Genomic DNA, 54,095 nt, shown 5'->3' with positions numbered 1-54,095 from the left:
CGAAGTGCTTGATATCCCGCTGTCTGGCCAAGGCGAGCACCTGTGGCTATGGGTGGAAAAGCGTGAGCTCAATACCGAGGAAGCGGCCCGCCGCCTGGCCAGGGCCGCCGGCGTGCCTGCGCGCGCCATCAGCTACGCCGGGCTCAAGGACCGTCAGGCCTTGACCCGCCAGTGGTTCAGCCTGCATTTGCCGGGTAAGGCCGACCCAGACCTGTCGCGGGCCGAGGATGCCAATCTGCGCGTGCTCAAGCAGATGCGCCACCAGCGTAAATTGCAGCGCGGCGCGCATTCGTCCAACGGCTTCACGCTGCGCCTGACCCAACTGGCAGCCGATCATCAGGCTGTCGATGCGCGCCTGGCCCAGCTCAAGGCGAACGGTGTGCCCAATTACTTCGGTACCCAGCGCTTCGGGCATGCCGGCGGCAACGTGCATGACGCCCTGGGTTGGGCCGAGCGCCAGGCCTTGCCTGAGCAACGTAACGTTCGCTCGCGCCTGCTTTCAGCCGGTCGCAGCTACCTGTTCAACCAGGTGCTGGCCGCACGGGTAAACGATGGCAGCTGGACCCGTGCGCAAGTGGGCGATCTGCTGGCGTTCACCAACAGCCGCAGTTTTTTCCCTGCTGCTGAGGCCGAATGCGCCGATCCTCGCCTGGCTGTTCTCGACCTGCACCCTACAGGCCCTCTGTGGGGCGAGGGTGATTCGCCAGCCGGCGGTCGAACCGGGGCGTTGGAGAATTCGATCGGGGCCGCCCAGCCCGCGCTGTGCCAGTGGTTGGCAAAGGCGGGCATGGATCACGAACGGCGTATTCTGCGGCTCCCTATTACTGGCCTTACGTGGCATTATCCCGAGCCTGATATCCTGCAACTGGAATTCGTCCTTCCGGCCGGATGCTTCGCCACCGTCGTGGTGCGCGAGGTGGTGGATCTGGTGTCGGCAGGGCAGACGGACAGCCCATGCGTATTCTGATTTCGAACGACGACGGTGTGACCGCACCAGGCATCGCCGCGCTGCACGCTGCGCTTGCCGATTACGCGCAGTGCACGGTCATTGCACCTGACCAAGACAAGAGCGGCGCCGGCAGCTCACTGACGTTGGATCGGCCGCTGCACCCGCAGACGCTGGCCAACGGCTTCATAAGCCTCAATGGTACGCCGACCGACTGCGTGCACCTGGGGCTGAACGGTCTGTTGCCGTACACCCCGGACATGGTCGTGTCGGGCATCAACCTGGGGGCCAACCTGGGCGATGACGTGCTGTACTCGGGTACGGTGGCCGCAGCGCTGGAGGGGCGCTTCCTGGGCGGTACGTCGCTCGCGTTCTCGCTGCTTTCGCGCCAACCGGACAACCTGCCGGCCGCGGCTCATATCGCCCGTCGTCTGGTCGAGGCCCAGTCGCGCCTGGCGCTGCCGCCGCGTACCGTCCTCAATGTCAACATACCCAACCTGCCGCTCGAGCGCATTCGTGGCATCCAGCTGACGCGACTCGGTCATCGCGCGCGGGCTGCGGCACCCACCAAGGTGGTCAACCCGCGTGGCAAGGAAGGCTACTGGATCGCAGTTGCCGGTGATGCCGAGGACGGCGGGCCGGGTACTGACTTCCATGCGGTGATGCAAGGCTATGTTTCCATCACCCCGTTGCAGCTTGACCGAACCTTCAACGACGCCTTCGAGCAGCTCGATGGCTGGCTGGAGGGCTTGCTTTGATGCGTGAGGACGATATGTTGCGTCGGGGCATCGGCATGACGTCCCAACGTACCCGCGAGCGCCTGATCCAGCGGCTGTGCGAGGAGGGCGTGTCCAGCCCCCAGGTGCTCGATGTGATTCGCCGCACGCCACGCCACCTGTTCGTGGACGAGGCACTGGCCCATCGGGCCTATGAAGATACCGCGCTGCCCATCGGCCACAACCAGACCATTTCGCAACCATTCATGGTGGCGCACATGAGCGAATTGCTGCTGGAGGCGGGCCCGCTGGATAAGGTGCTGGAGATCGGCACGGGCTCGGGCTACCAGACCGCCGTGCTGGCGCAATTGGTCGAGCGGGTATTCTCGGTCGAGCGCATCAAGGTTCTGCAGGACCGGGCCAAGGAACGCCTGGTGGAGCTGAACCTGCGCAACGTGGTGTTTCGTTGGGGCGATGGTTGTGAAGGGTGGCCGGCACTGGCCCCCTACAATGGCATCATCGTCACCGCCGTTGCGCCGGAAGTGCCCCAGGCGCTGCTCGATCAACTGGCGCCGGGTGGGCGGATGGTGATTCCAGTAGGATCACCTGGTGAGGTGCAGCAGTTGATGCTCATCGTACGAGAAGAACACGGGTTCTCACGCCGCGTACTCGGAGCGGTACGCTTCGTGCCCCTGCTCAATGGGCCGGTGGCCTGATTCATCGGGGCATCGACGGGCTATTTTTGCACCTGCGTCGAATTCTTGCAGGATCGACCTGTCTATCTGGCGGTGCACACACGTTGCGCGAGTGTGTTGCAGCCGCCTGCCAAGACCGGCGAGCTTCGTTATAATTGCAACAATATTGCATTCTTGTCTTGAAACGTTTTCGGCACCATGAGGGGAGCGCGGGTGGGTCACACAGTCTTTCGGCAGCGCAAGGACAGCTCAGGTCTCAGGCTCTTGGTGCTGGTACTGGCCATGGGCACACTGCTGGTGGGGTGTTCGAGCTCTGGCAGCAACAGTGCGCGTGTCGTCGACCGCAACAGCAGCGCGCCCAAACGGCCGACCGTGACCTCCGGTCAGTATGTGGTCAAGCCAGGCGACACGCTGTTCTCCATCGCGTTTCGCTACGGTTGGGACTACAAGGAGCTCGCGGCACGCAACGGTATCGCCCCGCCGTATACTATTCGCCCTGGCCAGCCGATTCGCTTCAGCAGCGGGGCCTCGGGCAGCACCACCGTGGTGGCCAGCCCGTCCTCGTCCAGCCGGACCACGGTAACCCGCCGTCCTGTAGGTGCCACGGCATCTACCCCTGCCACGACCACCAAGACCGTTACCACATCCAGCTCGGCGAGCACGCCAGTGGTCGCTACCGTGCCTGCGGCCGAGCGTGCGGCCGGTGGCTGGACCTGGCCAGCGAACGGGGTTTTGATCGGCAAATTTGCTTCAAACGGTAGTTTGAATAAAGGCATTGATATCGCCGGTGATTTGGGACAGCCTGTTTTTGCTGCGGCCAGTGGATCAGTGGTGTACGCCGGGAGTGGTTTGAGGGGCTACGGCGAGCTGATCATCATCAAGCACAGCGATACCTATGTCAGTGCCTACGGCCACAACCGCAGGCTCTTGGTACGGGAGGGGCAGCAGGTCAAGGCAGGGCAGTCGATTGCTGAAATGGGGTCTACAGGCACAGATCGGGTGAAGTTGCATTTCGAAATTCGCCGCCAGGGCAAACCCGTCGATCCTCTCCAGTTCCTGCCACGCCGTTGATTGTTGTTTCCAGTCTGTTCCGCTGACATGGAGGGGACAGGCTCAAGCGCTGCCAGGGAGACAGGCGCCGCTCGAGTCTGAGTTCGAACTCAGCAAAGGACTATAACAATGGCTCTCAGCAAAGAAGCGCCGGAGTTTGACATCGACGATGACGTTCTACTCATGGAGACGGGCATCGTTTTGGAAACGGATGTGGTGTCAGACGAACCTGCTGTACCTTCGGTTCGGACCAGAGCCAAATCAGGCTCTTCGCTTAAACAACACAAGTACATCGATTATAGCCGGGCGCTTGATGCGACTCAGTTGTACCTCAACGAGATCGGCTTTTCGCCCCTGCTTTCGCCAGAAGAAGAAGTGCACTTTGCGCGCTTGTCGCAAAAGGGCGACCCCGCTGGCCGCAAGCGCATGATCGAAAGCAACCTGCGCCTGGTGGTGAAAATCGCGCGCCGCTACGTGAACCGAGGGTTGTCGTTGCTCGATCTGATCGAGGAAGGCAACCTGGGGCTGATTCGCGCGGTGGAGAAGTTCGACCCTGAGCGGGGCTTTCGTTTCTCGACCTACGCCACCTGGTGGATTCGGCAGACCATTGAGCGGGCGATCATGAACCAGACCCGCACCATTCGCCTGCCCATCCATGTAGTCAAGGAACTCAACGTTTACTTGCGCGCGGCGCGCGAGCTGACCCAGAAGCTGGACCACGAGCCTTCGCCGGAAGAGATCGCCGCCTTGCTCGAGAAGCCGGTTGCCGAGGTCAAGCGCATGCTGGGTCTCAACGAGCGGGTTTCCTCCGTGGACGTGTCCCTGGGCCCTGACTCGGACAAGACGCTGCTCGACACTCTGACGGATGATCGACCCACAGACCCGTTCGAGCTGCTGCAGGACGATGACCTGTCGCAGAGCATCGATCAGTGGTTGGGTGAACTGACCGACAAGCAACGTGAAGTGGTGGTGCGCCGGTTCGGCTTGCGTGGGCACGAAAGCAGTACGTTGGAGGACGTCGGTCTGGAGATAGGCCTGACCCGCGAGCGGGTGCGGCAGATACAGGTCGAGGGGCTCAAGCGGCTGCGTGAGATTCTGGAAAAGAACGGCCTATCCAGCGAGTCGCTTTTTCGTTAGTCCCGGGTTTTGCGCTGCGTTCAGAAACGCCCCAATAAAAAGGGGCGTTTTTGCGTCTGGGGTTTGAAGAACCATGCCATCGACGAGCCTTGCGCGGTCAGAGGCGTTCGTACCGGTTTGCAGTTTCACAGGCGCATTCAGCACTGTGCTCACAGTGGCAGTTCGGCCTGTAAGCATTTGCTTACTCGTTACGTAAGCTGTTGAAGGGTGTAGCAGTAAACCAATGTCGTTTTCAAAAGCAATAGCTTCTTAACTCATTGAAAATATTGAAGTATTTAGATATGTGAAAGTTTGTAGGCCGCAACATCCTGTGAGGAGGACTCGTTGCACATCCCGCTCAGGTCGCTAGTATTCGAACTGTGCACAGGGACACGCACAGGCACTCAGGAAGAGAGCCAAGGACATCGCAAGAAGCGATTTCATCAGGACGATGTACAGGACAAGCAGGGACTACGGAAAAAATGTGGGCGGGTCGAACCGCCCCTTTTTTTTGCCTTTTTTTTGGGTTCTGAGGCCTTTGATCCAAGCGCATACTGCACAGCGCTTGGGAACGGCTGTATCAGAAGCCAGCGTGGCGGCGGTCACATTTGCATCACTGGTCTTTCGCGCTACAGCAAAAAGGCCCTTGCGGGCCTTTTCGTTTGTTCACGCGACGTTAGCGCTGCAAGTCGGCAATCTTGCCTGGCTTGCCGTCCCACTCCTCAGCATCAGGAAGTGCATCCTTGCGCTCGGTGATGTTGGGCCAGATCTCAGCCAGTTCGGCGTTCAACTCGATGAAGTTCTCCATGCCCGATGGCACTTCGTCTTCCGAGAAAATGGCTTGTGCCGGGCACTCTGGTTCGCACAGTGCACAGTCGATGCACTCATCCGGGTGGATGACCAGGAAGTTCGGGCCTTCGTAGAAGCAGTCCACCGGACAGACTTCCACGCAGTCGGTGTATTTGCATTTGATGCAGTTGTCGGTGACGACGAAGGTCATTTCTAGTTCTCTCCTCAGGCGACGGCGGCGGCCCTTCCTCTCAGGCCGCGCGGTTTGCGGGTTTTGGCTGCAGGCCAGGCTAATAACCGTGCAGTACCAGCAAACCGCGGCGGATTCTACCAGCTTGTCATGGCTGCCGTTATAACAGGTTCTTTAGTTGATATAGCATTTCGATAGCTTGGCGCGGTGTCATGTCATCGAGCTGCAGCTTGGCCAGCTTCTCGATCGCCGGGTGGGGCAGGCTGGCGAACAAGTCGCTCTGGTGCGGCACTTGCGGTGCATCCTGCGCTTTCGGGACCTGGGTCGAGTCGTGTGGCAGGCTGGTGGTTTCCAGGCGCGACAGGTGCTCCCGAGCGCGCTGGATGACCACCGCCGGTACACCTGCCAGTTGCGCGACCGCCAGGCCATAACTCTGGCTCGCAGGCCCTGGCAGCACGTGGTGCAGGAATACGATGCGGTCGTTGTGCTCCGTTGCATTGAGGTGCACGTTGGCCACCAGCGGCTCACTGTCGGGCAACACGGTCAGTTCGAAGTAGTGGGTAGCGAACAAGGTGTAGGCCCGCAGGCGCGCCAGGCGTTCGGCTGCTGCCCAGGCCAACGACAGGCCATCGAAGGTGCTGGTGCCGCGGCCTACTTCGTCCATCAGCACCAGGCTGCGGTCGGTTGCGTTGTGCAGGATATTGGCGGTTTCGCTCATTTCCACCATGAAGGTGGAGCGCCCCCCTGCCAGGTCGTCGCTGGAGCCAATGCGGGTGAAGATGCGGTCGACCACCGACAGCTCGCAGCGCGCCGCTGGCACGAAGCTGCCGATATGTGCCATCAGCACGATCAGTGCGGTCTGGCGCATGTACGTGGACTTACCACCCATGTTCGGCCCGGTGATGATCAGCATCCGGGTGCTGTCGTCCAGGCCCAGGTCGTTGGCCACGAACGGCGTGGTGAGCACCTGCTCGACCACAGGGTGACGCCCCTGCTCGATGCGCAGGCAAGGTTCTTCAACGAAGCGTGGGCAGTTCAGGTCCAGGTTCAGGGCCCGCTCTGCCAGGTTGCTGAGCACGTCCAGTTCAGCCAGGGCGGCGGCACTGTCCTGCAGTGGCGCCAAGTGGCTGATCAGGGTCTCGAGCAGCGCGTCGTAGAGCATCTTTTCCCGGGCCAGGGCGCGGCTCTTGGCCGACAGCGCCTTGTCCTCGAACGCCTTGAGTTCCGGGGTGATGAAGCGCTCGGCGCCCTTGAGGGTCTGCCGGCGGATATAGTCGACCGGTGCCTGTTCGGCCTGCTTGGAAGGCAGCTCGATGAAATAGCCATGCACACGGTTGTAGCCGACCTTGAGGTTGGCAAGGCCGGTGCGTGCCTTCTCACGTGCCTCGAGGTCGATCAGGAACTGACCGGCGTTCTCGCTGATGGCCAGCAGCTCGTCGAGCTCGTTGTCATAGCCAGCCTTGAGCACGCCACCGTCACGGATTACGGCTGGCGGGTTGTCGACCACCGCACGCTCCAGCAGGCTGGCCAGCTCCGGGTAGGTGCCGGTGATCGCGGCCAGGCGTGCAAGGTGCGGCGCCTCAAGCTCGGTCATGGCATTCTGCAGCTCGGGCAGGGCACCCAGTGCGTCACGCAGGCGCGCCAGGTCGCGTGGGCGGGCATTGCGCAGGCCGATACGGGCCAGGATGCGCTCGATGTCGCCGATTTCCTTGAGCTGGGGCTGCAGCTTTTCGAACCGGTAGCTGTCGAGCAGGCAGCGGATCGAATCTTGGCGGGCCTGTATGACCTTGAGGTCGCGCAGCGGGCGGTTCAGCCAGCGGCTCAACAGGCGGCTGGCCATGGCGGTCTGACAACGATCGACGACTGATTGCAGGGTATTGTCGCGCCCGCCTGCCAGGTTGACGTCCAGCTCCAGGTTGCGGCGGCTGGCGCCGTCGAGAATGACTGTGTCGTCCAGCCGCTCGTGACGCAGGCTGCGCAGGTGCGGCAACGCCGTGCGCTGGGTTTCCTTGGCATAGGCCAGCAGGCAGCCGGCGGCGCCGATGGCCAGGGTCAGCTTGTCACAGCCAAAGCCCTTGAGGTCCTTGGTGGCAAATTGTTGGCAGAGCGCCTTGCGCGCCGAGTCGCGGTCAAAGTCCCAAGGCGCTCGGCGACGCGCGCCGGGGCGTTTCTCGGCAGGCAGGTCGCGTGGCCAGTCATCCGGGATGAGCAGCTCGACCGGGTTGAGGCGATCCAGTTCAGCCAGCAGGGTTTCCCAGCCTTTGATCTCCTGCACGCCAAAGTGACCACTGGTGATGTCAAGCACGGCCAGGCCAAACAGACGCTCGTCGCCCAGCAGCGCTGCGATCAGGTTGTCGCGGCGCTCATCGAGCAATGCCTCGTCGCTGACGGTCCCTGGCGTGATGATGCGCACCACTTGGCGTTCGACCGGCCCCTTGCTGGTGGCCGGGTCGCCGATCTGCTCGCAGATGACAACCGATTCGCCCAGCTTGACCAGCTTGGCCAGATAACCCTCGAGGGAGTGAAACGGCACCCCGCACATGGGGATGGACTGGCCGGCGGACTGACCGCGCGCGGTCAGGGTGATGTCCAGCAGGCTGGCGGCCTTTTTCGCATCTTCGTAGAAGATCTCGTAGAAGTCGCCCATGCGATAGAACATCAGCTGGTCAGGATGCTGGTTTTTCAGCTTCCAGTACTGCTGCATCATTGGGGTATGTGCGGAGAGATCGGACATGGTCGGCCTACAGCGGGTGATCTGGTTGGCGAGGGTAAACCGGCAATGGTACAGGCTTTTTCGGTGCGATGCAGGCGCCGAACGCCGCGCATGTCCACCCTGGGCGCTGCGGCTGAGGCTTGGAAAACCTGAACGTTTGCCCGGCCAGCCTCTCTATTGGGGTGATAGGGTAGTGGTCAGTCTTCAAGGAGCCCTCGCATGGACCCGATTACCACACTCGCCACTCGCCTGGGTGACCACCTGCAGCGCCTGGGGGCACAGGTGAGCACTGCCGAATCCTGTACCGGCGGCGGCATTGCCGAGGCCATTACCCGGATCGCCGGCAGCTCGGCCTGGTTCGAAGCCGGCTACGTGACTTACTCCAACCGGCAGAAAACGCGTCAGCTCGGGGTGCCCGAGGCGCTGTTCAAGCAAGTGGGCGCGGTAAGCCAGGAGGTGGTCGAGGCCATGGTCGCGGGCGCGCAGCAGGCCAGCGGCGCCCGCTTCGCCGTAGCAGTCAGCGGGGTGGCCGGCCCTGGCGGTGGTTCGGCTGACAAGCCCGTAGGTACCGTGTGGCTGGCTTGGGGCGATGGGCAGCGGGTCGTCAGCGTGCGTCGTCAGTTCGAAGGCGACCGCGAGGGCGTGCGGCACCAAACCGTCGTCGCCGCCTTAGAAGGCTTGTTACAGCTTGGCACCGGTTAAATCGAAATCGGGGGTTTGCTCGGACGCTCGCCTGTGGAATAATACTGGCTACTTATACAGTTATCCGGCCATCAGGGCCAAGTCGAACACGTGAGGATTTCAATGGACGACAACAAGAAGCGCGCCTTGGCTGCGGCCCTGGGTCAAATCGAACGTCAATTCGGTAAGGGCGCCGTCATGCGCATGGGCGACCATGAGCGCCAGGCCATCCCTTCCATTTCCACCGGCTCCCTGGGGCTGGACATCGCGCTGGGTATTGGCGGTCTGCCGAAAGGCCGTATCGTCGAAATCTACGGCCCGGAATCGTCAGGTAAAACCACGCTTACGCTCTCGGTCATCGCCGAAGCCCAGAAAAGTGGCGCCACCTGTGCGTTCGTCGATGCCGAGCACGCCCTTGACCCCGAGTACGCCGGCAAGCTGGGCGTCAACGTAGACGACCTGCTGGTTTCGCAGCCCGATACGGGTGAGCAGGCGCTGGAAATCACCGACATGCTGGTACGGTCCAACGCCGTCGACGTCATCATTGTCGACTCCGTGGCTGCCCTGGTACCCAAGGCTGAAATCGAAGGCGAAATGGGTGACATGCATGTGGGCCTGCAGGCTCGCCTGATGTCCCAGGCATTGCGCAAGATCACCGGTAACATCAAGAACGCCAACTGCCTGGTCATCTTCATCAACCAGATCCGTATGAAGATCGGCGTGATGTTTGGTAGCCCAGAAACCACCACTGGCGGTAACGCACTGAAGTTCTATGCCTCGGTTCGCCTGGATATCCGTCGCACCGGTGCAGTCAAGGAAGGCGACGAGGTGGTGGGTAGCGAAACCCGCGTCAAGATCGTCAAGAACAAGGTGGCGCCACCGTTCCGTCAAGCAGAATTCCAGATTCTGTACGGCAAAGGTATCTACCGTAACGGTGAGATCATCGACTTGGGCGTCTCTCAGGGCCTGGTCGAGAAGTCGGGTGCCTGGTACAGCTACCAAGGCAACAAGATTGGTCAGGGCAAGGCGAATGCTGCCAAGTACTTGCACGAGAATCCCGCTATCGGTAGCGAGATCGAGAAGCAGATCCGCGACAAGCTGCTCAATGCCGGTGCCGTAGCCGCTGCTGCCAAGGCTGCGGCCGCACAGGCCGATGCGGGTGACGTGGCCGAAGCCGAAGCTGGCTATTGATCACGCGACCTTAGCTGAACATGCCTGCCGTACTCGACACCCCCGTCGCCATTCGGCGGGCAGCCATGGACCTGCTTGCGCGACGTGAGCATGGTCGCGTGGAATTGACCCGCAAGTTACTTCAGCGCGGGGCTTTGCAGACGCTGATCGAGCATGAGCTTGATCGGCTGAGCGAAGAAGGTTTGCTGAGTGAAGCTCGCTATCTGGAAAGCTTCATTCGTTATCGATCCAATTCTGGTTATGGCCCTGCCCGAATCCGTGAGGAGCTCGGGCAGCGCGGCTTGGCGCGTGGTGATATCGATGCAGCGCTTCGCGAGAGTCATATCGACTGGGGCGAGCGCCTGTATGAGGTATGGCAGCGCAAATATGCCGGGCAACGCCCTGAGGATCCCAAGGCGCGTGCGCAGCAAATGCGCTTTCTCGCTTATCGTGGTTTCCCCATGGATATGATTGGAAAGCTGCTCAGCGGGCGAGGCTGGGACGATTGAACCCACTGCCTGCGCCTAAGAGAGATCCGGCAAGTGCTGTTCATGGCAGGCTGACGGCGCAACAGCCCAATGTTGCGGCAGATTGATGAAGTCCACCAGCTCTCGCAGTCGGCCTTGATCGCGGCCGGTAAAAGCGAAGCACAGGCGTGTCAGATGCCCAAAATCCCCGGTTTCGTTTTCGACGTTGCTGTCAGGCGTTTGCTCGAAGCTGCCGCTTAGGCAGAGATCGGCAAATTGCTCGTCAATCGCCTGTAACGCTTCGGGTGCGAGTGGCCGGTGCATGCGCAGGACGAACTGGCGTTTCAGCCAGCGGCTGGAGTGGTAGTTTTGGTAGAACCGATTGATTTCCTCAACAGCTTCCTCGGCACTGTGCACCAGGCGCAGCAGCTTAAGGTCGCCTGGCAGGATGTAGCGATTGTCCTGCAGCTGGTGGCGAATGAACGCCAGGCAGTCCTGCCAGAAGGTACCCTGCGGTGAGTCCAGCAGTACCACCGGTACCAGGGGGCTCTTACCCGTCTGGATAAGCGTCAGCACTTCCAGTGCTTCATCGAGCGTACCGAACCCTCCGGGGCACAACACCAGCGCGTCCGCTTCCTTGACGAAGAACAGCTTGCGAATGAAGAAGAAGTGAAACGACAGCAGCTTGTCGGTGCCTTCTATGGTTGGGTTGGCATGTTGTTCGAAGGGCAGGGTGATGTTGAAGCCAAGGCTGTTGTCGGCGCCGGAGCCTTCATGGGCGGCGGCCATGATACCGCCGCCGCCACCGGTGATGACCATCAAGTCCGAGCGGGCCAGCGCAGCACCCAGCTCACGGGCCAGGGCATACATGGGGTGCTCCAGCGGCGTACGCGCCGAGCCGAACACAGTGACCTTACGGCGGTGCTTGTGGCGACGCAGTGCGCGAAAGGACTGGTCGAGTTCGCGCAGCGCTTGCAGGGTGATCTTGGTGCTCCAGCGGTCGGCGTCGTCGTGGGCCATGCGCAGGATCGTCAGCATCATGTCGCGATAGAGGGGCAGGTTGGGGCTATCGGGGGCTACGCGTTCGAGTTGGGCGTCGATGTAGCTCAGGTCGATGTCATGATCGCGGAAGTGGCTGGAAAGCAGTTCATTCGATTGATAGGGCATGCAACTTCTCCTTCTGCTCCTTATCAATCTAGCCCTATAGCACGGGTCACGCCCAGCCCGTATAGGGTGTCGGGCGCATGGAGGGGCGCCCGGACGGGGCTTGAGCGGTATTCGAAGCTTTACTTCTTCTTGTTACCGGCAACGCAGCTAGCGCTGTCGAAGGCCTGATCCATCAACGGCTGATTGGTCTTGTAGACCGTGAAGCGGTACACCATCACTGCGCCTTTGGACATCAGGTTGCGGAACCCGGTGTTGCGGCAAACGCTGTCGCCCAACTGGCTGCGCACCTGCTCAGGGTTGGCCTGCATGCGCGCAGCATGGTCAGCGCGTACGCTGAGGTGGTTGATCAGGGCCTTGCCTTCGACCGTATAGCCTTGGTCGAGAATGTCTTCGTTGATGGCGCGGGGTGTGCCAACGCTGCTTTCCTTGGCAACCTTCTGCAGCATCGTGTTCAGGTCATAGTCCTGCTTGGAAGCCGCCTGGGCTGCAAGTGGCAGTGCGAGCAACAAGCTCAGGGCGGGGGCGATAAGGCGCAGCATGGATCTCTCCTGGTTCGGTGACTGGCGCTTGGACAGGCGTAGGCAGACGGCGTTCCCTTATCGCTGCCGCCCGCGTGGCGCTTGAAATCGCGAGTATAGGGGCGCTCCGGTCATCTGCACAGCAAATGGCCGGCATTCTGGTAAACTGCCAGCCGTTTTCAATCGAGCCACTGCAGTGACTGCCACCTCTTTTCTGCAATGCGTGCCGGCATGAGCCATGCCGTCGCGCGGCTGCGCGCCGAACGCCTGGCGCGCAGCAACAAACCCTTTATCGCACGCGGCTCCCGGGCCGAGCGTTGCCCAGGTTGCCGGGTCATTGCCACGCATTGCCTGTGTGACTGGAAACCCAACGTCAGTGCCGAGTCGGGCATCTGTCTCTTGATGCACGATACCGAGCCGCTGAAGCCAACCAATACCGGCTGGCTCATCGCTGACCTGATCGAAGACACCTCCGCCTTTGGCTGGCTGCGCACTTCGGTGGACGAGGGCTTTTTGGCGTTGCTCGATGATCCGCAATGGCAGCCGTACATCGTGTTCCCGGGTGAATTCGTGGCGCCGGAGCGCGTCGTGACGGACGTGGTGCGCTCGTCTGGCAAGCGGCCATTGTTCATCCTGCTCGACGCCACCTGGACCGAAGCGCGCAAGATGTTTCGCAAAAGCCCCTACCTGGAGCGTTTTCCGGTGCTGAGCCTGCAGCCCGAGCAGATGTCACGCTACCGGCTGCGCCGCTCGCGGCGCGATGACCATTTCTGTACGGCGGAAGTGGCCGCCATGTGCCTGGACCTGGCCGGGGATCACCTCGCCTCACAGGCGCTGGACGCCTACCTGGACGTCTTCAGCTTGCACTACCTCAGTGGCAAACGCCGCCTGCCCCTGGATGAACAGGATGCTGTTCACCAGCGCCTGCATACCTTCCTATAGTCCAAGGGGCAGCCTACCGGCTTTGGTTCATAATGACCGGGATGCCGCCAAGGCGGATTGAGCGACTGGCAGGCTGGCTTGACCTATGCCGTCGCCGCTCGGCATCCTTGGCGCCGATTCCCGCCAGTGCGCCCGTGCCGACGGGCCCCTGGTACAGAACAGGATCCTTAGATCGATGGCCACATACGAAATCCTGATTGCCGATGACCACCCGCTGTTTCGCGGTGCACTGCGCCAGGCCGTCACCCTGGGCATGGGCCCGGACGTGCGTCTGGTGGAAGTGGCAAGTATTGCAGAGCTGGAGAACCGCCTGAGCGAAAAGGCAGACTGGGACCTGGTGCTGCTCGACCTGAACATGCCAGGTGCCTACGGTTTTTCCGGCTTGGTCCTGCTGCGCGGGCAGTACCCGCAGATACCGGTGGTGATGGTCTCGGCGCAGGAGGAGGCTGCGGTCGTGGTCAAGTCCCGCGAGTTCGGCGCCAGCGGGTTCATTCCCAAGTCGAGCACCCTCGAAGTGATTCAGGATGCGGTGCGCAAAGTGCTCGATGGCGAAGTGTGGTGGCCACCACAGGCGTTCGAGAAGGTCGATGTGCCTGCTGAAGCGAGGGCTGCCAGCGAAGGGCTCGCCAGCCTGACGCCGCAGCAGTTCCGGGTACTGACGATGGTCTGCGAGGGCTTGCTGAACAAGCAGATCGCCTACGAGCTGAGTGTGTCCGAAGCCACCATCAAGGCCCATGTGACGGCCATTTTCCGCAAGCTGGGTGTGCGCACGCGCACCCAGGCCGCTTTGTTGCTGCAACAACTTGAATCGGTTGCTAGCACCTGATTACCCAGGCCTTCACGCTTTTTTGACCCTTGCCAGCCTAGTCTGCCGGCCCTTTCGTAGCTAAGCGAACCCCATGACGCCATCACCTTTCAAGGGCCAGACTGGTCTGAAACGAATCCTCAACGCCGCGGGCTATTCCCTGGACGGGCTGCGCGCCGCCTTCAAGGGCGAGGCTGCATTCCGCCAGCTGGTACTGCTCAACATCGTGCTGGTGCCTGTTGCCTTCTGGTTGCCGGTAAGCCGTGCGGAGCGGGCGATCATGATCGCGGTGTGTCTGCTTGGGCTGATTGTCGAGCTGTTCAATTCGGCGGTAGAGGCGGCGATCGATCGCATTTCCCTCGAACGCCACCCTTTGTCCAAGAACGCCAAGGACATGGGCAGCGCTGCTCAGTTGGTGTCGTTGTGCATGGTCGCAATCGTGTGGGGCGTGATCCTTCTGTAAGGCTACAACGCAGGGCGCCGCGCCTGCACGGCTCAGGCTATAGGCGGCAGCACGATCTCGTCGCTGCGCGTGACGCCAGCGGTGAAGTGGCGACAGAGTTCCAGAAACTCGCGCATCGCCGAGGTCTGGTATTTCTGCTTGTGCCAGATGAAGTAGAACTGGCGCATCAAGTCCAGCTCGGGTGTTTCCACTGCCACCAGGCTGCCACGGCGAAAGGCATCGCGCAGGGCCAGGCGTGAGATGCATCCGATGCCCAGGCCCGATTCCACGGCGCGCTTGATGGCCTCGGTGTGCTCCAGTTCCAGGCGGATGTCCAGCTGTGCGCGGTGGTGGCGCATGGCCTGGTCGAACGTCAGGCGCGTGCCCGAGCCTTGCTCGCGCAGGATCCACGCCTCACGGGCCAGCGTGGCGATGTCGGCGCGGCCCTGCTTGGCCAGTGCATGTTGGGGGGCGCAGAACACTACCAGTTCATCCGCCACCCAAGGCTGCACCTCAAGGTCCGGATGATTGCAATCACCTTCGATCAGACCCAGGTCAATTTCGTGGTGTGCCACCTGTTGCACGATATGCACAGTATTTTGTACGTGCAGCTTCACCTGGCTTTCGGGGTGTCGCTGCATGAAGCTGCCGATCAGAAGGGTTGCCAGGTAGTTGCCAATGGTGAGCGTGGCGCCCACCACGAGGGAGCCGAACCCTGATTTGCCGTTGAGCAGGTCCTCGATTTCCTTGGCCTGGTCCAGGAGTGCCACGGCTTGTGGCAGCAACTGATGACCCAAGGCGTTGAGGCTCAGGCGCTTGCCCGCCCGGTCGAACAACTGGCAGCTGCTCTGGCGTTCAAGCTCGGTGATGGAGGTGCTGGCAGCCGATTGCGACAGCGCAAGCACGCTTGCAGCGCGTGAAACGCTCTGGTGCTGGGCGACGGCCACGAAGACCTGAAGTTGACGTAGTGTGAATCGCATATCGATATAACCGATAACACATATCTTGATAATCCAGTTAACAGATATTGTCGCTGCCCCTAAACTATCGCGCAACTCTGCGCCTTTTGCGCGCTGCGACTTTCTTCAGGAGCCCCATTAGATGAGCAACATGAACCACGAACGTGTCCTCAGTGTGCACCACTGGAACGACACGCTGTTCAGCTTCAAGTGCACCCGTGATCCGGGGCTGCGCTTCGAGAACGGTCAGTTCGTGATGATCGGCCTGCAGCAGGACTCCGGCCGTCCGCTCATGCGTGCCTACTCCATCGCTTCGCCGAACTGGGAAGAACACCTGGAGTTCTTCAGCATCAAGGTGCCCGACGGCCCGCTGACCTCGCAGCTGCAGCACCTGAAGGAAGGCGATGAGATCATCATCAGCAAGAAGCCTACCGGTACGCTGGTGCTCGACGACCTCAACCCCGGCAAGCACTTGTACCTGCTCAGCACCGGTACTGGCCTGGCGCCGTTCATGAGTGTGATCCAGGACCCGGAAACCTACGAGCGTTTCGAGAAGGTGATCCTGGTCCACGGCGTGCGCTACGTGAACGAAGTGGCTTACCGCGAGTTCATCACCGAGCACCTGCCGCAGAACGAATTCTTCGGCGAAGCCGTACGCGAAAAGCTGATCTATTACCCGACCGTCACCCGCGAGCCTTTCGAGAACCAGGGCCGCCTGACCGACCTGATGCGCAGCGGCAAGTTGTTCAGCGACATCGGCCTGCCGCCGATCAACCCGCAGGATGACCGCGCGATGATTTGCGGCAGCCCGAGCATGCTCGATGAGACCAGCGAAGTGCTGGACAGCTTCGGCCTGAAAATCTCCCCACGCATGCGCGAGCCGGGCGATTACCTGATCGAGCGGGCGTTCGTCGAGAAATAAAGACGCGCCCAGCATGACCAGACGATCCGTTGACCCCACGTCAACGGATCGTTTTTTTTTGCCTGTTTCGTGACCAAGCCCGCTATTCGACCCGCGTCTGGCCGCTGTAGACCAGCAGTTGCCTGCAACGTTTGCACAGGTACCGCCGGCCTTGGCCCACCAATGCGTGCCGCTGCGCCGTGAACGCAAACTCACTTTGCGGACAGGGGCAGCGGTAGAGGTAGCGGGTCACCGCGCGGCGCTTGACGGCGTAGTTGTGGCAGCGCGCCGGCGGCAGTTCGTAGACGCCGCGCATGATCAACTGCCACTCCTGGCCGTGGGCCTGGATACCGTCACCAAAGACCTGGTGAGCGACCAGGTGGGCGACCTCGTGCGCTACGGTCTGGCGCAGGAAGTCTTCGTGGTTCTCGCGGTATAGCTGCAGGTTGAAACGCAGCTTGTTTTCGTGCAGGTGGGCCACCCCGGCTTTTTGCCCGCGCAGCTTGAAACTGACCTGCGGGCGGGGGAAGGCGCGATCAAAAAAGCGCTCGGCCTGCTGATAGCAGATTTCGACGCGTTGGATGAGCAGTTCGGGCATGGGGCAATGAATCCTCTGGCGGCCATTATGCCGCAGCGGCCGTGCACTCACCCAGCCATTGGTCACACGATGGGTTATTTGAGCGTGATCGCCCTGAAGTCTTTGTCGGAATGCCTACAGCCCTGCTGCAATTGTGCGTAAAATAGCCGGCTTTTGTCACACCTCGCGGATTCAAGCGCTATGGGCACCCTTTCGGTCAACCAGAACAAATTGCAAAAACGCCTGCGTCGTCTCGCTGGCGAAGCCATCACCGACTACAACATGATCGAGGATGGCGACAAGGTCATGGTCTGCCTGTCCGGCGGCAAGGACAGCTACACCATGCTCGATGTTCTGTTGCACCTGCAGAAGGTGGCGCCGATCTCGTTCCAGATCGTGGCGGTGAACATGGACCAGAAGCAGCCAGGCTTTCCGGAGCACGTGCTGCCGGCCTACCTCAAGGAACTGGGTGTCGAGTACCACATCGTCGAAAAGGACACCTACTCGGTGGTCAAGGAACTGGTCCCGGAAGGCAAGACCACCTGCTCGCTCTGCTCGCGCCTACGCCGCGGCACCTTGTACACCTTCGCTGATGAAATCGGTGCCACCAAGATGGCCCTGGGTCATCACCGTGACGACATCGTCGAAACATTCTTCCTCAACATGTTCTTCAACGGTGCCCTCAAAGGCATGCCGCCAAAACTGCGCGCCGACGACGGCCGTAACGTGGTGATCCGTCCGCTGGCCTACTGCAGCGAGAAGGATATCCAGGCGTACTCGGACATGAAGGCGTTCCCGATCATCCCCTGCAACCTGTGCGGCTCGCAGGAAAACCTGCAGCGTCAGGTGGTCAAGGACATGCTGGTCGAATGGGAGCGCAAGCACCCAGGCCGGACCGAAAGCATTTTCCGCGCTTTGCAGAATGTCGCACCGTCGCAGCTGGCCGACCGCAACCTCTTCGATTTCACCAGCCTGACGATCGATGAAAACGCCACCCCGCGCTTTCTTGACGTGGTGAACATCTGACCCATGCGTGACTATCAGTGGCTGCACGAGTTCTGCCTGAACCGCTTCGGCTCTGCCCGCGCCCTGGAGGCGGCCCTGCCGCAACCTCGCAGCTCGGAGCAGCTACGGGCGACCAGCGCTGATCGCTACTTGTCGACCCTTGCCCTGCGCGTATTTCGCGCCGGGCTCAAGCACAGCCTGGTGGACGCCAAGTGGCCGGCGTTCGAGCAGGTGTTCTTCGGCTTCGACCCGGAAAAGGTCGTGCTGATGAGTGCCGAGCACCTTGAGCGGCTGATGCAGGACACCCGCATCATCCGGCACCTGGGCAAGCTCAAGAGCGTGCCACGCAACGCCCAGATGGTGCTGGATATCGAAAAGCAGTGGGGCAGCTTCGGGAACTTCATCGCCGATTGGCCAGTAACCGATATCGTGGGTTTATGGAAATACCTGACCAAGCACGGTAATCAGTTGGGCGGTTTGTCCGCGCCGCGTTTCCTGCGCATGGTCGGCAAGGACACCTTCGTGCCGACCGACGATATGGCGGCAGCGCTGATCGCGCAAAAGGTCATCGACAAGAAGCCCACCAGCCAGCGCGACCTGGCCCTGGTGCAGGACGCCTTCAACCAGTGGCACGAACAAAGCGGCCGACCGTTGTGCCAGCTGTCGGTCATGCTGGCCCATACCGTCAATCACTGAGCCGGCGGGGGCGGGCCCGCCCCCCATCAGTTGCCTTCGCCGGCCAGGCGCCTTTGGTACTGGAACTTCCAGCGCACATACAGCAGCGCGGCCGTGAACAGCCCCAGGCTGACCAACAGCTCAAGCCAGCCAAACAGAGCCCGCGCAGGATCGAACGCTGCCACCACCCCCTTGATGAAGTAGATATTGACCACGAAACAGGCCCAGGCATGCGCGCGGGCGCTGGCGCTGACCATGCCTGGCAGTACCAGCAGCAGTGGCAGCAGTTCGATGGCCAGGATCACGCTCACCCGCGCGCCATGCAGATTGGCGAACCACAGGTTGTTCACCACCAGCAGCGCGATCAAGCCCAGCACGAACGCCAAGCTCAGCGCCCGGGTCACCCGTACCCGAGGTGCTAGCCATGCCTGCGCAGGCAGCGGTTTTCGCGCCTTAGCCACGCGTGGTCTCCAAGGCTTTGGCCGTGGTTGCCAGGCGCTGCCCCAGGGCGCGGCACAAAGCGATTTCGTGCTCATCGAGGTCGCGCTTGCCATCGGCGCCGGCGTGGTGGCTCGCCCCGTAGGGTGTGCCGCCGCCACGGGTCTCGATCAGGGCTGATTCGCTGTAGGGCAGGCCCAGTACCAGCATGCCGTGGTGCAGCAGGGGCAGCATCATCGACAGCAGGGTGCTCTCCTGACCACCGTGCAGGCTCGCGGTGGAGGTGAACACACCGGCGGGCTTGCCCACCAGCTCGCCGCCCAGCCACAAGGGGCTGGTACCGTCCAGGAAGTACTTGAGCGCAGCGGCCATGTTGCCGAAGCGGGTAGGGCTGCCCAGGGCCAGCCCCGAGCAGTGGCGCAGGTCGTCGAGGGTGGCGTAGGGCGCGCCACTGGCCGGCACGTCGGGCGCGACCGCCTCGCATTCGCTGGACACGGCCGGTACGGTGCGCAGGCGTGCTTCCATGCCGCCCAGTTCGATGCCACGGGCGATGTGCCGGGCCATCTCGCTGGTCGAGCCATGGCGGCTGTAGTAGAGCACCAGGATATAGGGTTCGCTCACGGCAGGATCTCCAGGATATTTTCGGGTGGGCGGCCGATCACGGCCTTGTCGCCGGCTACCAGGATTGGCCGCTCGATCAGCTTGGGGTGGGTCGCCATGGCGTCGATCAGCTGGGCGTCGCTGAGTGTCGGATCGGCCAGATTGAGTTGAGCGTAGTCGTCCTCGCCCGTACGCAACAGTTGACGGGGCGGGATGCCCAGCTTGTCCAGCAGCACCTTGAGCGTGGCGACATCGGGGGGCGTTTCCAGGTAGCGCACCACGGTAGGCGCCAGGCCGCGGGCCTCGAGCAGTTCCAGCGCGCCGCGGGATTTGGAGCAGCGCGGGTTATGATAGAGCGTCAGGTCAGTCATGTGGGGTCGCATCCAGCAAGGTGTGACCGGTATTCTAACCGCAGCGACTGACCCATTTGCTCTAAAACTCGAGAAGGATTGACCCATGGCAAGGCGTCTGGCAGCAGTAATGGCCATCACCGCGAGCCTGTTGCTCGGTGGTTGCGGTGCCGATTATGGCGTGGACCAGCACGGCAACACGGTAAAGGCCGAACAGGTAGACGGGCACTGGCTGGTGCTCAACTACTGGGCGGAGTGGTGCGGGCCGTGCCGTACCGAAATTCCCGAGCTCAATGCGGCTGCCAAGCAATGGGCCGCTGACGGCATCAAGGTGGTGGGGGTGAATTTCGATGGCCTGCAAGGCGCGGACCTCAAGCAGGCGGCCGATACGTTGGGCATCGATTTCACCGTGCTGGCCCAGGACCCCGCCGAGCGCTATGACCTGCCCCGCAGCGAGGCGCTGCCGGTGACCTACATCATTGATGACAAGGGCAAGGTGCGTGAGCAATTGCTCGGTGAGCAGACGCTCGAAGGCTTGAAGGCCAAGATCAAGGCCCTGAAACAGGGGTGACGCTGGCACGGCCTGAGCGAACGGGGCGCTGACCTGTCAAGCCAGGCCCCGCGGGCAACAGCCCGCCCGCTCAGCCCTCTTCAGGCCACAGGCGCAGCGGCTTGCCGTCGGTGGGCCACAAGCGCAATTGCTGATCCGGCGCCAGGTCCCAGCGGGTGACTTTGCCAAGGGCCTGCAGGAAGCGTTTTTCCTGTTCCATCAAAGCCGGTGCACACAGCTTGCGGGTGCTGCCGACGCTACCAAAACTCAAGCGCTCGCCATCGAGGGTGTAGGCCGCGAACCAGTGATTGCAGCCGGCATTGCCATAGGCGCGCCCGTCGCTGCCCAAGGTCATGCTCAAGTGGCTGTTGTCGATCAGGGGGCGCTCGCCGATCCACTCCAGTACGTAGCTGCGGTCTTGCTGCAGGTCCGAAGGGGCGGTCGCGCAGCCAAGCAGGCCGGTGGCAATCAGTGCGCTGGTAAGCAGGTTTTTCATTGTGCAGGCTCCTGGCAACGGGGGCAGAGGTGCCGGGCGTCCTGGCTTGCCCAGCCCAGTTCGGCGATGCGGGCGCTGGCTGCAGGCTGACGCGCTGCCTTGCCCAGCTTGGCATCGACCGCAAATTCGAAGTCCAGTACCGCATCGCAGCTGTCGCACGCCACTTGCCAGGCCAGGATCTCCAGTTCATGGAAGACTGGCCCGTTGGCCACGGCAACCCACTGTCCGCGCGGGTTGATCAGGTGGCGGACGCTGTCCACGGTCAGGCGCATGGCCAAGTCCTTGCTGCCTTTGAGGGTGACCAGCAGGGTGTCGCCCTTGTGCATCGAGCCACCGTTGCCTGTGACCTGGTAACGGCCGGGCACCAGGGCTCTGCACTCGATCAGGGTGTGCTGCGGGTTGAAGAGGGTGTAACGAAAATCGTGTTCGACCATGGGTCCTCCCTAAATGCCGCGTATCCTAGCATTAACCGGTCACCAGGTTCTGCGCCCTGCCTGCCGCCCAGCAGGCAATGTTCTCAAGCGTCGTCTGGGCAATGGCCTGCAAGGCCTCATGGGTGAGGAAGGCTTGATGGGCCGTGACGATCACATTCGGGAATGTCAGCAGGCGGGCCAGCACATCGTCCTGCAGGGGCAGGTCCGAGCGGTCTTCGAAGAATACTTTGGCTTCTTCTTCGTAAACGTCCAGGCCCAGGTAGCCCAGCTGGCCGCTCTTGAGCGCATCGAGCAGTGCCGGCGTATCGACCAGCGCCCCGCGTCCGGTGTTGATGAGCATGGCGCCAGGTTGCAGGTGGACCAGGCTCTGGGCATTGATCAGGTGCCGGGTGCCTGGCGTCAACGGGCAGTGCAGGCTGATGATGCGTGCCTGGCTCAGCAACGCTGGCAAACTCATGTAGCGCGCGCCCAAGGCCTCGAGCTGCGGGTCGGGGCAGGGGTCGTAGGCCAGCAGTTGGCAGCCGAAGCCGGCCATGATGCGTGCGAAGGCCGCGCCGATCTGGCCGGTGCCGACGACCCCGACGGTCTTGCCATGCAAGTCGAAACCGGTCAGCCCGTGCAAGGTGAAATCGCCTTCACGCGTGCGGTTGTAGGCCCGGTGCAAGCGCCGATTGAGCGCCAGTATCAGCGCCACGGCGTGCTCGGCCACGGCTTGGGGCGAATAGGCCGGTACCCGCACCACATCTATTCCCAGCCGCTGGGCCGCAGCCAGGTCGACATGGTTGTACCCGGCTGAACGCAAGGCCACCAGGCGCGTACCACCGCGCGCCAGGCATTGCAGCACCGCCGCGTCGAGCTCGTCGTTGATGAACGCGCAGACGACCTCGTAGCCCTGGGCCAGCGGCGCGGTATCGGCCGTAAGACGCGCGGACTGAAAATGCAGTGCCAGGCCGCCGCCCACGGCGGCCTGGGTGAAACTCTCCTGGTCATAGTGCTGACTGCTGAACAGCAGGGCGCGCATGGTGGCTCCTTGTGCATAGGCACTGGGTCAGTGGAAAGGGCGGCTGCCCTCAAATACTCAGCCTGGCCTCGGCTGCCAGCCGGCTGATCGCGTTGTCCAGTTCATCGAGCGCCTCCCCAGCCAAGGGGCTGTCCTGCTTGAGCAGGGTCTCGCTGCGTTGGCACGCGGCACGCAGCTGAGGCACGCCGCAATAGCGAGAAGCGCCGTTGAGCCGGTGCACCTGCTCGATGAGCGTACGACGGTCATGCGCTTGACGTGCATCCCGAATAGCGGCGCGGTCATCTTCCAGCGAGGCCAGCAACATGCTCAGCATGTCGGCGGCCAGATCGGCTTTGCCTGCCGCCAGGCGCAGGCCTTCGTCATGGTCGAGCACCTTCAACTCGTCAGGCCCGGTGGGCAGGCTCGCCGGCATCTGCGGCGACAAGCCAAGGCTCAGCCCAGTCCACTTCATCACCACCTGTGCCAGTTGCCGCTCGCTGATCGGCTTGGTCAGGTAGTCGTCCATGCCGCCATGGAGCAAGGCGCGTTTTTCATTGGCCATTGCGTGGGCGGTCAGTGCAACGATTGGCAACGGGTTGCCGCTCTGGGTGTTTTCCCAGCGGCGAATTTGCTCGGTGCAGGCGCGTCCGTCCATGCCGGGCATCTGCACGTCCATCAGTACCAGGTCGAACGGTTCGCTCTGCACGGCCTGTACCGCCGCGTAACCATTGTCGACAGCCGTCACCCGGGCGCCCAGGTCCTCCAGCAGAGTCTGCACCAGCAAGAGGTTGGCCGCGTTGTCATCCACGCACAGCACCTTGGGCTGGCGCTGCTGGCCCACCATGGCGCTGACCTCGCCCTGCAACCGGCGGGGCTGGACCATTTCCAGCAGCAGGCGGCGCAGCTTGCGCGTGCACGATGGCTTGGACAGCAGTTGGCCGTGGCCATTGGACAGGTAAGGGTGATAGAGCGCCTGCTCGGTCGTGGGGCACAGCACCACGCACTGGCAATGATGCCGCTCCAGGTGCTGGTAATACTGACCCAGCTGTTCGGGTGCCAGGGAGCCTACGTTGGCGCCCAGCACGGCGAAGTCGAACGGCTGCCCCGCCTGGCTGGCAGCTTGCACCGCCTGCAGCAGTTGCTCGTAGGAGGTAAAGACACAGACGCTCAAACCGCAGTCCTGCAACTGGTGCTCCAGGGCCTGCCGCGCCAGTGCATGGCCATCGACGATGGCGGCGCGACGGCCGAGCAAGGGCTGCAGAGGCAGCTCCTCGGCATCGTCGTGCGCCTTGGGCAGGTTGAGGCTGATCCAGAACTGCGAACCTTCGCCAGGGGTGCTATCGACGCCGATTTCGCCGCCCATCTGCTCGATCAGGCGCTTGGAGATCACCAGCCCCAGGCCGGTGCCGCCTGGCTGGCGGGCCAAGGAGTTGTCAGCCTGGCTGAAGGCCTGGAACAGCGTGCGTACATCTTGAGGCGACAGGCCAATGCCGGTGTCCTGGACACTGATGCGCAACTGGGCGCTGTCCTCGTGCTCGTCTTCGAGCATGGCGCGCACGACGATGGTGCCTTCGCGGGTGAACTTGATCGCGTTGCTGACCAGGTTGGTGAGGATCTGCTTGAGGCGCAGCGGGTCACCGATCAGCGAGGAGGGCGTATCGCGGTAGATCAGGCACAGCAGCTCAAGCTGCTTGGCATGGGCGGCCGGTGCCAGGATGGTCAGGGTGTCCTGGATCAGGTCGCGCAGGTTGAAGGGGATGCTGTCGAGCACCAGCTTGCCTGCTTCTATCTTTGAGAAATCGAGGATCTCGTTGATGATCCCGAGCAAATTGTCGGCTGACTTCTCGATGGTGTTCAGGTAGTCCACCTGGCGGGGCATCAGCTCGCTTTTCTGCAGCAGGTGGGTAAAGCCCAGAATGCCGTTGAGCGGCGTGCGGATTTCATGGCTCATGTTGGCCAAAAATTCCGACTTGATGCGGCTGGCTTCCAGGGCTTCCTTGCGGGCCATGTCCAGCTCGATGTTCTGGATTTCGATGGTTTCCAGGTTCTGCCGGACATCCTCGGTGGCCTGGTCGATGCTGTGCTGCAGCTCTTCGTGGGCACTGTGCAGGGTCTCGGCCATGCGGTTGATGCCGCGGGCCAGTTCGTCCAGCTCGTGACTGCCCATGGCCGGCAGGCGTTCCTCGAGGTGGCCGTCCTTGAGCTGGTTGACCGCATGCTTGATGCGCTCGATCGGCGTGTTGATGGCACGGCTCATGCGCAGGGCCAGCAGCCCACTGACCACCAGGCAGGCCAGGATCAGAAGCAGCGTGGTGAACAGGTTGCGGTAGCCGCGCAGCAAGGTGCCGTCATGGGACAGCTCGATTTCCACCCAGCCCAGCAAGCGTTCGGCTTCGGCAGGCACGGCATCGGTGGCCAGGTCACGGTGGTGGCCGAACACTGGCATCAGGTAACGAGTGGCGTCGTTGCCACTGCGTTGCAGCAACTGGGTACCGCTGCCGCCGCTGGGCGGTTGGTTGAGCATGCTCGGGCCGGCATGGGCCAGCCGACTACGGTCCGGTGTCAGGAAGGCGACCGCGCGTACGTCGGCCTGTTCGAGGGTTTGCGCGGCAATGCGCTCCAGTTGTGCAGGCGCCTTGCGGGCCATGGCCGGGGCTGCCAGCGGCGCCAGCTGCTCGGCCAGCATCTTGCCCCGTTGCAGCAGTTGCGTGCGCAGGTCGCTCTGTTGCAACCAGGTGAAGTAGCTGCCCAGCACCACTGCCATCAACCCGGCTGGCAGCAGCGCCAGCAACAGCACGCGGCTGCGAATTCCCAAACGATCGAGCACACTCGCCTCCTGTCAATGTGCCTGGATGCCGCCCTGCAAGGCGGCCAAGCGGGGACGTTACTCCCCCTCGCCAGCCATTGCACGCGTTAAGTCCGTACGCAGGTGCAGCACCGGCGGTGGCATGTGGCGCCGTGCATGGGCAAGGCACTGCACGGGCTTTATAGCCTGTAGCTATATGCACCACAGATTGCGTGATATGGCGAAGCGGGGTTTGCCGGTATGATGGGCGCCCCCGCCGTCCGGATTGTGAAAGACACCATGACCTTGCAGTATCCAACCATCGCCGATTGCGTCGGCAATACGCCCCTGGTTCGCCTGCAGCGCCTGGCTGGCCAGACCAGCAATACCTTGCTGCTCAAGCTCGAGGGCAACAATCCTGCCGGCTCGGTCAAGGACCGTCCCGCGCTGTCGATGATCGCCCGTGCCGAATCGCGCGGCCAGATCAAGCCTGGCGATACGCTGATCGAAGCCACCTCCGGCAACACCGGCATCGCGTTGGCCATGGCAGCGGCAATCAAGGGTTACAAGATGATCCTGATCATGCCCGACAACTCCACGGCCGAACGCAAGGCGGCGATGGCAGCCTACGGCGCCGAGCTGATCCTGGTGACCAAGGAAGAGGGCATGGAAGGGGCACGCGATCTGGCTCAGCAGCTGGAAGCCGATGGCCGTGGCGTGGTGCTCGACCAATTCGCCAACGGTGACAACCCGATGGCGCACTACACCAGCACCGGCCCGGAAATCTGGCAGCAGACCCAGGGGCGCGTTACCCACTTCATCAGTTCCATGGGCACCACCGGGACCATCATGGGGTGCTCGCAGTACCTCAAGGAGCAGAATCCGGCGGTGCAGATCGTCGGCTTGCAGCCGATGGAAGGCGCGGCCATTCCGGGTATTCGCCGCTGGCCCCAGCAATACCTGCCAAAAATTTTCGACGCCGCCCGGGTCGATCGCATTGTCGACATGTCCCAGGACGAGGCCGAACAGACCATGCGCAGGCTTGCCCGTGAAGAGGGCATTTTCTGCGGCGTGTCTTCCGGTGGTGCAGTCGCCGCCATGCTGCGCCTGTCCCAGGAAGTGGAAAATGCCACCTTGGTGGCCATCATCTGCGACCGCGGCGACCGTTACCTGTCCACTGGCCTGTTCGATCCGAGCTAAATGTCCAAGAAGAAAACCAACAGCGGCCTGCGCTTTCAGCCAGCCGGTGGCAATCGTAGCCCCCAGATTCCCGTGGGCAAGAAGCAACGCCTGGTCATCAAGCGCCTGTCAGGGGACGGTCGCGGCATTGCTTTCCATGAAGGGCGCACCTGGTTCGTCACTGGCGCCCTGGCAGGCGAAGAGGTCGAGTCGAGGGTGCTCAATGCCCGTGGCAAAGTCGTCGAAGCGCGGCTTGAACGGGTGCTCCAGGCCAGTCCCGAGCGCCGCGAAGCCCCTTGCAAATACTACGGCCAGTGCGGGGGGTGCAACCTTCAACACCTGCCCCATGAGGCTCAGCTAGCGCTCAAGCAGCGCACCCTGGCCGAGCAACTGCAACGGGTGGCCGGTGTGCAGCCCGAGCAATGGGCCGCGCCCTTGACCGGGGCCGCTTTCGGCTACCGTCGCCGCGCCCGTGTGGCCGTGCGCTGGGACCCCAAGACCCGCCAGTTGGCAGTCGGTTTCAGGGCGCAGGCCAGTCAGGACATCGTTGCCATCGATGATTGCCTGGTGCTGGTCCAGCCCTTGCAGTCGATCCTGCGTCATTTGCCCACGGTGCTGCGCTCGTTGGCCAAGCCCCAGGCGCTGGGCCATGTGGAGCTGTTCAGCGGCACGGCCGAGGCAGTGCTGGTGCGTCATGTCGCGCCGTTGCCGGCCGAAGATGTCGCACGCTTGCAGGCGTTCTGCGCCGAGGCCAGCGCGCAGTTGTGGCTGCAGGGTGAAGGCGAGCCGCAGCCGGTGGATGCCACCGGGCCGCTGGGTTTCGACCTGGCGCCCTGGCAGCTGCAACTGGCCTGGCGCCCCGGCGACTTCGTGCAGGTCAACGCCCAGGTCAATACCGCTATGATCGAGCAGGCCTTGGCCTGGCTCGCTCCGCAGCCTGAAGAGCGGGTACTGGACCTGTTCTGCGGCCTGGGCAATTTTGCCTTGCCGCTGGCACGGCATGCCCGTGAGGTGGTGGCGGTAGAAGGCGTACAGGCCATGGTCGATCGTGCGGCGGCCAATGCCCGCAGCAACGATGTGCATAACGCGCAGTTTTTTCAGGCCGATTTATCGCAGCCGTTGACGGGCATGGAATGGGCCGCCGAGGGCTTTTCTGCGGTACTCTTGGACCCACCGCGCGACGGTGCATGGGAGGTGGTGCAGGGCATCGCCCGTCTTGGGGCCAAGCGGCTGGTCTATGTATCGTGCAACCCGGCCACGCTGGCGCGAGACGCCCAGGTGCTGGTCGGGCAGGGGTACCGGTTAACAAGGGCCGGGATTCTCGACATGTTTCCTCAAACGGCGCATGTCGAAGCCATGGCGTTATTCGAAGTGGGCTAGCCAGCTGGCCCCTTGGTGCGGCTTCCAGGGAATGGCAGCCGTGCGGTGATTGCCAGTGCACCCGCAGGGTGCGCTGTATGGAAAGGTAAAACAAAGATGGTACAGGTGAGAGTGCACCAGCCGGTCAATACCGACGGCAGTATCAATCTCGAAGCGTGGTTGGACCATGTGGTCAGCGTCGATTCGGCGCTCGACCGCGCAGCGCTCAAAGAGGCCTGCGAGTTTGCCCAGGAAGTCGAGAAGAAGGGCAACCCGGCCAAGCATTCCTGGGCCGATGGTACGTCGAGCTATCAGGCAGGTCTTGAGATTGCCGAGATTCTCGCGGACCTCAAGCTCGACCAGGATTCCCTGGTAGCGGCGGTCATCTACCGCGCTGTGCGAGAAGGCAAGGTCACCCTGGCCGAAGTCAGCCAGCGCTTCGGGCCGGTCGTGTCCAAGCTGATCGATGGCGTGCTGCGCATGGCTGCGATCAGTGCCAGTCTCAGCCCCCGTCAGTCGCTGGTGCTCGGCTCTCAGGCGCAGGTCGAGAACCTGCGCAAGATGCTGGTGGCGATGGTCGACGACGTTCGCGTGGCGTTGATCAAGCTGGCCGAACGCACCTGTGCCATTCGAGCGGTCAAGGCCGCTGATGACGAGAAACGCCTGCGGGTGGCGCGGGAAGTGTTCGACATCTACGCCCCCCTGGCCCACCGTCTGGGTATCGGGCATATCAAGTGGGAACTGGAAGACCTTTCGTTCCGCTACCTCGAGCCCGAACAGTACAAGCAGATCGCCAAGCTGTTGCACGAGCGTCGCCTGGACCGTGAACGCTTTATCAGCGATGTCATGAACCAGTTGCAGAACGAACTGCTGGCCACCGGGGTGAAGGCGGACATCAGTGGCCGCGCCAAACACATCTACTCGATCTGGCGCAAGATGCAGCGCAAGGGCCTGGAATTCAGCCAGATCTACGACGTGCGCGCCGTGCGGGTGCTGGTCCCCGAGATACGCGACTGCTACACCGCCCTGGGTATCGTGCACACCTTGTGGCGTCACATCCCCAAGGAATTCGACGACTACATCGCCAACCCCAAGGAAAACGGCTACCGCTCCCTGCATACGGCGGTAATCGGCCCGGAGGGCAAGGTGCTGGAAGTGCAAATCCGCACCCACGGCATGCACGAGGAAGCGGAGCTTGGCGTCTGCGCCCACTGGCGATACAAGGGCACCGACGTCAAGCCCAGCTCGAACCACTACGAAGAAAAGATTTCCTGGCTGCGCCAGGTGCTGGAGTGGCATGAAGAGCTGGGCGACATCGGGGGCCTGGCCGAGCAACTGCGGGTCGACATCGAGCCCGACCGGGTGTACGTGTTCACCCCGGACGGTCACGCCATCGACCTGCCAAAAGGGGCGACGCCCCTGGACTTCGCCTATCGGGTGCACACCGAGATCGGCCACAACTGCCGGGGCGCCAAGATCAACGGGCGCATCGTGCCGCTCAACTACAGCCTGCAGACCGGCGAGCAGGTCGAAATCATCACCAGCAAGCACGGTAACCCGAGCCGTGACTGGCTGAACTCGAACCTAGGCTATGTCACCACTTCGCGCGCGCGGGCCAAGATCGTGCACTGGTTCAAGCTGCAGGCGCGCGACCAGAACGTTGCCGCCGGCAAGACGCTGCTCGAACGTGAGCTCAGCCGGCTGGGCCTGCCGCAGGTCGACTTCGAGCGCCTGGCCGAGAAGACCAACGTCAAGACGGCCGAGGACATGTTTGCGTCCCTGGGCGCTGGGGACCTGCGCCTGGCGCATCTGGTCAATGCGGCGCAACAGCTGCTCGAGCCTGAGCGCATCGAGCAGATCGAGCTGGTGCCGCGCAAGCCCAGCGGGCCGCGTGGGGGCAAGCGTGGCGACATTCAGATCCAGGGCGTGGGCAACCTGCTGACGCAGATGGCCGGTTGCTGCCAGCCGTTGCCTGGCGATGCCATCGTCGGCTACATCACCCAGGGTCGCGGTGTGAGCATCCACCGCCAGGATTGCGCCTCGGTGTTGCAGCTGGCCGGCAAAGAGCCGGAGCGCATGATCCAGGTCAGCTGGGGGCCGATTCCGGTACAGACTTACCCGGTCGATATCATCATCCGTGCCTATGATCGCCCCGGTTTGCTGCGCGATGTGTCGCAGGTGCTGCTCAACGAGAAGATCAACGTGCTGGCGGTCAATACCCGCTCGAACAAGGAAGACAACACGGCGCTGATGTCGCTGACCATCGAGATCCCCGGTTTGGATGCCCTTGGGCGCTTACTGGGGCGTATCTCGCAGTTGCCGAACATCATCGAGACACGGCGTAATCGTACGCCCTGAATCCCGCGTGCACGATTCGCGGGCATCCCGCCCCTTAGGGGCCGGTTTGCCCGCCAAGCCCGACCGTCAAGGACTTGCCTGAATGACCTACACCCTCCAGGACCTGCTCCACCTCATGGCCCGCTTGCGCGACCCGCAATACGGCTGCCCTTGGGACCTGAAGCAGGACTATGCCAGCATCGTCCCACACACCCTCGAAGAAGCCTACGAGGTGGCGGACACCATCGAGCGCGGCGATTTCGAGGACTTGCAAGGCGAGCTGGGCGATCTGCTGTTCCAGGTGGTCTACTACAGCCAACTTGCCCGGGAGGAGGGCCGTTTCGCGTTCGACGGCGTGGTGGACGGCATCACCCGCAAGCTCATTCGTCGACACCCCCATGTCTTTCCAACCGGGGACCTGTATGCGCCGCTGGAGACGCCCAGCCTGAGCGATGCGCAGGTCAAGTCACGCTGGGAAGAAATCAAGGCGCAGGAGCGGGCGCAGAAAAGCCGTCCAGAACAGCTGTCATTGCTCGACGATGTGCCAACGGCATTGCCTGCCTTGTCCCGGGCGGCCAAACTGCAAAAGCGTGCGGCCACCGTCGGGTTCGACTGGCCCGAGGTCTTGCCGGTTGTGGACAAGGTGCGTGAGGAACTCGACGAAGTGTTGCAGGCCATGGCCGACGGGGACAGCGATGCGCTGGAAGATGAAGTCGGTGACTTGCTGTTCGCGGTAGTCAACCTGGCGCGTCACTTGAAGCATGACCCCGAAAACGCCTTGCGCCGAGCCAATCGTAAGTTCGAGCGACGTTTTCGCTTTATCGAGCAGGCGTTGCGTGACAGCGGCACTGCCATTGAAGACTGTAACCTTGATGCGCTGGACACCCTTTGGGGTGAAGCCAAGCGTCAGGAAAAGAACCTGCCCAGCTGCGGCTGAGCTGTTGCATAAGTGAGTGAACATTCATGAGCCTTTCCCTTCGCGACCAATTGCTCAAAGCCGGGCTGGTCAACCAGAAACAGGTTTCTCAGGCCAACAAGGCTGAAAAGAAACAGAAGCGCCTGGAGCACAAAGGCCAGGTCGAGGTGGACGATACCCAGCAGCGGCTGGCCAAGGAAGCCATGGCCGAAAAGGCCAAGCGTGACCAGGCGCTCAACCGTGAACAGCAGGAAAAAGCCGAGAAGAAGGCACGCGCCGCGCAGATCAAGCAACTGATCGAAGCGACCCGCCTGCCCAAGCTCACGACCGAGGATTACTACAACTTCGTCGACGACAAGAAGGTCAAGCGTATCGCGGTCAATGCCCTGATGCGCAGCAAATTGAGCCATGGTGCGCTGGCGGTGGTGTCCTACGGGGGCGGTTATGAGGTCATTCCCCGCGAGGCGGCCGTCAAGATCCAGGAACGCGACCCGGGCCGGGTATTGCTGCTCAATACCCATGTCGAGGAAGCCGACGACGACGATCCGTATGCGGCGTACAAGATCCCTGACGATCTGATGTGGTAATGCTGCAAGGCCCTGTCTGAACGTCCACCGGGTGGTCAGGGCCGCATTGTGCGGCGATGGGCCGCAAGGCGGCCCCTGGCGCCATAACGGGTATTCACGTCACGGTTTTCTGAAGATCGCTGTCACTGTGTGGTGCGCTGCTTTTCCAGGTCTTCCAGTTCGACACGGTACTGTTGCGCCTCGTGTTCGTTGTGGAACATCCCGACCAACTGGCCCTGCTGGTGCACATCCCAGATCCGCACGCCTGCGGCCAGGCCTTCGTGGGACATTTTCGATTCGTCGCGTTCGGTCACTTGAACTGTCATCGTTAAACTCCACTTTTTCTGGTTGGGTGCGACAGTTTGTCGCACGCCTTATTTATAGAGTTTGTTAGCAGCCTAAGTAAATAAAACGGCCATGAAACAAGTTTCATGTAGCCATGGCATGCCTAGGCCCGACTGCTTTATGCCCGACCAAATAAAAGCCCCGCACGGTGCGGGGCTTGGTGTTGCGTTATGGCTCAACGCCGACAAGCTTGAGTGTCAGTTACCTTTAACCGGCTTGCCATCGACCGTGCCGTCCTGCAGGACGATCACGTATTCCTTGCCATCGGTTTCCACTTGGCGCAATTGCACCAGCAAGTAGTCCCAGTTCTTGGCAAACCACAGCTCGGTGATGCGCTTGCTCTGGCTTGGATCACGCACACGTTCGACCTTGACGGCATCCACCTGGCCGGTCTTGGTGGTGACTTTCTCAGTACCCAGTACGCGGAAGTCATAGGTGTCGATCTCGTCACCATCGACCACCTGGTAGGTCATGCTCTTCTTGCCAGCGGCAACATCGTGCTGCAGCGCCAGCTGATAGGACGACTTGTCGAGCACCCCACGGTTGAGCGGCAGGGTGATGGCATCGCCACGATCGCTGCCGGTCACTTTCTTGGCAGCCCAGTCGAAGTTCAGGTCGACCTTTTTGGCCTTGCCAAGACCGCCGCGCTCGAAGTGGTAACGCTGCGGCAGCAAGGTGTCGTTATCCAGGCGCAGCGAGCTTTGCTCGGTCAGGCTGGCGATCATCATCGACGCTTTGAAGTTCAGATCCCAGGTACCATCGGCATTCTTGACCAGGCTACGTTCGGCGGTACCGCTCATGGGCAGTTGCTTCCAGTCGGCGGTGTAGCTGGCCGAAAACGGCTTCAGGTCTGCTGCCTGGAGGGGCAGGGCAAGCACGGCAAGAGCCAAGAGCAGGGCACGACGCATAGTATCTCCTAGGATCGAATCAAATGACCGCTGGCCGACAGGGGCTGGCCATCCAGTAATGCACCTTGTTCGCCAAGACGCAAGCGGCCGTTGGCGAACCAGTGAACAGCCATTGGGTAGATGACGTGTTCCTGTGCGTGAACCCGCTGAGCCAGGCTTTGGACCGTGTCATCGGGTGCCACCGGCACGACAGCCTGTACGACCAACGGGCCCCCATCGAGTTCCTCGGTGACAAAGTGAACACTGCACCCGTGCTCGACATCCCCTGCTTCCAGGGCGCGTCTATGGGTGTGCAACCCTTTGTAGCGAGGCAGCAGCGAAGGGTGGATGTTGAGCAGGCGACCTTGGTAGTGGCGCACGAAGTCGCCACTGAGGATACGCATGAAACCCGCCAGTACCACCAGGTCCGGAGCGAACCCATCGATACAGGCCACCAGGGCCGCATCGAAGGCTTCGCGGCCCTCGAAGCCGGTATGGTCAAGGACCGCGGTGTCGATACCGGCAGCGGCTGCACGCTGCAGCCCGTAGGCATCGGCGCGGTTGGAGATGACCGCGCCGATGCGCACGGCGCTGTCCGGGATGGCGCAGCTGTCGATCAGCGCTTGCAGGTTGCTGCCGGAACCCGACAGCAATACCACCACATTGCAGGACTTGCTCGGCATCAGTGCGCCTTGAGGTTCTGCAGCTCGACCTGGGCAGCGCCCTCTGCGGCCTCGGTGATGTGGCCGATGACCCAAGGCTGTTCACCGGCGTTGCGCAGTTCGCTCAGGGCGGTTTCGACCTGGTCCTGGCCTACGCAGATCACCATGCCCACGCCGCAGTTGAGCACGCGGTGCATTTCATGCTCGTCGACGTTGCCCTTTTCCTGCAGGAAATCGAAGACGGCTGGGCGCTTCCAGCTGGCCACGTCGATGACCGCCTGGGCATTGGCCGGCAGTACGCGCGGGATATTGTCCAGCAGCCCGCCACCGGTGATGTGGGCCATGGCCTTGACCGCGCCGGTGTTCTTGATCAGTTGCAGCAGCGGCTTGACGTAGATGCGCGTTGGCGCCATCAGCAGTTCGGTCAGCGGCTGGCCGTCGAGCTGGGTGCTTTCGACGTCTGTGCCCGAGACTTCGAGGATCTTGCGGATCAGCGAGTAACCGTTGGAGTGCGGGCCCGAGGATGGCAGGGCGATGAGCGCATCGCCGGTGGCCACGCGCGAGCCGTCGATGATTTCGGCCTTCTCCACCACGCCTACGCAGAAGCCTGCCAGGTCGTAGTCTTCACCTTCGTACATGCCCGGCATCTCGGCCGTTTCGCCGCCGACCAGCGAGCAGCCTGCCAGTTCGCAACCTGCGCCGATACCGGTGACCACGGTAGCCGCCACGTCCACGTTGAGCTTGCCGGTGGCATAGTAGTCCAGGAAGAACAGCGGCTCGGCACCGCAGACCACCAGGTCGTTCACGCACATGGCGACCAGGTCCTGGCCGATGCTGTCGTGCTTGTTCAGGTTCAGCGCCAGGCGCAGCTTGGTGCCCACGCCGTCGGTGCCGGAGACCAGCACCGGCTGCTTGTAGCCAGCCGGGATCTCGCAAAGGGCGCCGAAGCCGCCCAGGCCACCCATGACTTCAGGGCGTGCGGTGCGTTTTGCCACGCCCTTGATGCGTTCGACCAGTGCTTCGCCGGCGTCGATGTCTACACCGGCGTCCTTGTAGCTCAGGGAGGGTTGCTTGCTCATTGATCCAGGCCTTTAGGAGGGAGGGATTCGTAAAAACGACCCTGACGGCAAGGGCCGGCAGCCATGCAGCGGCTAACCGTGACATCAGTGGTCTGTGAAGGCGCGCGATTTTATCAGGGTTGCCGTGCAGCGGCCATCCTCCGGCCGACGGGCAGGTGAATTTAGGGCTCTCGCCGGTGCAAGATCGCCAGAAGCCTGGCCTTGCCGGTGCTACCTTTAACCGTGCCGCTTGAGGTATGAGTGCTGAAGCTTGAAACTCGCCGTTCCAGAGCACAAGGACACAACGATGCGCTTGTTCACTACTTGGGTCATGGGATGTCTGTGGTTGATCGCAGGGGCGGCCCAGGCCGAGAACGTCTCCGGCCTTTATCAGGTGCGCGAGCCGGTGGCCGGGCAGGGCGCCGAGGCGCGTGCGGCGGCGACCAGCCAGGCCTTCGACACCCTCGTGCTGCGCCTGACCGGCAACCCCAAGGCCGTGCAGAACCCGGCGCTGGCCGCATTGCGCAAGGATCCGCAACCGATCGTCAACCAGGTGGGCAGCGACGCAGGGCCACCCGAAACCGTCCGGGTCGAGTTCGACCCTGGCAGCACCGAACGTGCCCTGCGCAAGGCGGGCCTCAGTCTGTGGGGCAGCAATCGCCCGTCGATTCTGGGTTGGTGGCTCGTCGAGAGTGTTGACGGCACTAGCCTGGTAGGGGACGGCCAGCCTAGCGCCCAGCCGTTGCGGCGCGCGGCCCGTCACCGGGGCTTGCCGCTGCGTCTGCCGCTGGCCGATCTGCAGGAGCAACTGGTGGCCGACGCCAAGCATATCGAAGCCAAGGATCCTGGGCCGCTGCGTGAGGTCTCCCAGCGCTACGGCGCCGATGCCGTGTTGGCCGTGCACGCCCAGGAGATCGACGGCAAATGGCAAGGCAAATGGCAATTGTGGCTGGGCGAGGGGCGCGAGCAGGGCAGTGTCGAAGGAGCGGACCCGGCAGCGCTGGCCGACGCCGTGATGCTTGCCGTGAGCACGCGGCTGGCACCGCGCTACGTAACGCGTCCCGGGGCCAGTGGTCAGGTGCAGATGCAGGTCCAGGGCATGAACCTGCCGCGCTACGCTGAGCTGGCCCGGGTGCTGGAGTCCTACGGCGCGCAGTTGAAGCGGGTCGACGGCGACGTGCTGATCTATTCGGTCACCGCCAGCCGCGAACAACTCCGGGCTCAGCTGGCATTGGCCAAGCTCAGGGAAGTCCCAGCCGAGCAGGCACCTGCGCCGCAGGTGACCCCGGGGCCATTGGGTACGTCCCCAGACGGGACATCGGTGTCGCCTGCGGCCGCCACCAAACCGTTCGATGGCTTGCGCTTTAGTTGGTAAGAGGGTCGTTCATGACTGACATGCGTCGTTGGATCTGGCTGGGCGTGGCATTGATCGCTATCGCCCTGCTCTATAGCCTGCACAATATTCTCACGCCGTTTCTGGTCGGCATTCTGCTGGCGTACCTGGCCGACCCGCTGGTCGATCGCCTGGAGCGCCTGGGTTTGTCGCGGACCTGGGGCGTAGTGGTGGTGTTCGGGCTGTTCACGCTGCTGATGCTTGCACTGTTGCTTGTGCTCATCCCCATGTTGGCCAAGCAGTTGGTGCGCCTGTACGCGCTGGCGCCGCAGATGCTTGACTGGCTCGAACATGTCGCCTTGCCATGGGTGCAGGGGCGTCTGGGCCTTGCCGACGGGTTCTGGAAATTCGACAAGATCAAAGCGGCCATCGGCGCGCACATGGGGCAAACCACCGATATCGTCAGCATGCTCTTGTCCCAGGCAACGGCCTCCAGCCTGGCGTTAATGGCCTGGGTGGCCAACATGGTGCTGATCCCCGTGGTCGGGTTCTACCTGTTGCGTGACTGGGACTTGATGATGGCCAAGTTGCGCAGCTTGTTGCCGCGCCAGAGGGAGCCACAAATCGTTGGCCTGGCCAGCGAGTGCCATGAGGTGCTGGGTGCGTTCGTGCGTGGGCAACTGCTGGTGATGGTCGCGTTGGGCATCATCTATTCGGCAGGCTTGATGCTGGTGGGGCTTGAACTGGGGTTGTTGATCGGCATGCTGGCAGGCCTGGCGGCCATCGTCCCGTACATGGGCTTCATCATTGGTATCGGTGCGGCGCTGGTGGCAGGGCTGTTCCAGTTCGGTGGCGATCTGTATCCCATGCTCGGCATCGTCGCGGTCTTCATGGTCGGTCAGGCACTGGAGGGCATGGTGCTGACACCTCTGTTGGTAGGCGACCGGATCGGTTTGCACCCTGTGGCGGTGATCTTCGCCATCCTGGCCGGCGGAGAACTGTTCGGTTTCACAGGCGTGCTGCTCGCGCTTCCGGTGGCGGCGGTCATCATGGTGCTGCTGCGCCACGTGCACGGCTTGTACAAGGAGTCGGACATGTATGCAGGGGATGCGCCGGCTCCCGTCCACCTCGATCCCCCTGCACCCGACCAGCCGTGACAGGCCGGCAGGTGAGCCTCGGTTGCTGCGGCGATAGTGCAACCCATTGATTTTGCTTGGACTCTGCAGCGGCGTCATTGTGCACCCCGCTTGGCAGGTATAGACTTTGCCGATTGTCCACAAAAGGCCCCCAGCGGTCCTGTCGACCGCCCGCGAGCATGAAACCACCGATCCAGTTGCCCCTGGGTGTGCGCCTGCGCGACGACGCCACCTTCATCAACTACTATCCGGGCGCCAATGCCGCTGCGTTGGGGTATGTCGAGCGGCTTTGCGAAGCCGACGCCGGCTGGACCGAGAGCCTCATCTACCTGTGGGGCAAACAAGGCGTGGGCCGCACGCACCTGCTGCAAGCGGCCACCCATCGCTTCCAGCAGCGGGGCGAGCCTGCCGTCTACCTGCCGTTGGCGCAGCTGCTCGAGCGCGGTACCGGTCTTCTGGACTACCTGGCCCAGTACGAGCTGGTGTGCATCGATGACCTGCACGTCATTGCCGGCAAGCCGGACTGGGAGGAGGCCATGTTCCACCTGTTCAACCGCCTGCGCGACAGCGGCCGTCGACTGCTACTGGCAGCCTCCGCTTCCCCGCGGGAATTGCCGGTCAAGCTGCCTGACCTGAAATCCCGTCTTACCCTTGCCCTGGTGTTCCAGATGCGCGGCCTGTCTGACGAAGACAAGCTACGTGCCTTGCAATTGCGGGCATCCAGGCGCGGCCTGCACCTGACCGACGAAGTGGGTCACTTCATCCTCACCCGCGGCGCGCGCAGCATGAGTGCGCTGTTCGATCTGCTGGAACGGCTCGATCAGGCTTCCCTGCAAGCCCAGCGCAAACTCACCATTCCTTTCCTGAAGGAAACCCTCGGCTGGTAAGCCCCTGGAAACACGGGGCCAGAGCCATCCCACGGAAAAGTCACATCTTTTTCGATAAAATTTGCAAATGGAACTTATAGTGGGCATAGTTCCACCCCACTAAAGGATTACAGACACGGTTGTGCCCATGCTCAAGCGCTTCGCACCCCTCGTGCCACTCGCACTCGTGACCCTGCTTTTTGGCTGCGCGGCTCAAGGCCCGGTATCCCAGCCCCAGGATCACACCCCGGTCGCCGTACAGCCGGCGATCAAGGCCAAGGCCTCGTCTTCGCCAGTGTTTGGCGAACCCCAGGAAGTGGCTACCGACGATGAACTGGAGGTCTTCTCCAGCAGCAAGCCCTATCAGTTGCCCGTGCTGGCCGACAGCATTCTGGAGCGCGGCATGTCGTTGATCGGCACCCGCTATCGCTTTGGCGGTACCTCGGAACAGTCCGGCTTCGATTGCAGCGGCTTCATCGGCTACCTGTTCCGCGAGGAGGCAGGCATGACCTTGCCGCGTTCTACTCGCGAGATGATCAACGTCGATGCGCCGAAGGTGGCGCGCAACAAACTCAAGCCAGGCGACTTGCTGTTCTTCAGCACCAATGGCCGTGGCCGTGTCAGCCATGCCGGGATCTACCTGGGCGACAACCAGTTCATCCACTCCAGCAGCCGTCGTAGCGGCGGTGTGCGCATCGATAGCCTCGGTGACCGTTACTGGAGCAAGACCTTCCTTGAGGCCAAACGTGCCTTGGCCATGGCGCCGACTCATATCGCGCGCAACTAATGGCAATCTGATGTGTCCTAACCACGGCGTCGCTGCTTTGCAAAAAAGCTCGACGCCGTGCGTATTTACAGAAAGCGTCTAATCTAATTTCTCAACTCTATCCCGCTGCGGCCCAGCGTTCCCATACAGGATGTTTTGGCCATGACAACGATGGCGCGCTTCGCTTTCATTTCCCTGGCAGCCTTATTGGCGGCCTGCTCGAGCCAACCCCAGGCACCTGCCCCTACACGGGTCGTGCAGCCTCAGGTTACCTATAGCCAACCCAGCTTCTCGCCCACTGCCGATGACGTACTGATTCGCGCCATTGGTCTGGTTGGCACGCCCTACCGCTGGGGCGGCAATACGCCCGATTCGGGTTTCGACTGCAGTGGTCTGATCAAGTACGTCTACCGCGATGCCGCCGGCATCAGCCTGCCGCGCTCCACGCGGGAGATGATCGGCATGCGTGCGCCTACTGTGGATGTGAAATCCTTGCAGTCCGGTGACCTGGTGTTCTTCGCGACCAGTGGCGGTTCGCAGGTGAGCCATGCTGGCATTTACGTAGGGGACGGGCGCTTCGTGCATGCGCCCCGCACCGGCGGTACGGTGCGGTTGGACTATCTGTCAAACAGCTACTGGGCCAAGGCCTACCTGCAGGCCAAGCGGGTCATCCCACAAGGGCACCTGGCCCAGAACCCCTGAGCCCGATCACCGAGCTTTGCTGACGCGCCAGATGGCATTGCCTACATCGTCAGCTACCAGCACGGCCCCGTGGCCATCCAGGGCAACCCCCACGGGGCGGCCCATGGCTTGGCCGCTTTCATTCAGGAACCCATCGAGTACGTCCATGGGCTTGCCCGACGGCTTTCCCGAGGCGTCGAAGGGTACGAATATCACCTTGTAGCCGCTGTGCGGCTTGCGGTTCCAGGACCCGTGCTGGCCAATCAATGCACCTGCCCCAAAACGCGCCGGCAATACACCCGAGCCGGCGAAGGCCAACCCCAATGAAGCGGTATGCGGCCCCACGGCATAGTCGGGTACTCGTGCCCGGGCGACCTTGACAGGATCCTGGGGCTGCACGCGTTCATCCACATGCTGGCCATAGTAGCTATAGGGCCAACCATAGAATCCACCTGCTTGTACCGAAGTGATGTAATCCGGTACCAGGTCGCTGCCGATTTCGTCACGTTCGTTGACTGCGGTCCAGAGCGCGCCACTGTGAGGCTCCCAGGCAAGCCCGTTGGGGTTGCGCAGGCCGGTGGCGAACAGGTGGTGCTTGCCGGTGCTGGGGTCGATCTCCCAGATCGCGGCGCGCCCCTGCTCCTGATCGAGGCCGTTTTCACCCACGTTGCTGTTCGAGCCCACGGTGACATAGAGGCGCCGTCCATCGGGGCTTGCGATGACATTCTTGGTCCAGTGGTGATTCAACGGGCCGGCTGGCAGTGAGGTGACTACCTCTGCCGGACCGGTTACCTGGCGTGCACCGGGCTGGTAGTGAAAACGCAGCAGTTTATCCGTATCGGCCACGTAAAAATCGTTGCCCACCAGTGCCATCCCAAAGGGCGAGTTCAGCCCGTCGGCAAAGGTATGGCGGATTTCCGCAACGCCGTCCTGGTCCGCGTCGCGCAACAAGGTAATGCGATCAGGGCTGGGCACGGCGGCCCCCGCGCGTGCCATGACCCGCTTCATGGCCCATCCGCGAATACCCTTGGCGTCTTCGGGTTTGGCAGGTGCGTTGGTTTCTGCCACCAGCACGTCGCCATTGGGCAGCACATAGAGCCAGCGCGGATGGTCGAGGTCACCGGCAAAGCGCGACACCTGCAACCCGGGTGCAGCCTGGGGCATGCGTCCGGCGGGCCAGCCGACGGCTGGCGCGATGTTCACGGTGGGTAGCAGGGTCTTGGCGGGGGAGGGCAGCTGCGGCGCGGGGCCGGTGCCGTCGGCCACTGTCAGGCGCGCCCTTTCGCCGCAGCCACTCAAGCCCAGGCTTACAACAAGTGCAACAGGCAGTGCCACGCGGTTCATGGTCGGCGTCCTCGGCAGGTTCTATTGATTCAGAGGGTAGGGAATGCCGCGGGTTCATTCGCACAGGCGGCAGGGGCTGCATCGGCGGCTCGGCGATCGCTGCTGTGCCGCCAGGCGAGCCGCGTCGATTGACGCTCCGGGTGCAACCCTCTAACCTTCGCGCGTGTTTCAGGTGCCCCGCCAGCCACGTCTGGCCAGGGTGAAACTGGGAAGTCGGTGAGCGCCCGCAGGGTGCGATTCCGGCGCTGCCCCCGCAACGGTAGGTGAGAGACGGCCGCGCAGGGCCACTGGGTACGATCCCCGGGAAGGCGCGCAGGTCAGGGCCAGTGGCCCGCTCACGAGCCCGGAGACCGGCCTGATACTGCCAACGGCATCACGGAGGGTGATGCGCGGTGCACTCTGGCTTTGGCCAATGCCCCTGCGCGCGCTCCGTTTGCCTGCCCATTCCCTGACACGGCGCTCGATCGTGGTGTCAGCCAGCGGAGAACTTCCCATGAGCGACGCCACCGAGCGCGACGAACGCCATCTGGCACGGATGCAGCGCAAGAAAGCGGTCATTGACGAGCGCATTGCCAACTCCCCTAACGAATGCGGCCTGCTGCTGGTGCTCACCGGCAATGGCAAGGGCAAGAGCAGCTCGGCCTTCGGCATGCTGGCCCGGGCCCTGGGCCACGGCATGCAGTGCGGCGTGGTGCAGTTCATCAAGGGCCGCAACAGCACCGGCGAAGAGCTGTTCTTCAGGCGCTTTCCCGAACAGGTGCGCTACCACGTGATGGGCGAGGGCTTCACGTGGGAGACGCAGGACCGCCAGCGTGACATTGCGGCGGCAGAAGCGGCGTGGGCCGTCTCCCGGCAACTGCTGCAGGATCCTGCGGTGCAGTTCGTGGTGCTCGACGAGCTCAACATCGCGCTCAAGCACGGCTACCTTGATCTGGACCAGGTGCTGTCGGACATCCAGGCCCGCCCTCCCATGCAGCACGTCATCGTCACCGGTCGCGCGGCCAAGCCGGAAATGGTCGAGCTGGCCGACACCGTGACCGAAATGGGTATGCTCAAGCACGCGTTCCAGGCCGGTATCCGTGCCCAGAAGGGCGTCGAGCTGTGAGCCAGGCCCGCCATTGCCCCGCCGTTCTGATTGCCGCACCGGCCTCTGGCCAAGGCAAGACCACGGTCACTGCCGCGCTGGCGCGCCTGCACCGGAATCTGGGCCGCAAGGTGCGGGTGTTCAAATGCGGGCCTGACTTTCTTGACCCCATGATTCTCGAACGTGCCAGCGGTGCACCCGTTCGCCAGCTCGACCTGTGGATGATCGGTGCCGAGGAGAGCCGCCGGCTGCTCTGGGAGGCGGCAGGTGAAGCCGACCTGATCCTCATCGAAGGGGTGATGGGGCTGTTCGACGGCACCCCTTCGAGTGCCGACCTGGCGCGTCACTTCGGCGTGCCGGTGCTGGCGGTGATTGATGGTACGGCCATGGCCCAGACCTTTGGCGCGCTGGCCCTGGGCCTGGCGCGTTATCAGCCGGACCTGCCGTTTGCCGGAGTGTTGGCCAACCGGGTGGGCAGCCTGCGTCATGCGCAACTGCTCGAAGGCAGCCTGACGGAGGGCCTGCGTTGGTATGGCGGCTTGTCCCGCGAGCGCGGCATCGAACTGCCCAGCCGTCACCTGGGGTTGGTGCAGGCCAGCGAGTTGAACGACCTGGACGCACGTCTGGACGCTGCTGCCCAAGCATTGGGCGCCAGCTGCGATGCCGCGTTGCCACCGGCCGTCACCTTCGAGCCGGCCGATCCGCTATCCGCCCAGGCTACCTTGGCGGGTGTACGTATCGGTGTAGCCCGCGACGAAGCCTTTGCCTTTCTCTATGGCGCCAACCTGGACCTGTTGCGCCGTCTAGGCGCACAGGTGCAGTTTTTCTCCCCCCTGCATGATGCGCAGCTGCCCGAAGTGGACAGCCTGTACCTGCCCGGCGGTTACCCCGAGTTGCACCATCATGCCCTGGCGCGCAATACCTCAATGTGCCAGGCCATCCGCGCCCATCACGCCCAAGGCAAGCCACTGCTGGCCGAATGCGGCGGCATGCTGTATCTGCTCGACGCGCTGACCGACGTGGCCGGGGACAGGGTCGAGTTGCTCGGGTTGCTGCCAGGTGAAGCGACCATGCAAAAGCGCCTGGCGGCCCTGGCCCTGCAAGCGGTCGAGCTGCCCGAGGGCACACTGCGCGGCCATACCTACCACCACTCCCTGACCAGCACTGCGCTCAAGCCGCTGGCACGTGGGTTGAGCCCCAACGGCGGGCGCGGCAACGAAGCCGTGTATCGGCTGGGCCGCTTGACCGCGTCCTACGTGCACTTCTACTTCCCCTCCAACCCGGAGGCGGCCGCAGCGCTGCTTTGCCCATGAGCGAGCATGCGTTCAGCGACCAGGAGCGTGCCGCGGTCTATCGCGCCATCGGCGAGCGGCGCGACATGCGCCATTTCGTTCAAGGCGAGGTGGCGCCGCAGGTCATGACACGGTTACTCAGCGCAGCCCACCAGGCACCGAGCGTGGGCTTGATGCAGCCATGGCGGTTCATCCGCATCACCGAGCGGGCCTTGCGTGGGCGCATCCAGGCACTGGTGGAGGCCGAGCGGGCGTTGACTGCACAGGCGCTGGGCGAGCGCTCGGACGAATTCATGAAGCTCAAGGTAGAGGGCATCAACGATTGCGCCGAACTGTGGGTCGCCGCCTTGATGGACAACCGTGAGCCCCACATTTTCGGGCGCCGCACGCTGCCTGAGATGGACTTGGCCTCGCTCGCCTGCGCCATCCAGAACCTCTGGCTGGCCGCCCGTGCCGAAGGGCTGGGCATGGGCTGGGTATCGCTGTTCGATCCCAAGGCGCTGGCAGCGTTGCTTGGCATGCCCAGCGGCGCCAAACCCGTGGCCGTGCTGTGCCTGGGGCCGGTGGCGGCATTCTACCCTGCACCCATGCTGGTCATGCAGAACTGGGCCGAAGAACGGCCGTTGCACCAGATGCTGTTTGAAAACCGTTGGGGAGAAGGCGCATGAGCGTGGCGTTGCTGACCGTGGCCGGTGTGGCCCTGGATGCATTGTTCGGCGAGCCCCGGCGGCGCCATCCGCTGGTTGCGTTCGGCAACATGGCCAGCAGCCTTGAGCGGCGCTTCAATGCCGGCGGGCGTGGTTGGCGCAGTCATGGTGTGAGCGCCTGGTTCCTGGCGGTGGTGCCCCTGACCTTGCTGGCCCTCATGCTCTCCTGGCTGCCTGTGATCGGCTGGCTGGTCGATGTGCTGGCGTTGTACTGCGCCCTGGGGCTGCGCAGCCTGGGCGAACATGTGCTGCCGGTGGCCACGGCCCTGCGCCAGGGGGATCTGGAAGAAGCACGGCGGCGGGTGGGGTATCTGGTCAGCCGTGAAACCCGTGAGCTGGACGAGACGGCGGTAGCGCGGGCAGCCACTGAGTCGGTGCTGGAAAACGGCAGCGATGCCGTGTTCGCCGCCTTGTTCTGGTTTGCTGTGGCCGGGGCGCCAGGGGTGGTGCTTTATCGACTGAGCAACACCCTCGATGCCATGTGGGGCTATCGCAACGAGCGCTTCGAGCGCTTCGGCTGGTGCGCGGCGCGCATCGATGACCTACTCAACTACGTGCCGGCGCGCCTGGTCGCGCTTACTTATGCGGTGCTGGGCAAAACCCGTCTGGCGCTGGCCTGCTGGCGGCGCCAGGGGCCACTGTGGGACAGCCCCAACGCCGGCCCGGTCATGGCGGCCGGGGCAGGGGCCCTGGGTGTTGAATTGGGCGGGCCGGCGGTGTACCACGGCCAGCTGCACGACCGCCCGCGCCTGGGCGACGGCCCACCGGCCAGCCCCGATGCCATCGAGGGCGGTTGGACGCTGGTGCAGCGTGGGGTATGGCTGTGGCTGTTGGTGTTCTGTCTGGGAGCTTATCTGAATGCTTGAACATGGAGGCCGGCTGCTGCGCGCGGTTCGGCAGTACGGCATCGCCCGCGAGCAGTGGCTGGACCTGTCCAGCGGCATTGCGCCCTGGTCCTTCCCGATACCGCCGATCCCACTCGAAGCCTGGGCACGGCTACCGGAAACAGACGATGGCCTCGAACAGGCGGCGTGTAGCTACTACGGCGCCACGCGACTGCTACCCGTAGCGGGCTCACAGGCTGCCATCCAGGCCCTGCCGCTGTTGCGCAGCCCGAGCCGGGTCGGGGTGCTGACGCCCTGTTATGCCGAGCATCCCTATGCCTGGCAGCGCGTTGGACACGCGTTGCTCGAGCTCGATGAGCATCAGGTCGACGACGCGCTCGACGACCTCGACGTCCTGGTCTTGGTCAACCCGAACAACCCCACCGGCCGTGTCGTGCCTGCGCCCACGCTGCTGGGATGGCATCAGCGCCTGGCAGCGCGCGGTGGTTGGCTGGTGGTCGATGAAGCTTTCATGGACAACAGCCCCGGAAACAGCGTGATGGAAAGTGCCGAGCGCCCCGGTTTGATCGTGCTGCGCTCGTTCGGCAAGTTCTTCGGCCTGGCCGGTGTGCGCCTGGGCTTCGTGGCCGCAGAGCATAGCTTGCTGCTGCGCCTGGCCGAACTGCTCGGCCCGTGGACCATCAATGGTCCCAGCCGGGTGCTGGCCCAGGCCAGCCTGACCGACCTGGCCATGCAGCAGCTGCAGCGCCAGCGCTGTGCAGACGCCAGCGAACGCTTGGCGGCTTTGCTCACCCATGCAGGGCTGGCGCCCGCCGGCGGGTGTGACCTGTTCCAGTACGTGCGGTGCGAGCATGCCGCGCGATTGCACGATCACCTTGCCCGACACGGGGTGCTGGTGCGCCAGTTCGAGCGCCCGGCGGCCTTGCGTTTCGGCTTGCCGCCAAGCCAGGCAGACGAACGACGATTGGCCCAGGCCCTGAGTGCCTACCCCAAGGACCTTACATGACGACCCTGATGGTGCAAGGCACCACCTCCGATGCCGGCAAAAGCACCCTGGTGACTGCCCTGTGCCGCTGGCTGCTGCGCCAGGGCATCGGCGTGGTGCCATTCAAGCCGCAGAACATGGCCCTCAACAGCGCCGTGACCGCCGACGGTGGCGAGATTGGCCGGGCCCAGGCGGTGCAGGCCCAGGCCTGTCGCCTGGCGCCGCACACCGACATGAACCCGGTGCTGCTCAAACCCAACAGCGACACAGGCGCCCAGGTGATCATCCATGGCCGTGCGGTGACCAGCATGAACGCGGTTGCCTACCACGATTACAAGGCCATCGCCATGCAGGCCGTGCTGGCCTCGCACCAGCGCCTGAGCCAGGGCTGGCCAGTGGTCATGGTCGAGGGCGCAGGGTCGCCGGCGGAGATCAACCTGCGGGCCGGCGACATTGCCAACATGGGGTTCGCCGAAGCCGTGGACTGCCCGGTGATCCTGGTCGCCGACATCAACCGCGGGGGCGTGTTCGCCCACCTGGTCGGTACCCTCGAACTGCTGTCGCCCAGCGAGCAGGCGCGGATCAAAGGGTTTGTCATCAACCGTTTCAGGGGCGACATCGCTTTGTTGCAACCTGGGCTCGACTGGCTGGAGCAGCGCACCGGCAAACCCGTGCTAGGCGTGCTGCCGTACGTCACCGACCTGCACCTTGAAGCCGAGGACGGCATCGACCGGCGCCAGAGCGAAAAGCAGCAGCGCGTGCTCAAGGTGATCGTGCCGGTGCTGCCACGCATCAGCAACCACACTGACTTCGACCCGCTGCGCCTGCACCCGCAGGTCGACCTGCAGTTCATTGGCCCTGGTCAGCCGGTGCCGCCAGCGGACCTGATCATCCTGCCGGGTTCCAAGAGCGTGCGTGGCGACCTTGCGCAATTGCGCGCGCGTGGCTGGGACAGGGCCATCGAACGCCATCTGCGCTATGGCGGCAAGGTAATCGGTATCTGCGGCGGCCTGCAGATGCTTGGGCGCGAGGTGCACGATCCGCTGGGCCTGGAGGGCGCTGCAGGCTCCAGCCCCGGCCTCGGCCTGCTGGACTACGCCACGGTGCTGGAAGCCGACAAGCAGTTGCGCAATGTCTCCGGAACCTTGCACCTGGACGCATCGCCCGTGACCGGTTACGAGATCCATGCCGGTGTCACCACTGGCCCTGCGCTGGCGCACCCGGCGGTACGCCTGGCCGACGGCCGCTGCGAGGGTGCCATCAGCACGGACGGCCAGGTGTTGGCCACTTACCTGCACGGGTTGTTCGAGGGCAGCGCCTCCTGCGCGGCCCTGCTGCGCTGGGCTGGGCTTGAAGACGTGCAACTGATCGACTACGAGGCGTTGCGCGAGCGCGATATCGAACGCCTGGCTGATCTGGTGGACAAGCACCTGGACACCCAGCGCCTGCGCCAATTGTGTGGAGTACCCTGACGTGCGTACGTTCGTGATCGGCGGAGCCCGGTCTGGCAAGAGCCGCTTGGCCGAGCAGCGGGCAGCCGACTGCGGCCTGCCCGTGACCTATATCGCCACCAGTCAGCCGCTGGACGGCGAGCTCGATGAGCGGGTGCAGCTGCACCGCCAGCGCCGGCCCGTGGAGTGGGGGTTGATCGAAGAACCCTTGGCCCTGGCTGCTGTACTAAAGGCCGAAGCTGCTGCTGACCGCTGCCTGCTGGTGGACTGCCTGACGCTGTGGCTGACCAACCTGCTGATGCTGGATGACCCGCGCCGGTTGGCCGAGGAACGTGATGCCCTGTTGGGCTGCCTTGAACACCTGCCCGGCCACATCATCCTGGTCAGTAACGAGACTGGCCTGGGTGTGGTGCCCATGGGCGAGTTGACGCGACGTTACGTCGATTTGGCCGGTGTCGTGCACCAGGCGGTGGCCGAACGTTGCCAGCAGGTGATCCTCACGGTCGCTGGCCTCCCACTCACGCTCAAAGGACCTGCATCATGAACCCTGTCTGGTGGCAGATGCCCTGCCGGCCCATCGACGGTGCGGCCATGGCCGCAGCACGCGAGCGGCAGCAACAATTGACCAAGCCTGCCGGTTCGCTCGGCCAGCTCGAAACGCTCGCCATTCAGCTGGCAGGCCTGCAGGGCTGCGAACGGCCGGTGCTCGAGCACGTCGCGATCAGCCTGTTCGCCGGCGACCACGGCGTGGTCGAGGAGGGCGTCTCGGCGTATCCTCAGGCCGTGACAGGCCAGATGTTGCGCAATTTCGTCGGCGGGGGTGCCGCCATCAGTGTGCTGGCACGCCAACTGCACGCCACCTTGGAGGTGGTCGACCTCGGCACGGTCGACCCGACGCTCGCACTGCCGGGCGTTCGCCACGTGCACCTTGGCCCCGGCACGGCCAATTTCGCCCGAGAGCCCGCCCTGAGCGAGGCACAATTGCAGGCCGCCTTGCAGGCAGGTCGTGACAGCGCGCTGCGGGCGGCGGCCCACGGCGCACAGCTGTTCATCGGCGGTGAAATGGGTATCGGCAACACCACCGCAGCGGCGGCGCTGGCCAGCGTACTGCTCGCCTGTCCGCCAGCCACGCTGAGCGGGCCAGGCACTGGGTTAGACAGTGCCGGCGTGCAGCACAAAGCGCACGTCATCGAGCGGGCTCTGGCCTTGCACCGCCTGGCGGCCGATGAACCGCTGCGTGCACTGGGCTGCGTGGGGGGCTTCGAGCTGGCGGCGCTGGCCGGCGCTTATCTGGCGTGTGCCCAGGCGGGTGTGGCGGTGCTGGTGGACGGGTTCATCTGCACGGTGGCGGCCTTGGTGGCCGTGCGCCTCAACCCCCAGTGCCGCGCTTGGCTGTTGTTCGCCCATCAGGGTGCGGAGCCCGGCCACCAGACGGTGCTGAGCGCTTTGCAGGCCGAGCCTTTGCTGGCTCTGGGGCTGCGCCTGGGTGAGGGCAGTGGTGCCGCCCTGGCCGTGCCGTTGCTGCGGCTGGCCTGCGCGCTACACGGGCAAATGGCGACCTTTGCCGAGGCTGCCGTGGCGGACCGTCCGGCATGAGGCTCGACCTGCTGCGCCACGGGGAAACCGAGCAAGGTGGTCTGCGTGGCAGCCTCGATGACGCCCTGACCGAAAAGGGCTGGGCTCAAATGCGCGCCGCCGTGGCCGACGCAGGGCCTTGGCAGGCATTGGTCAGTTCGCCATTGCAGCGCTGTGGCCGATTTGCCGATGAGCTGGGCGCCAGGCTGGGCCTGCCCGTGCAGCGCGAGCCTGCATTGCAAGAACTGCATTTCGGCGATTGGGAAGGGCGCACGGCGTTGCAGGTCATGGAACACGACGCCCAGGCGCTTGGGCAGTTCTGGGCTGATCCCTACGGCTATACGCCGCCCAATGGCGAGCCGGTCCAGGCGTTTGCGCAGCGCGTCCTGACGGCCATCGAGGGGTTGTACCGCCAGCATGCTGGCAAGCGCGTACTGCTGGTCACCCATGGTGGTGTCATGCGGCTGCTGTTGGCCCGCGCCCGTGGCCTGCCCAGGGCGCAGCTGTTGCAAGTGGAAGTCGGCCATGGCGCATTGGTGCGCTTGCAAGTCGGCGAGGATGGCCAGCTGGTTGAGGGGAGTTAGCATGCTGCCATTCTGGATTGCCCTGCAGTTTCTAAGCAGCCTGCCTGTCACCTTGCCCGGCATGCCAACGCCACGCCAGGTAGGCCGCTCGTTGTTGTACTACCCCTTGGTCGGGCTGCTGTTCGGTCTCCTGCTATGGCTGGCCAGCCACTGTCTCGCAGGCGTTGCGGCGCCGCTGCATGCCGCCTTGCTGCTGAGCCTCTGGGTGCTGCTCAGTGGCGCGCTGCACCTGGACGGCCTGGCAGATAGCGCAGACGCCTGGCTAGGCGGGTTTGGTGATCGCGAACGCACGCTGCAGATCATGAAAGACCCGCGCAGCGGGCCGGCAGCGGTGGTGACGCTGGTTTTGGTGCTGCTGCTCAAGTTCTGCGCCTTGTGGGCACTGATCGAGCAGGGAGCTGGCCTGCAACTGATGCTGGCACCGGTCATCGGTCGAGCAGCGCTGCTGGGGCTGTTCCTGTGTACCCCCTATGTGCGGCCTGGCGGGTTGGGCCAGGCGCTGGCCGAGCACATGCCCCGCCGCGCAGCAGGGTGGGTACTGTTGATCTGTGCCGGCCTGGGCCTGACATTGGCTGGCTGGGCAATGGTGCTGACGGCGGTCGTGTTCGTCGCCTTGCGCAGGCTGATGTGCAATCGCCTGGGCGGTACCACGGGCGATACCGCAGGTGCACTGCTGGAGCTGCTTGAGCTCACCGTTCTGCTGGGCCTTGTCGTGATCCCGTAAGCCAATCGGGGCAGCGTGGCTTGGGATTTATCCAATTATGTAGGACGACTCTGCAGGCGCCTTCTGCAAAGATCATCTGAAAAAAAGCCGGCAAACTAATCCTGTAAAACGCCTTCACCGGATGCACTACCCTCAGGCGCTTGTTTCCAAGAGGCGTGTGTGATGCATTATTGGCTGCTCTTCCTGGCCCTGCTGGGCTTCACTCCACCTGCCGCCCAGGCAGCCGATCTCATGGCGTTCTGGGACCAACCCCGGCATGGGGGCAACAGCTTCAATCGATTGCCCCCTGACCAGGCCTACTTTGATGCCCTCCGGGCTTATGGCGCGACCTGGGTTCGGGTGTCCTATGACAAATGGCGACCTGCGCAGAGGGACTTTCTATTGGGCAATGCCGATGGCTATCACGGTTTGCCCGCCAGCGACCTGGCTACCCTGCGGTCGGTGTTGGATCGGGCCCATCGAGCCGGCCTCAAAGTGGTGATCGCACCGTTATCATTGCCGGGCATGCGCTGGTCGCAGAACAATAACGGCACCTTCGACGACCGACTGTGGCAGGACAAGACCTACTGGGCGCAGGCCGCAGCCTTTTGGCGCGACGTCGCCCGTGCGTTGAAGGATCATCCTGCGGTCGCTGCGTACAACCTGGTGAACGAGCCCGCACCGGAAAAGCGCAGCGATCTGCCCGAACATGCCAGCCCGGAGCGCATGCAACGCTGGTATGCGCGCGAGCAAGGCAGTGCGCGTGATTTGCCGGCGCTGTACCGGCAGTTGACGGCGGCCATACGCGAGGAGGATGCGGTAACGCCGATCATGGTGGATTCGGGCTGGTATGCCGCCGCCGATGCCTTCACCTATTGGCCCGCGCCGCTGCCCGATGACAGGGTGCTCTACAGCGTGCACATGTACGAACCCTATGCAGCGACCAGTGCGCCCAACATGACCCGCCGACAGCCGCTGGCCTATCCAGGGGCGGTGCCCTTCGCCGGCCAGCTTCAGCAATGGGACGGCCAGCGCGTGGCGCAGTACCTGCAAGCCCCGCTGAACTGGGCCGATACCATGAACGTGCCCCGTTCCCGCCTGGTGGTGGGCGAATTTGGCTGCATGCGCCGCCTGTCAGGCTGCCGCCAGTACCTGGAGGACGTACTGGGCGTGCTCGATCAGTACCGCTTGCACTGGGCGTTCTACAGTTTCCGCGAAGACAGCTGGGACGGGATGGACTACGAATTGGGCACCGCCAAAGTGCCCTGGCGCTACTGGCAGGCGATCGACCAGGGGTTGGCCGACCCGCTGCCGCGGCAAGCGACCCCCGCGTTCGAACCCATCCGCAAGCGACTGGCGACAGATCAATGACGACCTGCGCTGACGTCCTGCTTGCTGTCAGTCAGCTTCAGCGTTCATGCTGTAACCAAATGCTTCCTTGATGACTTGGCGTACGTGGCGGTGGATGGCCTTGCAGTGCCAGGTTTCATCAACGGCAGCACCTGACGACCTTGCGATGGGCTGGAGACAATAACAATGACGTCTGTATGGCGAACCAGTGGATGGGTGTTGACTGGGGCGGCGCTGATCCTTGCGCTGTCACTTGGCGTCAGGCACGGCTTTGGCTTGTTCCTGGCACCGATGAGCGCCGATTTTGGCTGGGGGCGCGGCGTCTTTGCCTTCGCCATCGCCTTGCAGAACCTGATCTGGGGCCTGGCCCAGCCCTTTGCCGGGGCGTTGGCCGATCGCCTTGGCGCCTCGCGGGTGGTGATGGTTGGCGGCGTGCTGTATGCGGTGGGCCTGGCGATGATGGGCATGGCCGACTCTGCCTGGTCGTTGTCATTGAGCGCCGGCCTGTTGATCGGCATTGGCCTGTCGGGAACGTCCTTTTCGGTCATTCTGGGCGTCGTCGGCCGGGCCGTGCCGCCTGAAAAGCGCAGCATGGCCATGGGCATTGCCAGCGCCGCCGGTTCGTTCGGTCAGTTCGCCATGCTGCCCGGCACCCTCGGCCTGATCCAATGGCTCGGCTGGTCGGCGGCTTTGCTGGTGCTGGGCCTGCTGGTGGCCTTCATCGTGCCGTTGGTAGGCCTGTTGCGCGACCGTCCCTTGCCCTCTTACGGCAACGAGCAGACGCTGGGCGAGGCGCTGCGTGAGGCGTGTGGGCACGCCGGTTTCTGGCTGCTGGCGCTGGGCTTTTTCGTGTGCGGCTTTCAGGTGGTGTTCATCGGGGTGCACCTGCCGGCGTACCTGGTGGACCAGCATCTGCCAGCCACCACGGGCACCACGGTGCTGGCCCTGGTGGGGCTGTTCAATATCGTGGGCACGTTCACGGCTGGTTGGCTGGGCGGGCGCCTGTCCAAGCCACGCTTGCTGACTGGGCTCTACCTGCTGCGTGCGGTCGTCATCGTGCTGTTTCTCTGGGCGCCGGTGAGTGCATTCAGCGCGTACCTGTTCGGTATAGCGATGGGCCTGTTGTGGCTGTCCACGGTGCCGCTCACCAACGGCATCGTCGCCACGGTCTTCGGCGTGCGTAACTTGTCGATGCTTGGCGGTATCGTGTTCCTGTTCCACCAGCTCGGGGCGTTTCTGGGCGGTTGGCTGGGTGGCGTCGTGTATGACCGCACTGGCAGCTATGACCTGGTCTGGCAGATCGCGATCCTGCTGAGTGTCTTGGCTGCGGCGCTCAACTGGCCGGTCCGTGAACGGCCTGTGGCACGCTTGCAGGTAACGGCGGCATGAACCCAGTATTGATCCGTATGGCTCTCGCGCTGGTGGCGCTTTTGGTGCTGATGCTGGCCTGGTGGGGGTGGCACGAGGGCGGCATGGCGCTCATGCAATTGGGCATGGGCGTCTGTTAGCCGCTAGGCTGCCAGTTCAAGGTTGATCGAGCAGGAGCGGGATGTCATGAGCGTGAAGTGGATGGTGGTGCCGGTATTAGCGTTGATGGCCAGCGCGTCCAGCAGGGCGGCCGAATGCCCGGCCGTGTTGCAGGACACGCTGCCGGAGTTGCGGGGCAAGGGTGAGGTCGCGTTGTGCGAGCGGTTTGCCGGTAAGCCGTTGGTGGTGATCAACACGGCCAGTTATTGCGGGTTTGCGCCGCAGTTCGAGGGGCTTGAGGCGGTGTACAAACAGTACCATGGCCGTGGGCTGGAGATGCTGGGCGTGCCTTCGAACGACTTCAAGCAGGAGGATGCGGACAGCGAGAAGACGGCGAAGGTGTGTTATGCGAATTATGGCGTGACGTTCACCATGACCAAGGAACAGGCGGTGCGGGGCAAGGATGCGATTCCGATGTTTGCGGAGTTGGCCAGGCAGAGCAGTGCGCCCAAGTGGAATTTCTACAAGTATGTGATTGATCGTCAGGGCAAGGTGATTGGTAGTTTTTCGAGTTTGACGAAACCGGATGATGCTGAGTTTAAGGCAGCGATTGAGAAAGCTATCGCTTCGCAGCCTTGATCTTTGGGTGCGCTCAAGTATTGATCTCAGTTCAATTGCGGTGGTTTCGAGTCATTGAACTGTAGTGATCTGTGGCTGATGAATATATGAAAGGTCATAAGGGTTCTTAGCCAATTGCCTGCAATCGATTGGAGCGGCCTTGTGCCTCGATGGGCCGCGCCTGCAGGGGTTGTGTGTGGCTTTAAAGTTTGGAATCTGCTCGAATATCAGTTCTAGAGTAATGCGCTGTTTCGCTCTTGCTCTTGCCCTTGATTCTAAGCGCGCGGTATTTCAGGCGCCGCAGATCGCGACTTCAGGAGGCCGAGCGCAGGGCTTGCGGAGGGAGGTGACAGGCATGGATGCCTGTCAAGCGCTGGGCCCCAGGATGGGGCCTGCAGCGCGGTCCTCCCGGGAGCAAGCCCGGAGCGAGGGAACCCCGGAGCGCAGCGTAGGGGCCGGATGATAGGAGCAGGCGGTTTTTGCTTACTTTTTGACAAGACAAAAAGTGAGCCGCCGTAAGGGCGGAAAGGTGACTGTGCGCCACCCGCGCCAATGAATACCAACTTGCTGTATGCGCCCGCGCTCTGAAGTTTTAAGATTTAAGATTTAAGATTTAAGATTTAAGATTTAAAATTTAAAATTTAAAATTTAAGTTTTAAGTTTTAAGTTTTAAGTTTTAAGTTTTAAGTTTTAAGTTTTAAGTTTTAAGTTTTAAGTTAAGTTTTAAGTTAAGTTTTAAGTTTCAGGTTTGGTTGCGTTGGTGTGGGTGTTGAAAGAGAGCATAGTCCATTTGCGATGGCGACGCTTAGTCACCTTTTCGCC

At 63.0% G+C, this 54,095-nt stretch carries 57 protein-coding genes and 1 riboswitch (1 of these 58 running past the window's edge); of the genes, 39 read left to right on the top strand and 18 right to left on the bottom strand.

Annotated elements, in window-relative coordinates:
• The 5 genes from truD to rpoS all read left to right on the top strand — a co-directional run.
• A protein-coding gene (gene truD, locus ACF8E5_RS16130) for a tRNA pseudouridine(13) synthase TruD (RefSeq protein ID WP_058639508.1) crosses the window boundary here: on the top strand, positions 1–967 show its 3' portion. 92 nt of this gene lie to the left of the window's left edge; 967 of the gene's 1,059 nt are visible here — the last part of the coding sequence; the start codon falls outside the window, past its left edge; the stop codon is at positions 965–967.
• Positions 955–1,704, top strand: a complete 750-nt coding sequence (gene surE, locus ACF8E5_RS16125) for a 5'/3'-nucleotidase SurE (protein ID WP_058605322.1) — start codon at positions 955–957, stop codon at positions 1,702–1,704. The genes truD and surE overlap by 13 nt, the downstream gene beginning before the upstream one ends.
• Before the next feature lie 35 nt (positions 1,705–1,739).
• The gene (locus tag ACF8E5_RS16120; RefSeq protein WP_167339267.1) at positions 1,740–2,378 is read left to right on the top strand and encodes a protein-L-isoaspartate(D-aspartate) O-methyltransferase; all 639 of its coding nucleotides are present in this window, start codon (positions 1,740–1,742) and stop codon (positions 2,376–2,378) included.
• 192 nt (positions 2,379–2,570) lie between these two features.
• Positions 2,571–3,428 (top strand): peptidoglycan DD-metalloendopeptidase family protein, encoded by an 858-nt coding sequence (locus tag ACF8E5_RS16115; protein WP_027913895.1) that lies wholly within the window; start codon positions 2,571–2,573, stop codon positions 3,426–3,428.
• Between the two features lie 108 nt (positions 3,429–3,536).
• Positions 3,537–4,544 (top strand): RNA polymerase sigma factor RpoS, encoded by a 1,008-nt coding sequence (gene rpoS, locus ACF8E5_RS16110; RefSeq protein WP_023534146.1) that lies wholly within the window; start codon positions 3,537–3,539, stop codon positions 4,542–4,544.
• A gap of 655 nt (positions 4,545–5,199) precedes the next feature.
• On the opposite strand, the gene fdxA is transcribed toward rpoS, so the two are convergent.
• Both fdxA and mutS read right to left on the bottom strand, forming a co-directional pair.
• The gene (gene fdxA / locus ACF8E5_RS16105; RefSeq protein WP_023534129.1) at positions 5,200–5,523 is read right to left on the bottom strand and encodes a ferredoxin FdxA; all 324 of its coding nucleotides are present in this window, start codon (positions 5,521–5,523) and stop codon (positions 5,200–5,202) included.
• A 139-nt stretch (positions 5,524–5,662) separates the two neighbouring features.
• A complete protein-coding gene (gene mutS, locus ACF8E5_RS16100) occupies positions 5,663–8,236 on the bottom strand; it encodes a DNA mismatch repair protein MutS (protein WP_392475531.1) in 2,574 nt (857 codons plus the stop codon).
• A gap of 198 nt (positions 8,237–8,434) precedes the next feature.
• Here mutS and ACF8E5_RS16095 point away from each other — a divergent pair, with 198 nt between their 5' ends.
• From ACF8E5_RS16095 to recX, 3 genes are all read left to right on the top strand, one after another.
• Positions 8,435–8,917: a CinA family protein gene (locus tag ACF8E5_RS16095; RefSeq protein ID WP_078478977.1), complete on the top strand. Its 483-nt coding sequence runs from the start codon at positions 8,435–8,437 to the stop codon at positions 8,915–8,917.
• Positions 8,918–9,019: 102 nt separating this feature from the next.
• Complete coding sequence (gene recA / locus ACF8E5_RS16090; protein ID WP_023534161.1) at positions 9,020–10,087, top strand: recombinase RecA; 1,068 nt, start codon at positions 9,020–9,022, stop codon at positions 10,085–10,087.
• A 20-nt stretch (positions 10,088–10,107) separates the two neighbouring features.
• The gene (gene recX / locus ACF8E5_RS16085) at positions 10,108–10,575 is read left to right on the top strand and encodes a recombination regulator RecX (protein ID WP_078478976.1); all 468 of its coding nucleotides are present in this window, start codon (positions 10,108–10,110) and stop codon (positions 10,573–10,575) included.
• Positions 10,576–10,590: 15 nt separating this feature from the next.
• Here recX and ACF8E5_RS16080 read toward each other — a convergent pair whose 3' ends face one another.
• A complete protein-coding gene (locus ACF8E5_RS16080; protein ID WP_058605328.1) occupies positions 10,591–11,700 on the bottom strand; it encodes a TIGR00730 family Rossman fold protein in 1,110 nt (369 codons plus the stop codon).
• A 119-nt stretch (positions 11,701–11,819) separates the two neighbouring features.
• Complete coding sequence (locus tag ACF8E5_RS16075) at positions 11,820–12,239, bottom strand: quorum-sensing-regulated virulence factor family protein (RefSeq protein WP_058605329.1); 420 nt, start codon at positions 12,237–12,239, stop codon at positions 11,820–11,822.
• 210 nt (positions 12,240–12,449) lie between these two features.
• Between ACF8E5_RS16075 and ACF8E5_RS16070 the strand changes: the two genes are divergently transcribed.
• The 3 genes from ACF8E5_RS16070 to ACF8E5_RS16060 all read left to right on the top strand — a co-directional run bounded on the left by ACF8E5_RS16070 (position 12,450) and on the right by ACF8E5_RS16060 (position 14,428).
• A complete protein-coding gene (locus ACF8E5_RS16070; RefSeq protein ID WP_392475530.1) occupies positions 12,450–13,160 on the top strand; it encodes a tRNA-uridine aminocarboxypropyltransferase in 711 nt (236 codons plus the stop codon).
• A 175-nt stretch (positions 13,161–13,335) separates the two neighbouring features.
• The gene (gene erdR / locus ACF8E5_RS16065) at positions 13,336–13,986 is read left to right on the top strand and encodes a response regulator transcription factor ErdR (protein WP_058605331.1); all 651 of its coding nucleotides are present in this window, start codon (positions 13,336–13,338) and stop codon (positions 13,984–13,986) included.
• A gap of 73 nt (positions 13,987–14,059) precedes the next feature.
• Positions 14,060–14,428 carry a diacylglycerol kinase gene (locus ACF8E5_RS16060; RefSeq protein WP_058605332.1) on the top strand — a complete coding sequence of 123 codons (369 nt, stop codon included), beginning with the start codon at positions 14,060–14,062 and terminating at the stop codon, positions 14,426–14,428.
• 32 nt (positions 14,429–14,460) lie between these two features.
• On the opposite strand, the gene ACF8E5_RS16055 is transcribed toward ACF8E5_RS16060, so the two are convergent.
• Entirely contained in the window at positions 14,461–15,387 is a 927-nt protein-coding gene (locus tag ACF8E5_RS16055) for a LysR family transcriptional regulator (protein ID WP_058639504.1), read from the bottom strand.
• Positions 15,388–15,508: 121 nt separating this feature from the next.
• Between ACF8E5_RS16055 and fpr the strand changes: the two genes are divergently transcribed.
• Positions 15,509–16,288: a ferredoxin-NADP reductase gene (gene fpr / locus ACF8E5_RS16050; protein WP_028635022.1), complete on the top strand. Its 780-nt coding sequence runs from the start codon at positions 15,509–15,511 to the stop codon at positions 16,286–16,288.
• Between the two features lie 82 nt (positions 16,289–16,370).
• Here the strand turns inward: fpr and ACF8E5_RS16045 are convergent, their stop codons facing one another.
• Positions 16,371–16,877 (bottom strand): SprT family zinc-dependent metalloprotease, encoded by a 507-nt coding sequence (locus ACF8E5_RS16045; RefSeq protein WP_256674258.1) that lies wholly within the window; start codon positions 16,875–16,877, stop codon positions 16,371–16,373.
• A gap of 168 nt (positions 16,878–17,045) precedes the next feature.
• Between ACF8E5_RS16045 and ttcA the strand changes: the two genes are divergently transcribed.
• Together ttcA and ACF8E5_RS16035 are read left to right on the top strand one after the other, a co-directional pair.
• The gene (gene ttcA, locus ACF8E5_RS16040) at positions 17,046–17,870 is read left to right on the top strand and encodes a tRNA 2-thiocytidine(32) synthetase TtcA (RefSeq protein ID WP_023534071.1); all 825 of its coding nucleotides are present in this window, start codon (positions 17,046–17,048) and stop codon (positions 17,868–17,870) included.
• Between the two features lie 3 nt (positions 17,871–17,873).
• Positions 17,874–18,545 carry a DNA-3-methyladenine glycosylase I gene (locus tag ACF8E5_RS16035; RefSeq protein WP_078478973.1) on the top strand — a complete coding sequence of 224 codons (672 nt, stop codon included), beginning with the start codon at positions 17,874–17,876 and terminating at the stop codon, positions 18,543–18,545.
• A 26-nt stretch (positions 18,546–18,571) separates the two neighbouring features.
• On the opposite strand, the gene ACF8E5_RS16030 is transcribed toward ACF8E5_RS16035, so the two are convergent.
• Genes ACF8E5_RS16030 through arsC form a run of 3 tightly spaced genes read right to left on the bottom strand, consistent with a single transcriptional unit; the run spans position 18,572 to position 19,933 of the window.
• Complete coding sequence (locus ACF8E5_RS16030) at positions 18,572–18,985, bottom strand: DUF2069 domain-containing protein (protein ID WP_058639501.1); 414 nt, start codon at positions 18,983–18,985, stop codon at positions 18,572–18,574.
• Complete coding sequence (wrbA, locus tag ACF8E5_RS16025; RefSeq protein ID WP_058639500.1) at positions 18,978–19,583, bottom strand: NAD(P)H:quinone oxidoreductase; 606 nt, start codon at positions 19,581–19,583, stop codon at positions 18,978–18,980. The genes ACF8E5_RS16030 and wrbA overlap by 8 nt, the downstream gene beginning before the upstream one ends.
• Positions 19,580–19,933 carry an arsenate reductase (glutaredoxin) gene (gene arsC, locus ACF8E5_RS16020; RefSeq protein WP_058639499.1) on the bottom strand — a complete coding sequence of 118 codons (354 nt, stop codon included), beginning with the start codon at positions 19,931–19,933 and terminating at the stop codon, positions 19,580–19,582. Before arsC ends, wrbA begins: the two co-directional genes overlap by 4 nt.
• A gap of 85 nt (positions 19,934–20,018) precedes the next feature.
• Between arsC and ACF8E5_RS16015 the strand changes: the two genes are divergently transcribed.
• On the top strand, positions 20,019–20,483 hold the full coding sequence (locus tag ACF8E5_RS16015; protein WP_058639498.1) for a TlpA disulfide reductase family protein: 465 nt from the start codon (positions 20,019–20,021) through the stop codon (positions 20,481–20,483).
• A 70-nt stretch (positions 20,484–20,553) separates the two neighbouring features.
• Here ACF8E5_RS16015 and ACF8E5_RS16010 read toward each other — a convergent pair whose 3' ends face one another.
• From ACF8E5_RS16010 to ACF8E5_RS15995, 4 genes are read right to left on the bottom strand one after another with little or no spacing between them, the layout of a single operon-like run.
• Positions 20,554–20,958 (bottom strand): META domain-containing protein, encoded by a 405-nt coding sequence (locus tag ACF8E5_RS16010; RefSeq protein ID WP_058605340.1) that lies wholly within the window; start codon positions 20,956–20,958, stop codon positions 20,554–20,556.
• On the bottom strand, positions 20,955–21,392 hold the full coding sequence (locus ACF8E5_RS16005; protein WP_078478972.1) for a hypothetical protein: 438 nt from the start codon (positions 21,390–21,392) through the stop codon (positions 20,955–20,957). Before ACF8E5_RS16005 ends, ACF8E5_RS16010 begins: the two co-directional genes overlap by 4 nt.
• Positions 21,393–21,423: 31 nt before the next feature.
• Entirely contained in the window at positions 21,424–22,413 is a 990-nt protein-coding gene (locus ACF8E5_RS16000; protein ID WP_196121681.1) for a 2-hydroxyacid dehydrogenase, read from the bottom strand.
• 49 nt (positions 22,414–22,462) lie between these two features.
• A complete protein-coding gene (locus ACF8E5_RS15995) occupies positions 22,463–25,219 on the bottom strand; it encodes a response regulator (protein WP_145256163.1) in 2,757 nt (918 codons plus the stop codon).
• Between the two features lie 258 nt (positions 25,220–25,477).
• Between ACF8E5_RS15995 and cysM the strand changes: the two genes are divergently transcribed.
• The 5 genes from cysM to ACF8E5_RS15970 all read left to right on the top strand — a co-directional run bounded on the left by cysM (position 25,478) and on the right by ACF8E5_RS15970 (position 31,555).
• On the top strand, positions 25,478–26,377 hold the full coding sequence (cysM, locus tag ACF8E5_RS15990; RefSeq protein WP_058605367.1) for a cysteine synthase CysM: 900 nt from the start codon (positions 25,478–25,480) through the stop codon (positions 26,375–26,377).
• Entirely contained in the window at positions 26,378–27,736 is a 1,359-nt protein-coding gene (rlmD, locus tag ACF8E5_RS15985; RefSeq protein WP_392475529.1) for a 23S rRNA (uracil(1939)-C(5))-methyltransferase RlmD, read from the top strand.
• Positions 27,737–27,832: 96 nt separating this feature from the next.
• Positions 27,833–30,073: a GTP diphosphokinase gene (relA, locus tag ACF8E5_RS15980; protein WP_058605345.1), complete on the top strand. Its 2,241-nt coding sequence runs from the start codon at positions 27,833–27,835 to the stop codon at positions 30,071–30,073.
• Between the two features lie 82 nt (positions 30,074–30,155).
• The gene (gene mazG / locus ACF8E5_RS15975) at positions 30,156–30,989 is read left to right on the top strand and encodes a nucleoside triphosphate pyrophosphohydrolase (protein WP_392475528.1); all 834 of its coding nucleotides are present in this window, start codon (positions 30,156–30,158) and stop codon (positions 30,987–30,989) included.
• Between the two features lie 26 nt (positions 30,990–31,015).
• The gene (locus ACF8E5_RS15970) at positions 31,016–31,555 is read left to right on the top strand and encodes a DUF2058 domain-containing protein (RefSeq protein WP_058639492.1); all 540 of its coding nucleotides are present in this window, start codon (positions 31,016–31,018) and stop codon (positions 31,553–31,555) included.
• Between the two features lie 122 nt (positions 31,556–31,677).
• On the opposite strand, the gene ACF8E5_RS15965 is transcribed toward ACF8E5_RS15970, so the two are convergent.
• The 4 genes from ACF8E5_RS15965 to purM form a co-directional block, all read right to left on the bottom strand.
• The gene (locus ACF8E5_RS15965; protein WP_023534042.1) at positions 31,678–31,860 is read right to left on the bottom strand and encodes a hypothetical protein; all 183 of its coding nucleotides are present in this window, start codon (positions 31,858–31,860) and stop codon (positions 31,678–31,680) included.
• A gap of 216 nt (positions 31,861–32,076) precedes the next feature.
• The gene (locus ACF8E5_RS15960; RefSeq protein WP_197843891.1) at positions 32,077–32,787 is read right to left on the bottom strand and encodes a DUF3108 domain-containing protein; all 711 of its coding nucleotides are present in this window, start codon (positions 32,785–32,787) and stop codon (positions 32,077–32,079) included.
• Positions 32,788–32,795: 8 nt separating this feature from the next.
• A complete protein-coding gene (gene purN / locus ACF8E5_RS15955) occupies positions 32,796–33,449 on the bottom strand; it encodes a phosphoribosylglycinamide formyltransferase (RefSeq protein ID WP_392475527.1) in 654 nt (217 codons plus the stop codon).
• Positions 33,449–34,507 carry a phosphoribosylformylglycinamidine cyclo-ligase gene (gene purM / locus ACF8E5_RS15950; protein ID WP_058639489.1) on the bottom strand — a complete coding sequence of 353 codons (1,059 nt, stop codon included), beginning with the start codon at positions 34,505–34,507 and terminating at the stop codon, positions 33,449–33,451. The genes purN and purM overlap by 1 nt, the downstream gene beginning before the upstream one ends.
• A gap of 286 nt (positions 34,508–34,793) precedes the next feature.
• Here purM and ACF8E5_RS15945 point away from each other — a divergent pair, with 286 nt between their 5' ends.
• From ACF8E5_RS15945 to ACF8E5_RS15925, 5 genes are all read left to right on the top strand, one after another.
• Positions 34,794–35,861: a DUF2066 domain-containing protein gene (locus ACF8E5_RS15945; RefSeq protein WP_392475526.1), complete on the top strand. Its 1,068-nt coding sequence runs from the start codon at positions 34,794–34,796 to the stop codon at positions 35,859–35,861.
• 11 nt (positions 35,862–35,872) lie between these two features.
• A complete protein-coding gene (locus ACF8E5_RS15940) occupies positions 35,873–36,976 on the top strand; it encodes an AI-2E family transporter (protein ID WP_058639487.1) in 1,104 nt (367 codons plus the stop codon).
• Positions 36,977–37,134: 158 nt separating this feature from the next.
• Positions 37,135–37,842 (top strand): DnaA regulatory inactivator Hda, encoded by a 708-nt coding sequence (hda, locus tag ACF8E5_RS15935; RefSeq protein ID WP_027913921.1) that lies wholly within the window; start codon positions 37,135–37,137, stop codon positions 37,840–37,842.
• Between the two features lie 127 nt (positions 37,843–37,969).
• Positions 37,970–38,608 (top strand): C40 family peptidase, encoded by a 639-nt coding sequence (locus tag ACF8E5_RS15930; RefSeq protein WP_028686867.1) that lies wholly within the window; start codon positions 37,970–37,972, stop codon positions 38,606–38,608.
• A gap of 141 nt (positions 38,609–38,749) precedes the next feature.
• On the top strand, positions 38,750–39,289 hold the full coding sequence (locus ACF8E5_RS15925; RefSeq protein WP_058605353.1) for a C40 family peptidase: 540 nt from the start codon (positions 38,750–38,752) through the stop codon (positions 39,287–39,289).
• A 6-nt stretch (positions 39,290–39,295) separates the two neighbouring features.
• Here ACF8E5_RS15925 and ACF8E5_RS15920 read toward each other — a convergent pair whose 3' ends face one another.
• On the bottom strand, positions 39,296–40,612 hold the full coding sequence (locus tag ACF8E5_RS15920; RefSeq protein ID WP_392475525.1) for a PQQ-dependent sugar dehydrogenase: 1,317 nt from the start codon (positions 40,610–40,612) through the stop codon (positions 39,296–39,298).
• 153 nt (positions 40,613–40,765) lie between these two features.
• Positions 40,766–40,986: riboswitch (cobalamin riboswitch) on the top strand.
• Positions 40,987–41,105: 119 nt separating this feature from the next.
• On the opposite strand from ACF8E5_RS15920, the gene cobO reads away from it, so the two are divergent.
• The 14 genes from cobO (at position 41,106) to ACF8E5_RS15850 (ending at position 53,294) form a co-directional block, all read left to right on the top strand.
• Positions 41,106–41,717: a cob(I)yrinic acid a,c-diamide adenosyltransferase gene (gene cobO, locus ACF8E5_RS15915; RefSeq protein WP_027913925.1), complete on the top strand. Its 612-nt coding sequence runs from the start codon at positions 41,106–41,108 to the stop codon at positions 41,715–41,717.
• The gene (locus ACF8E5_RS15910) at positions 41,714–43,009 is read left to right on the top strand and encodes a cobyrinate a,c-diamide synthase (protein WP_078478967.1); all 1,296 of its coding nucleotides are present in this window, start codon (positions 41,714–41,716) and stop codon (positions 43,007–43,009) included. Before cobO ends, ACF8E5_RS15910 begins: the two co-directional genes overlap by 4 nt.
• Positions 43,000–43,656: a 5,6-dimethylbenzimidazole synthase gene (bluB, locus tag ACF8E5_RS15905; RefSeq protein ID WP_193754411.1), complete on the top strand. Its 657-nt coding sequence runs from the start codon at positions 43,000–43,002 to the stop codon at positions 43,654–43,656. The genes ACF8E5_RS15910 and bluB overlap by 10 nt, the downstream gene beginning before the upstream one ends.
• On the top strand, positions 43,653–44,561 hold the full coding sequence (cbiB, locus tag ACF8E5_RS15900; RefSeq protein WP_058605357.1) for an adenosylcobinamide-phosphate synthase CbiB: 909 nt from the start codon (positions 43,653–43,655) through the stop codon (positions 44,559–44,561). Before bluB ends, cbiB begins: the two co-directional genes overlap by 4 nt.
• The gene (cobD, locus tag ACF8E5_RS15895; protein WP_196185637.1) at positions 44,554–45,546 is read left to right on the top strand and encodes a threonine-phosphate decarboxylase CobD; all 993 of its coding nucleotides are present in this window, start codon (positions 44,554–44,556) and stop codon (positions 45,544–45,546) included. Before cbiB ends, cobD begins: the two co-directional genes overlap by 8 nt.
• Positions 45,543–46,997: a cobyric acid synthase gene (locus ACF8E5_RS15890; protein WP_058639483.1), complete on the top strand. Its 1,455-nt coding sequence runs from the start codon at positions 45,543–45,545 to the stop codon at positions 46,995–46,997. The genes cobD and ACF8E5_RS15890 overlap by 4 nt, the downstream gene beginning before the upstream one ends.
• Position 46,998: 1 nt before the next feature.
• On the top strand, positions 46,999–47,520 hold the full coding sequence (gene cobU / locus ACF8E5_RS15885; RefSeq protein ID WP_058605360.1) for a bifunctional adenosylcobinamide kinase/adenosylcobinamide-phosphate guanylyltransferase: 522 nt from the start codon (positions 46,999–47,001) through the stop codon (positions 47,518–47,520).
• Entirely contained in the window at positions 47,517–48,572 is a 1,056-nt protein-coding gene (gene cobT / locus ACF8E5_RS15880; protein WP_392475523.1) for a nicotinate-nucleotide--dimethylbenzimidazole phosphoribosyltransferase, read from the top strand. The genes cobU and cobT overlap by 4 nt, the downstream gene beginning before the upstream one ends.
• The gene (gene cobC, locus ACF8E5_RS15875) at positions 48,569–49,135 is read left to right on the top strand and encodes an alpha-ribazole phosphatase family protein (protein ID WP_392475521.1); all 567 of its coding nucleotides are present in this window, start codon (positions 48,569–48,571) and stop codon (positions 49,133–49,135) included. Before cobT ends, cobC begins: the two co-directional genes overlap by 4 nt.
• Before the next feature lies 1 nt (position 49,136).
• Positions 49,137–49,859 carry an adenosylcobinamide-GDP ribazoletransferase gene (locus tag ACF8E5_RS15870; RefSeq protein ID WP_196185639.1) on the top strand — a complete coding sequence of 241 codons (723 nt, stop codon included), beginning with the start codon at positions 49,137–49,139 and terminating at the stop codon, positions 49,857–49,859.
• A 231-nt stretch (positions 49,860–50,090) separates the two neighbouring features.
• The gene (locus tag ACF8E5_RS15865; RefSeq protein ID WP_230384382.1) at positions 50,091–51,209 is read left to right on the top strand and encodes a glycoside hydrolase family 5 protein; all 1,119 of its coding nucleotides are present in this window, start codon (positions 50,091–50,093) and stop codon (positions 51,207–51,209) included.
• A gap of 165 nt (positions 51,210–51,374) precedes the next feature.
• Positions 51,375–52,577 (top strand): MFS transporter, encoded by a 1,203-nt coding sequence (locus tag ACF8E5_RS15860; protein ID WP_196185641.1) that lies wholly within the window; start codon positions 51,375–51,377, stop codon positions 52,575–52,577.
• Positions 52,574–52,696, top strand: coding sequence for a hypothetical protein (locus ACF8E5_RS15855; RefSeq protein WP_258313162.1), 123 nt, complete (start codon positions 52,574–52,576; stop codon positions 52,694–52,696). The genes ACF8E5_RS15860 and ACF8E5_RS15855 overlap by 4 nt, the downstream gene beginning before the upstream one ends.
• A gap of 46 nt (positions 52,697–52,742) precedes the next feature.
• On the top strand, positions 52,743–53,294 hold the full coding sequence (locus tag ACF8E5_RS15850) for a glutathione peroxidase (RefSeq protein WP_196185642.1): 552 nt from the start codon (positions 52,743–52,745) through the stop codon (positions 53,292–53,294).
• The last annotated feature ends 801 nt before the right edge of the window (positions 53,295–54,095 follow it).

The organism is Pseudomonas sp. WSY_20 (assembly GCF_043104335.1).
Taxonomy (GTDB): domain Bacteria; phylum Pseudomonadota; class Gammaproteobacteria; order Pseudomonadales; family Pseudomonadaceae; genus Aquipseudomonas; species Aquipseudomonas parafulva_B.
Note: the sequence above shows the minus strand (reverse complement) of the source record. Positions and strands in the feature narration are given on the sequence as shown.

Excerpts from the sequence above, each read along its gene's own strand:
- ACF8E5_RS16075 (WP_058605329.1), bottom strand. The coding sequence starts at position 12,239 with ATGCTGCGCCTTATCGCCCCCGCCCTGAGCTTGTTGCTCGCACTGCCA.
- ACF8E5_RS15940 (WP_058639487.1), top strand. The coding sequence starts at position 35,873 with ATGACTGACATGCGTCGTTGGATCTGGCTGGGCGTGGCATTGATCGCT.
- cobC (WP_392475521.1), top strand. The coding sequence starts at position 48,569 with ATGAGGCTCGACCTGCTGCGCCACGGGGAAACCGAGCAAGGTGGTCTG.
- purM (WP_058639489.1), bottom strand. The coding sequence starts at position 34,507 with ATGAGCAAGCAACCCTCCCTGAGCTACAAGGACGCCGGTGTAGACATC.
- ACF8E5_RS15920 (WP_392475525.1), bottom strand. The coding sequence starts at position 40,612 with ATGAACCGCGTGGCACTGCCTGTTGCACTTGTTGTAAGCCTGGGCTTG.
- surE (WP_058605322.1), top strand. The coding sequence starts at position 955 with ATGCGTATTCTGATTTCGAACGACGACGGTGTGACCGCACCAGGCATC.
- ACF8E5_RS16000 (WP_196121681.1), bottom strand. The coding sequence starts at position 22,413 with ATGCGCGCCCTGCTGTTCAGCAGTCAGCACTATGACCAGGAGAGTTTC.
- relA (WP_058605345.1), top strand. The coding sequence starts at position 27,833 with ATGGTACAGGTGAGAGTGCACCAGCCGGTCAATACCGACGGCAGTATC.
- ACF8E5_RS15960 (WP_197843891.1), bottom strand. The coding sequence starts at position 32,787 with ATGCGTCGTGCCCTGCTCTTGGCTCTTGCCGTGCTTGCCCTGCCCCTC.
- hda (WP_027913921.1), top strand. The coding sequence starts at position 37,135 with ATGAAACCACCGATCCAGTTGCCCCTGGGTGTGCGCCTGCGCGACGAC.
- ACF8E5_RS16010 (WP_058605340.1), bottom strand. The coding sequence starts at position 20,958 with ATGAAAAACCTGCTTACCAGCGCACTGATTGCCACCGGCCTGCTTGGC.
- cobD (WP_196185637.1), top strand. The coding sequence starts at position 44,554 with ATGCTTGAACATGGAGGCCGGCTGCTGCGCGCGGTTCGGCAGTACGGC.
- ACF8E5_RS15850 (WP_196185642.1), top strand. The coding sequence starts at position 52,743 with ATGAGCGTGAAGTGGATGGTGGTGCCGGTATTAGCGTTGATGGCCAGC.
- rpoS (WP_023534146.1), top strand. The coding sequence starts at position 3,537 with ATGGCTCTCAGCAAAGAAGCGCCGGAGTTTGACATCGACGATGACGTT.
- mutS (WP_392475531.1), bottom strand. The coding sequence starts at position 8,236 with ATGTCCGATCTCTCCGCACATACCCCAATGATGCAGCAGTACTGGAAG.
- ACF8E5_RS16080 (WP_058605328.1), bottom strand. The coding sequence starts at position 11,700 with ATGCCCTATCAATCGAATGAACTGCTTTCCAGCCACTTCCGCGATCAT.
- ACF8E5_RS16070 (WP_392475530.1), top strand. The coding sequence starts at position 12,450 with ATGAGCCATGCCGTCGCGCGGCTGCGCGCCGAACGCCTGGCGCGCAGC.
- recX (WP_078478976.1), top strand. The coding sequence starts at position 10,108 with ATGCCTGCCGTACTCGACACCCCCGTCGCCATTCGGCGGGCAGCCATG.
- ACF8E5_RS16120 (WP_167339267.1), top strand. The coding sequence starts at position 1,740 with ATGACGTCCCAACGTACCCGCGAGCGCCTGATCCAGCGGCTGTGCGAG.
- ACF8E5_RS15945 (WP_392475526.1), top strand. The coding sequence starts at position 34,794 with ATGCGCTTGTTCACTACTTGGGTCATGGGATGTCTGTGGTTGATCGCA.
- ACF8E5_RS15930 (WP_028686867.1), top strand. The coding sequence starts at position 37,970 with ATGCTCAAGCGCTTCGCACCCCTCGTGCCACTCGCACTCGTGACCCTG.
- ACF8E5_RS15865 (WP_230384382.1), top strand. The coding sequence starts at position 50,091 with ATGGCGTTCTGGGACCAACCCCGGCATGGGGGCAACAGCTTCAATCGA.
- fpr (WP_028635022.1), top strand. The coding sequence starts at position 15,509 with ATGAGCAACATGAACCACGAACGTGTCCTCAGTGTGCACCACTGGAAC.
- fdxA (WP_023534129.1), bottom strand. The coding sequence starts at position 5,523 with ATGACCTTCGTCGTCACCGACAACTGCATCAAATGCAAATACACCGAC.
- ACF8E5_RS15870 (WP_196185639.1), top strand. The coding sequence starts at position 49,137 with ATGCTGCCATTCTGGATTGCCCTGCAGTTTCTAAGCAGCCTGCCTGTC.
- ACF8E5_RS16095 (WP_078478977.1), top strand. The coding sequence starts at position 8,435 with ATGGACCCGATTACCACACTCGCCACTCGCCTGGGTGACCACCTGCAG.
- mazG (WP_392475528.1), top strand. The coding sequence starts at position 30,156 with ATGACCTACACCCTCCAGGACCTGCTCCACCTCATGGCCCGCTTGCGC.
- ACF8E5_RS15855 (WP_258313162.1), top strand. The coding sequence starts at position 52,574 with ATGAACCCAGTATTGATCCGTATGGCTCTCGCGCTGGTGGCGCTTTTG.
- erdR (WP_058605331.1), top strand. The coding sequence starts at position 13,336 with ATGGCCACATACGAAATCCTGATTGCCGATGACCACCCGCTGTTTCGC.
- cobO (WP_027913925.1), top strand. The coding sequence starts at position 41,106 with ATGAGCGACGCCACCGAGCGCGACGAACGCCATCTGGCACGGATGCAG.
- ACF8E5_RS16060 (WP_058605332.1), top strand. The coding sequence starts at position 14,060 with ATGACGCCATCACCTTTCAAGGGCCAGACTGGTCTGAAACGAATCCTC.
- rlmD (WP_392475529.1), top strand. The coding sequence starts at position 26,378 with ATGTCCAAGAAGAAAACCAACAGCGGCCTGCGCTTTCAGCCAGCCGGT.
- cobT (WP_392475523.1), top strand. The coding sequence starts at position 47,517 with ATGAACCCTGTCTGGTGGCAGATGCCCTGCCGGCCCATCGACGGTGCG.
- ACF8E5_RS16035 (WP_078478973.1), top strand. The coding sequence starts at position 17,874 with ATGCGTGACTATCAGTGGCTGCACGAGTTCTGCCTGAACCGCTTCGGC.
- ACF8E5_RS15890 (WP_058639483.1), top strand. The coding sequence starts at position 45,543 with ATGACGACCCTGATGGTGCAAGGCACCACCTCCGATGCCGGCAAAAGC.
- ttcA (WP_023534071.1), top strand. The coding sequence starts at position 17,046 with ATGGGCACCCTTTCGGTCAACCAGAACAAATTGCAAAAACGCCTGCGT.
- ACF8E5_RS16055 (WP_058639504.1), bottom strand. The coding sequence starts at position 15,387 with ATGCGATTCACACTACGTCAACTTCAGGTCTTCGTGGCCGTCGCCCAG.
- ACF8E5_RS15965 (WP_023534042.1), bottom strand. The coding sequence starts at position 31,860 with ATGACAGTTCAAGTGACCGAACGCGACGAATCGAAAATGTCCCACGAA.
- arsC (WP_058639499.1), bottom strand. The coding sequence starts at position 19,933 with ATGACTGACCTGACGCTCTATCATAACCCGCGCTGCTCCAAATCCCGC.
- recA (WP_023534161.1), top strand. The coding sequence starts at position 9,020 with ATGGACGACAACAAGAAGCGCGCCTTGGCTGCGGCCCTGGGTCAAATC.
- ACF8E5_RS16015 (WP_058639498.1), top strand. The coding sequence starts at position 20,019 with ATGGCAAGGCGTCTGGCAGCAGTAATGGCCATCACCGCGAGCCTGTTG.
- ACF8E5_RS15925 (WP_058605353.1), top strand. The coding sequence starts at position 38,750 with ATGACAACGATGGCGCGCTTCGCTTTCATTTCCCTGGCAGCCTTATTG.
- ACF8E5_RS15970 (WP_058639492.1), top strand. The coding sequence starts at position 31,016 with ATGAGCCTTTCCCTTCGCGACCAATTGCTCAAAGCCGGGCTGGTCAAC.
- cysM (WP_058605367.1), top strand. The coding sequence starts at position 25,478 with ATGACCTTGCAGTATCCAACCATCGCCGATTGCGTCGGCAATACGCCC.
- purN (WP_392475527.1), bottom strand. The coding sequence starts at position 33,449 with ATGCCGAGCAAGTCCTGCAATGTGGTGGTATTGCTGTCGGGTTCCGGC.
- ACF8E5_RS16005 (WP_078478972.1), bottom strand. The coding sequence starts at position 21,392 with ATGGTCGAACACGATTTTCGTTACACCCTCTTCAACCCGCAGCACACC.
- ACF8E5_RS15860 (WP_196185641.1), top strand. The coding sequence starts at position 51,375 with ATGACGTCTGTATGGCGAACCAGTGGATGGGTGTTGACTGGGGCGGCG.
- cbiB (WP_058605357.1), top strand. The coding sequence starts at position 43,653 with ATGAGCGTGGCGTTGCTGACCGTGGCCGGTGTGGCCCTGGATGCATTG.